Below are 43,956 nucleotides of genomic sequence, written 5' to 3' on the forward strand. Positions count from 1 at the left end.
AATGTGTGTGTAATGTATCCATAATATATCCTCCCTAAATTGAAATGAGATGGATAGTAGAGAGAAACGGAAAATCAACATTTTTCTGTACGTGATCAGACGAAGGAACTTCTGTCAACAAAGGGATGTGCACCAATCTCTCTCTTACAGTTTTTAGGTCAGGGTTTTACCCACCATAAAGAAATACGTACTCGGCTATCCATCATTATTATTCAGTATAGAAAGGTTTTAGGTGTGATAAACCCATTTTCATGTAAGGGATGTGAGTGCAAAATCATGATTGTTTTTAGGGGAGGACGAGAGCATCTGGCCGTGCATAGAAGCGGTCAGGGCCTTTTCCTGCCACATGCGATGTTTTAAAACAAAGGGAAAAAGCGAGTACAGGTGGTGTTACAGTCTGCATAACAGCAACTTATATGTCGAAAAATTAAAATTGATTTATATAGTAATTTGAAAATGGATAAGAAAGTTACTGTTACTGGATTTTCAACACCTAATGTTATGCGTGATTACGTAAAACGCGGACCAGTTCAACCATTTGGTTTGTGGGATGTAAAACAACAAGGTGCACTTGCAACTTATGTTGCAAATGAATTGGTGATGAAGGGGAAAAAGTTAAAAGTAGGCAACAGTTTTGGAATTCCATGGGGGAAGTGAAAGTAGAACTAAATGCAATTCAAGGATACGCTTATGAAGCGGAAGGAAATGGAATTATCATCTTACCAGAACAGGTTGTGTTTACAAAGTATAATATTGAGAAGTATAATTTTTAATGGAATCTTTTTAAAGAAAAAATTATTAATAATAATAAATATTTTCATAATGAAGAACAGCCTAAAATGGTTGTTCTTTTTTTGTGAAATAAAAATGAACTTTTTTTGAACATCGAGCGAATATAGAGTGAAAGCTTTTACAGGTAATAGAAAGGGGCCCCAGTGTGAGTGAAGTAGAATTAAAAGAATGGTTGCAGCAAATGGCTGCTGGAAATCAAGACGCTTTTCATATTATTTATGAATTTACATGTAAAGATGTATATCGAACAGTAGCGTTCTTGATTCATGATAAGCAAGATGTGGAGGATATTGTAAATGAAGTGTATATCCAAATGTGGAAATCGTTACATAACTATGATATAAACCGATCTTTTCGGTTTTGGTTGCATGGTCTAATTGTTAAGCAAGTACAGGATTGGAGAAGAAAGACGTGGAGAAGGTTTCGTATCTTTGAAAAAAAGAAGATATACACGCAAGAACAAGTTTATGTTATTGATGAAGATTTTTTTCATATGGAAACACGTAGTGAATTAATGGAACTTGTGCAAAAGTTATCATATAAACATCGTGAAGTAGTCGTTATGCGTTATTTCCATGAATATAGCTTAGATGAAATTGGAACGCTTCTCGCAACACCGGTTGGCACAGTGAAATCTCGATTACATACAGCATTGAAGCGTTTACGAACAGAGATGGAAAATTTACTGATTGAGCAAGGAGGCGAAGTAAATGGATTTTGAAAAGCGATTACGAGATGAGTTTCAAAAAACAGCGGAGATGATGCAACCGTCTAGCAATTTGCAAAAAAGAGTTGAAGCATCTTTTGAAATGTATCGTCAAGAAAAAAGGAAGGAGAAAAGTTCTATGAAAAAAAAGTTATTAGCAGGATTGGTGGCAGCTGCAATCCTCGTACCTACAGGAACATTAGCAGGACCTACGTTGGTTAGTAAGATAGTTGGTACACCGGAAGAAGCGCAGAAGGATATAGGTATGAATGGTGAATGGTATTCGAAATTTAATGAAAGTATAGAAGTGGCAAAGCAAGTTCTTACAAAAGAAGAATTCGATGAGTTTATCGTGCTATTAAAAGAGGACTATGAGTATTTGAAAAAGGTTAGTATTGTTGAAGATGGAGAGAGAAGAACAGCAAGCGAACGGATTAATCAAGACGACGAAAAACAGACGACAGAGAGAATTGAGAAATTAAATAAGTATTGGGCTAAAATACAAGAGAAATTTAATTATACGATTGAAGAAGTGAAAAAAGTCGTTAATTTCCCAGTTCAATCTCCTACTTATATTCCTGATGATTATACATTAGAAGAGGAAAGTGTATTTACTGAAATTACAACTGGAAAACCCAAACCAATTATTAAACGAGAATTTAAAAATAATAATGCAGGTTCTGGGAAATCGAATGCAGAGAAAGGATTTACGATACAGCAATCGGAAATTTTTAATCAAAAGGGTACTTTTTTTGAAAATAAACCATTTGATCAAGCAACGAAAAAAGAACCTCATTTTGCTAAAATATCAACGTATACTCTTGAAGGATATAATATAACCTTTGGTGAAAATGAAAGGGGGAATATAAAAGGAATGAAAATCATAATCCCAGAAAAAGATGGGAGAAGTGCATATCAAATTTATATTAATGCTAGTATTTTACCAAAAGAAGAACTTGAAAAAATATTACTCTCAATGTTGAAATAAGATAATTCTTCATACCCCTTCCTTTCAAAGAAAGGGGTTATTTCATTAAAAGTCGAATACAGTAATGTTGCAAGAGAGGAGTGATTATATGATATTTCAAGAAGGGGAACTATCCATTCGATACGTAACAGAAAATGATGTTCAAACCTTATCAGACTGGCTATCAAACCCTGAAGTTTTACGTTTTTATGAAGGACGAGACAAACCACAATCACCACAGCAAGTACGAGAGCATTATATAAGTGGTTCGGGAGAGAAAAGGTGTATTGTAGAGTACCAAAGCCAATCTATTGGTTATATACAAATGTATCCTTTAGATCCAGAATGGAAAGTGTTATATGGATATGATGAGAGAGAGAATGTGTGGGGGATGGATCAATTTATTGGAGAAACAGCGTACTGGAATCGAGGGATTGGTACAAAACTTATGCAGGCTGCAATTACATATATTATGAATGAATTGGGAGCAGTGGCAATTGCGATGGATCCAAGGGTAAGTAATGAAAGAGCAATTCGTTGTTACGAGAAGTGTGGGTTTCAAAAAGTGAAAGTGTTAGAAGAACATGAATTGCATGAAGGGGTATTGGAAGATTGTTGGATGATGGAATATAAAGCATGAGCTAAAGGGGAAATGGTATGAAAGCATTGCTAGTTTTAGATATGCAAAAAGGACTTTTAGCAAAAAAGAATTTTAGTTCTGAAAAAGATTTAATTGAAAAGATGATAAATCATTTTAAAAATCAAGGTAATCCCGTTATTTTTATGAAGCACCAGGATGAAAATCCGGATAGTAGCATATATAGTCAATCGGAAGGCAGTGAAATAGAAAATCAGTTTGTAAAATATATAGATTATTTAGTTGGAAAAACTACGCCAAGTGCTTTTTTACATACAAATTTAGATGCTATATTACGTGAAAATAACGTCAATCATGTGGTTATAGTAGGATTTAATACAGAATATTGTTGCTTATTTACAGCTATTGCTGCTTTTGAAAAAGGATATAAAGTAACAGTTATAGAAGATGCAACTGGTACAGTAAATGATGAAGAAACATACGAAATGCCAGGATTAAATATTAATGATTTTGTTGGTTCAGTATTAAATTGGTCCAATGTTATTGAAGTTTTATATTATAGTGAATATGTCGATTCCTATATTGGAAAAGGGAGTGGTTGTAATGAAACAAGCACTTATAGTAATTGATGTCCAAGAAGGAATGTATGCAGCGGGTATTCCTGTACATAATGGTTCTAACTTATTGCAAAATTTAGAGGAAGTCATCCGAAAGTGTCGTGCGCATAATATTCCTGTTATTTATGTACAACACAATGGATCTGAAGGGCATCCGTTAGAAAAAGGAACAGCAGGTTGGCACATTCATTCTAAAATTGCTCCGATGCTAAATGAGATTATAGTGGAAAAAGAAACACCGGATTCTTTTTATAAAACGAATCTTCGTGAAGTTTTGCAAGAAAAAGGAATTGAACATCTTTATATTTGTGGATTGCAAACAGAATATTGCGTCGATACAACCGTTCGCCGTGCGTTTAGTGAAGGATATAAAGTAACGTTAATTCAAGGGGCGCATAGTACGTTTGATTCAGAGCAATTACGTGCCGAGGAGATAATTCACCATCATAACAAAGTATTAGGTTGGTTTGCGGATATAGTCGATGTAAAAGAAATAAAACTGATTTAGAGAAAGCTGATTGTTTGATAGTTAAGCCAGTATTTTTAGGATGAATTCCTAGAAATACTGGCTTATTTACTAGTGCACTTTGTTGTTAATTAAAAAGTAGGAGGCGTAATTGCAAAAATTACTACTGCTTTCTTTTTATATGGATTTTCCCATTTATGTTTCATGTAAGATGGAATTTTGACACTATCTCCTTTGTGTAAAGTTAATGTTTCTTGATTTAAATATAGGGTAACAGTTCCTTCTAAAACAAATGCAATTTCCTCCCCTTTGTGTTCCAGCGGTTTTTCAGAAGAAGCAGATTGCGGCAATAAAGTCATAAGAGCAAGCTCGAGAGCGCCACTTAAATCGGGAGATAGTAACTCGTATGATAAGCTTTCACTTTCAGGAAAGGTAATTTTTTTTCGTTGGTTAGCTCTTACAACTAAGCTTTGAGCATTCGTATCTTCCAAGAAGAAATTAAACATAGGAATATTTAATGCGGCAGCTATTAACTTAAGAGTTTGTAGAGAAGGGTTTGCGGATCCCTTTTCAATTTGACTTAACATAGAAGGAGTGATATTGACGAGGGTTGCTAGTTCTCGACTATTTAATCCTTGTGCTTTTCGGTATTCTGCTATTTTTTCTCCGACATTTATATCATTCATGTTTATTCTCCTTTTTCTAGTTGATATTAAATTTAATTAAAATTTATTAATTTATATTTAATTTATTTTAGTTTTGTGTTAAATTTATTTTAATTATAATAAATAAATTTAAATTTTGAAATGATAACATGGTAGGAATGAAGAAGGGAGATTAGCCGAATGAAGAAGTATGACAGCGAAGCTATACAAACGTTAAAAGAAAAGTATCCTTTATTAAATCAACTTGTTTTGACAGAGGAAGTATTTTGGGTGAATCCGAATAAAGAAGAATTTGAAACAGGAATTCAAAAAGCCCCCCTTACGAAAGATGATGTAAAGGATGCGGAGGAAAGATTAAAACGTTTTGCGCCGTATATTGCGAAAGCTTTTCCTGAGACAAAAGATACAAATGGAATCATTGAGTCTCCTTTAGTCACAACGCCTTCTATGAAACAACATTTAGAACAAGAGTATGGTCAGCATATCGCAGGAAACGTATTACTTAAATGTGATAGCCATCTTCCAATATCAGGATCTATTAAAGCAAGAGGTGGCATTTATGAAGTTCTAAAACATGCAGAAGATTTAGCTTTAGAACAGGGGTTATTAAATAAACAAGATGATTATTCCGTTTTAGATAGTGATGCATTCCGCACATTCTTTTCGCAATATTCAATCGCAGTAGGTTCAACGGGGAATTTAGGTCTAAGTATTGGCATTATGAGTGCTAAACTTGGATTTAATGTGACGGTTCATATGTCAGCTGATGCAAAGCAGTGGAAAAAGGATTTACTACGCAGTAAAAATGTTACTGTTATTGAATATGCAGCGGACTATAGTAAGGCAGTAGAAGAAGGAAGAAGACAAGCAGAAGCAGATCCGATGTGTTATTTCGTTGATGATGAAAACTCAAAAAATCTTTTCCTTGGATACGCTGTGGCAGCTTCTCGCTTACAAAATCAACTACAAGATCAAAACGTTATTGTTGATGCTGATCATCCTTTATTTGTTTATTTACCATGTGGTGTCGGCGGCGGACCTGGCGGCGTAGCGTTTGGTTTAAAATTATTGTTTGGTGATCATGTACATTGCTTCTTTGCGGAACCAACTCATTCTCCTTGTATGTTAATTGGTTTACTGACAGGTCTTCATGATCAAATTTCTGTCCAAGACTTTGGGATTGATAATGTGACGGAAGCTGATGGTCTTGCGGTAGGAAGAGCATCCGGATTTGTAGGGAAAGTAATTGAACCTTTATTAAGTGGATGTTACACAGTGAGTGATCAAGAATTATATAGACTATTAAAGGCTTTTGTTGATACAGAAGGAATAAAATTAGAGCCGTCAGCATTGGCTAGTGTATACGGACCAGTTCAATTGTTCAAGCAACAGCAATATATTCAAGAAAATCACTTGGAAGAAAAAATGAAACAAGCAACGCATATTATGTGGGGAACAGGCGGAGGAATGGTTCCACCGCAAATTATGGAAGAATATTATCAAAAAGGATAAACAATCTTTTTCTATTATATATGTAAGAGTACATCGCTTATCTAAAGTGGTGTACTTTTTGTTTTTTATACGCTTCTTTTGGATTTCATATATTGTTATGACAAGAATAATTTACCAAAATATCAGTTTCGGTTATAATTAATTTGTTTATAAAATTAGGAAAATTCACAATAATTAAGGGGGATTATTTTGAATACAACTCAACTATCTGAACAATTCAAAAGTTTTGCCAAAATGGAATGTAAAGGTTCAAGTGAATTATATGAGTATTTATCTATCGAAATTTCTGAAGATGATGAATTGTTAGAGCTATGCATGAATTCTCGAGAAGGGCAGCCAGTTCCTAATTTATTATTTGGTGCTGTCCATTATCTTTTGCTAAAAGGAAAAGAACATGTTTTAAAAGAGTATTACCCAAGTATTACGAAAAATCCAAGGGAAATTGATGATTCTTTACTTCATTTTAAAGATTTTTGCCAAGTATATAAAGACGAAATAATTTCTCTCCTAAAGAGTAAGTTAGTACAGACGAATGAAGTAAGGCGCTGCGCGTATTTATATCCAATTTTTTGTTATATTTATAGCGTTGTCAAGAAACCGTTATCACTAATAGAAATTGGAACAAGTGCTGGTCTTCAATTGTTATGGGACAAGTATAGTTACTCGTATGGAACAAATGAGGTATATGGAGATAGAAACTCACACGTCCACATAACATCTGAAATAAAAGGAAATCGGACACCGTCATTTCTTTTACCTAGTCCTCCAGTAGCTTCAAAAGTAGGGCTAGACTTACATATTAGCGATTTAAATAATTTTGAAGATTATTTGTGGTTAAAATCGCTTATTTGGCCAGAACATGAAGAAAGGATAGAACTTTTTGAAAAGGCAGCTGCATGTTTAATTGAAAATCCAGTAGAACTTATAGAAGGCGATGGAGTGGCATTGCTTTCAGAAGTTGTAGAAAAACTTCCGGAGGATACTGTAATTTGTATTTTCCATACACATGTTGCAAATCAAATACCAGAAAATTCTAAGCATGAACTGCTAGAAAAAATAAAAACGATTGGAAGTAAACGAGACGTTTTCCATCTTTACAATAATATATGGGATCGAAATCTTCATCTTGATTATTATATAGATGGTGTTGAGTACCATCAAATGGTTGGAGAAACAGATGGGCATGGTAGATGGTTTGATTGGAACTTAATGTAGGGTATTTAGAGGAGAGGAGTTCTATGGCTATAATTGGTTTACTTGGAACTGTACACACAAATGATTTACGCCAAAAATTAAAATATCCTCTTCATTTAATGGAGGATGCAATTCGTACTTTTCAACCAAATACAATTCTTGGGGAAGTAAGACCAGAAGATTATAAACGATATTTAGAAAATAGAAATTATCAAGGATATTTAGGTCCATCTGAATATCGATCGTTAATTTTTCCACTGTGTGAGAGTGAAGGGATTTCATTTGAACCTGTTGATTGGTTTGATGAAGAAGTCATAAGTCTAAACTATTTTTCGTTTTATAATGAAGAATCGAAAGAACATTTGGAACATAAGTTGTATCAAATATACGAAGATATATTTGAAGTGACGGTTTTAGAACCATTTCCTTTAAACTCTCATACGACGAATGAAATGATTAAGAAAAAACAACTATGGCTAAAAGAAAAGAACCCCGCTGTACATGAAATTGTATGGTGTAAAAGAAATGAACGAATTATTGATAATATTATGAAACATGTTACAGATGATGAAAAAGAAAGAATCTTGATAACAATTGGTGCAGAGCATTGTTATTTTATTCAGGAAGAATTAAGTAAGATAGGAATAGATGTGATTTTTCCGATTGATGTAAAGAAACGATAATTACTTTAAATATCGTAATGTAATGAAAGCATTAAAAAGGCATTTGAAAAATCCATAATGGAGGTAAACTATGGAGAACATTCCTCAAATTCTTCAAGAAAAAATTGATTTCTTACATTGTGTTAATAGAATTGAAAGATTATCTAAAGGATATTCTCCAGATGAAAAGTATGTAGTCTATTCTGATGATAAAAAATTCTTACTAAGAATAGGGAATTTAGAAGGGTATGAAAGAAAAAAGACGGAGTTTCAAGTATTGCAGAGAATGCAAGAGTATCATGTTCGATCTCCTAAGCCAATAGAAATCGGAATTTTAGATGAATTGAATTCTTGTTACACTATTTATTCCTTTATTGAGGGCGTTGATGTAAAAGAGACATTAACTGTTCTTACTGATCAAGAGCAATACAAGATTGGTATTGAAGCAGGAGGACAGCTATCTAAAATGCATTTGCTTGAGGCACCTGTTCATATCAAATCTTGGTACGAACAAGCAATGCAAAAGCATTATCGATACCTTGATACATATAAAGAAAGTGGAATAAAGATTGAAAATGATCAAAAGGTTATTAACTTTATTGAAAAAAATAAATATGTATTAAAAGGACGTCCGAGTCGATTTCAGCATGATGATTTTCATTTGCAAAATATTATTGTAGACAATAATAGGTATGCGGGGGTAGTTGATTTCAATAATTTTGATTGGGGAGACCCAATTCATGATTTTGTAAAAGTAGCTTTATTTCAAAGAAATGAGAGCATTCCATTTTCAATAGGGCAAATTAAAGGATATTTTAATCATAATGTTCCTGAAGATTTTTGGATGCTTTATTCTATTTATGCTGGAATGGTTATCTTTTCGTCAGTAGTCTGGTCATTACGTTTTGCGCCGCACCAATTAGATGAAATGATAGAAAGGTTGCATAAGATATTGGAAGATCATAAAAGTTTTGAAGTTGTAAAACCTTTATGGTATGAACCAAAGTGATAAATGAAGTGTATTGAAAGAGGGATTTGGAATTTTTGCTTATTAAGTTAATTACATTGTAATAGGAATTGGATTAACAAAAGGAGGGATAAGTTTTTGCTATCGCTCCTTTTTTGTTATTTTGGTAAAGCTTCTTTTTTATGCATTTGAGATATACTAATCTTCTGTTAAGTTAATATTTGATGATAAAGGCGAAATATATAAATGTGAACGAAATTAAACATTTAAAATATGTTCAATAATTGTGTTGATTGTAGCTAAAAAACTTGGTATGGTATTATATCATATTAGGAAAAAGTAAAAGGAAACGACAGCAGTTAGAGATTGCGAATAACTTGTGAACGATTTCATAATAATGTTGTTTTTGTATAAATGGATAATATATGCAATATAAGGTACAAGGAGATAATAATATGAAAGACAAACTAAGTACAATCCCCTCATTATCTTCAAACTCTGTTTATTTAGGTGTTTTGTTAGCTGTAGTTGGAGGTTTTTTAGATGCTTATACTTTCATCAGTAGGGACGGAGTATTTGCCAATGCGCAAACAGGGAATGTAGTATTACTCGCTATAAGAGCAGCTAACGGAGAATGGCATAATGCGTTGCTTTATATCCCGCCAATTTTAGCTTTTATGTTAGGGGTTTTAATATCAGAAGTAGTAAAGATTCCTCATATAAGACATGCATTGCATAGTTATAGACGATCTATTCTTATTCTTGAATGTATTGTTTTAATCATTGTAGGGTTTATGCCAAAAAGTATACCTAACATAGTGGTAACAGTATGTATTTCGTTTGTATCATCTTTACAAATCTCTACTTTCAATAAATTAGATAAGTGGGTTTACAATTCAACGATGACAACAGGGAATCTTCGAACTTTAACACAGGCAGCATATTTAGCGTTTATAAAACGCGATCAGGAAGAGAAAAAACGATTTAATGAATTTTTTGTTATTATTCTTTCTTTTATACTTGGTGCACTATTCGGTACATTTACTACTGCTCATTTAGGAAACAGAGCTATTTGGATTGCTGCAGGAGTTTTAGTGATTGCTTTGATTTTATATCATAAAGATAGAGGGTATTGGAGAAAACCTCAAATGTTAAAATGAAAAAAATATTTGTTACGTTAATCATATTTCACTATTGCATTTCGTCCATTAGAAGCTTCTTCATAAGAGTCATGTGGAACGAAGTGTAGGTTGATAAATAATGACTTTTATTTGACGAAAAATCCTGAGAAAGAGTACTTCTCAGGATTTTTCTTTTTGTTCAAGAAACGCAGTATTTTTTAATTCAAATCTCTAAAGTGGTTGTATCATCTCTGTTTTTTCGTTTCTGTAACATTTTTCTCCTCCGCAAACTCTGTTCCATACGCCAGCGATCTGTTGAAAGTGAATGGTTTTCTTTCTATTGTTTGATAAGTAGCAATGCGATCCATTGAATAGCGGTGAACAAAAATTTCTGCTCCTGTAACTATAATGGCTGATAAAATACTTCCCCAAGCAATTTGCATATAGTTGTCTAACAGTACGCTCCCGAAAATCCATACACTCATATAAGTAAAAAGAAAATCAATCATGAGTGCAGCGGTATTTCCAGCTCGTGGCAAGATAATTTGATCTCCTAACATATACGACGCGATTGTAATAAATAAACTAAAGGAAAAGATGTCAACAATTGTTGCATCAAAGAATAAATCCAAACCAATTGCAAAAGCAATCATGCAGGATATAAATTTGATAAGCATAATCGTAATATGATTCATTATTTGAACCTCTCTTTTTCTATTTAGTTTGAATGAAAAAAGGGACTTTATGCATGGGAATTTTAAATTGCAATTTTTTAGGTAGTTTCTAAAAAGACAGAAGATAAATGCGTAGTTATAAATCGATTTAATGTCTTTAGTACTTAGCCTGTTTCCTTTGTTTCCGGTTATTTTAAGTACAATTTCTAATATACGGTTAAAATTTTTATTACCTTTACTTGTCTGAATGTTAAAAAAATACAAAAGAAATGTTATATTAGAAAGAGAAAATTAACATTTTTAGGTAAGGGGGGATCGGGGTGTGGATTACTTCGGAAGTAGAAATTCCAGATGAACTCTTTGATAAACTCGAACAAGGGAAACTGGTTTTATTTGTTGGAGCTGGAGTATCTATGAAAGGCAATTCAAACTTACCAAATTTTGATGATTTAGTGGATGATATTGCAAGCGCTCTATATGTAGATAAACGCGTGGAAAATGAACCGCACGATTATTATCTCGGAAAAATTGCAAAAACGAAAGATGTTCATCAGATTGCGAAGAATCTTGTTCATGTAGCAGGTTCAAAGCCAAATCCATTACATTATTCTATTTTGCAATTATTTGCAGCTGATGAGAATGTTCGAATTGTAACTACAAATTTTGATCAGCATTTCACGGCGGTAATTGAGGAGTCAAAACGTAAAATAAATATATATTACGCTCCGGCACTTCCAACGGGAAGAGCATTTAAAGGATTGGCATATATTCATGGAAATGTAGAACAAGAAGAAGAAAATTTAATTTTGACTGATGGTGATTTTGGAAGGGCTTACTTAACAGAAGGATGGGCGAGACGATTTTTAATTGATTTATTTTCTAATTATACAGTTTTATTTATTGGATATAGTCATAATGACCCTGTTATGAAATATTTAGCAACTGGATTACCACCAAGTACGAGGCGGTATGCGTTTGTTGCGGGGGGAGATAATACATATCACTGGGAGCATTTAGGGGTTAAGCCTATTGTCTATCCCAATAAGACGCAAAATCATCAATCATTAGCAAAAGCAGTGCAGCGATGGGCAGAGCTAATGGGAGACAATTATATTACAAAGAGAACACGAATTCGAGATATCGTAACGGTTCCACCATCTTTAGAACAAGAACAGTTGTCTTATGTTAAACAATCAATAAAAAAGATTGAGACACTTCGCTACTTTGTTGAATTTGCAAGAGACTACGAATGGGTGGAATGGTTAGAAAAAGAAGGACAACTGCGGAATTTATTTTCGGAGGAAGCTGAGACTTCTGAGAAAGATCAGTTGCTTGCACAGTGGATTGTGGATCATTTTTTAGTAAGCCACCAAAATGAATTATTTCAGTTGATGTATAAAAATAATACAGAAATATCTGCCTCGTTATGGAATACGATATGTACATTTTTGGTGGGTATGGAACAACCAATACATATGGATACGTTTGCGAAGTGGCTCTTATTATTGTTAGAAAAGGCGAGGGGAAATGAATTTTTTATAGAAAATCTGCCTTCCTTTCTTCATAAATGTACGTACCCGAAACATAAAGAAATTATGGTTCTTTTATTAACTTGCATATTAGACGGAAAACTAAAATTGAAGCGGCTTCGGCAATGGGAACAAGAAATGCAAGATGTTGTAGAATTAGCGGCAACAAACCATCTATCGGATACAACCTTTTCAAAGATGCAGCACATATGGGAAGTGAAAATAAAACCACATCTCTCTTATTTTTCGATTCCGATTTTGCAGATTGGATTAGAAAAACTACAGAGATTAGGATTAAAACAACAGGCGCTTCAAATCCATGATTCAGTTAGTGCATCGCGAAGTGCAATTGAACCGCATGAACAAGATAGCCAACCTCGTGAATTTTCTTTTTTAATTAATATTGTTAGGGATTGTATGGACTATGTTTGTATCCATTTTGAAGATAAAGCGAATTTTTATATTTCCTTTATGATGGAATTTGGAAATACAGTGCAAAAGCGAATGGCAGTGCATAGTATGAACCATACTGTTTTTCGAACCCAAAATGAAAAAATAGAATGGTTGTTACAACATCAATTGTTCACTGAAGACACTTGTAAGCATGAAGTTTTTCAACTGTTAAAGAATCATTATGAGCATGTATCTGAACATACGAAAGAAAAAGTGCTGACAACTATAGAGAAACAGTTTGAAGAAAAGACGTGTTATGTGGCTTGTAACTTAATCGATTGGCTATATATGTGCGACCCAATAAATGAACGAACGAAACAAACATATGAATTTATGAAACAAAAATTCCCTCATTTTTTATCGAGGCAGTTTCCTGATTTACAAGAAGAGCGGACATTACAGCCAATTGCATGCAATTTAACAACTGATGGTTTGCTACATATGAAAGAGGAAGAAATGATAAGGCAAATACTTCAATATTCACAAGAAGGATTGTTTGAGAAACATCATTTTTTAGAAATGCTATCAAAGGCTTGTAAAACAAATGTACAATGGAGTATTTCTCTTGCGTATCAATTAGTTAAATATAAAGAAGTGAGTAAAGAAGTATGGTTTGTATTCATAAGAGATTGGCGCAATAATCGAAAATTAACAGATAAACAGATGCAAGAGCTTTTACCATTGCTGCATCAATTTGTAAGGCATGATACTTACCATTGGCTCATTAGCAGTTTTCTCTATGAAAAGGGCAATCAGTTAGCAGAATTTCAAGAAGATACAATTCGAGCAATAAAACAGCTTGCTTTTTCATTGTTTCCTCACGTTATGAAAAGTGAACAAGGAGGGGGAGAAAAGCAAACGGATTACTATAATGAGGCTGCTTTGCATCCAGTAGGGAAAATAACAGCAGTTTTATTAACACTTCTAGCGTATGAGCATTTATACGATCGAAATATACATGCTTATTTATATGTATTTGAAGAGCAAATGCAGAAAAAATCATACTACGTAAATATTATGATTGCAAGACTAACAGCTGATTTAACATTTTTATTTCATATCGAGAAGCACTGGTGTAGAAAGCATATGATTCCTTATTTAGATTTGCAGAAGAATGAAGAGAAAACAAAATATGCATGGGCAGGGTTTGTAAATACGCAAATTAATTTGCCTTTATTTATACAAACAAAGAAATATATTGCTTTTGCTGTTAGACATTTACATTTGTTGAATAAACAAACACAAGAAGTATTTATGAAATGGTTAAGTCTCGTTTTTTTTAAGTGTATTTTATATTGGGATAAACAACTAGATTGGTTGAACGCTCTCTTTATACAGGGGGAAGAGATAGAGAAAGTAAAGTTTATAGAAAATGTCTCATATTATGTAAAAACTTTGAGCGTAAAAGAACAACAAAAATTTTGGCAAGATTGGCTTGCAGACTTTTTAGTAGAGCGTCCTAAAATGAGTATAATAGCAGAGAAAGAATATATTATCTTTTTGCGGTTTGTGTTATACATGGATGTTATTGCTGAAAAAGGGATTCAAACTGTTTTATCGCATTTTTCTATATCTTCATTGCAAAGAGAAAAACAAGCATTAAAGGATTTATTGAAACAGCTGTTAGAAAAAAACGAGTTGATTCATCAAAGTCCTAAAGTATATGCAACATTATTTTTTGTATTATTAACAAAGATAAATGATGCAGAATGTATTGAAAATGAAGTGATTCATCTTCGGCACTTGTTTGATGAGATGAAGCTTGAAAACACGTTACTTGAACGTATTCAAAATGAAATGATGCGCATTGGAATGATCAATCGAAATACAAATGATTCACATTTGTTATTATGAAACATATGATGCGATGAAAAGAAAAGAAAAAAAGTAACTACTCAGTCACTCTATGAAAAATCGATAGAAAAGCATTTTTTTAAGTTGCCCTGAGAGACTGGCTATGTATATATAAATGTAAATTAAAAAACCGACATAAAAACCCATTTCCTTTTTGGGAAGGATGAGAGCGTCTAGCCGTGCACAGTAGCGGTCAGGGCCTTTTTCTACCACGCGCAAAGTTTGAAAACAAAGAAAGGCAGCGAGGTGTAGGTCCATTTTGATCTTCATGGCAGCAATTATAGGTAAGTGTATTTTTGCTAGAATTATACTCCTTACCAAACTTCTAAATGAAATATATGAAAAAGTATTGACATATTTTGAAACGACATTCTATAATACAAATCATACTTAATAAAAACAACGCATTGAAGGGAACAAAATAGTGTTTATCTCCCTGTTATAGAGAGCTGATGGTTGGTGGAAATCAGTACAAAGGTAAACGTGAATTACAGTCCTGGAGCATCTTTTTCGTAGTAAAGACAGAAGTCTTTATGAAGGGAAAGGCGGTCAAAACGATCGTTAACAATGAAAAGAGGTAGGCAAATATGTCTACAACTAGGGTGGTACCGCGATAATAATCGTCCCTACTGATTGAATCAGTAGGGATTTTTTGCATATGCGCGGATTTAAATGATAATTAAATAATAAATGTAATGATAGGAAAGAGAGTAGTGGTTGTTTCCCTGTAACAGAGAGCTGGTGGTTGGTGTGAACCAGTACATAAACAAGCATGAATTACAATCCTGGAACATCTTTTTCGTAGTAAAGGCAAAAGTCTTTATGAAGGGAAAGACGGTCAAAACGATCGTTAAGAATAAAGAGAGGTAGACAAATGTGTCTGCAACTAGGGTGGTACCGCGATAATAATCGTCCCTACTGATTGGATCAGTAGGGATTTTTTCATATATTTCATATGAGAAATCGTTATCAACTTTGTTTTGTTATAAGGGATGAGTTCAGAAAATAGGGAATTTTCAATTCCTTGTCATATAATTTCAAAAAGATACAAGGAGGAATTTTGAATGGGAAATCATGAATTAGAACAATTACGTAAACAGGTGGATGAGATTAATTTACAACTTCTGCACTTATTGAATGAGCGTGCGAAGGTTGTGCAAGAAATCGGACAACAAAAGAAATTGCAAGGCACGAAACGCTTCGATCCTGTTCGCGAGCGTGAAGTACTTGATATGCTTGCAGAGCATAACGAAGGACCATTTGAAACATCTACAGTGCAACATATTTTCAAAACAATTTTTAAAGCGAGCTTAGAACTGCAAGAAGATGATAATCGTAAAGCATTATTAGTTTCACGTAAAAAAAACAAGAAAATACGATTGTTGATGTAAAAGGTGAATTGTTAGGAAGTGGCGTACAAACATTCATTATGGGGCCATGCGCAGTTGAAAGTTTAGAGCAAGTTCGCCAAGTTGCAGAGGCGATGAAAAAACAAGGAATAAAGTTAATGCGCGGCGGTGCGTTCAAACCGAGAACATCTCCATACGACTTCCAAGGATTAGGAGTAGAAGGGCTGCAAATTTTACGCCAAGTTGCAGACGAATTTGATTTAGCAATTATTAGTGAAATCTTAAATCCTAATGATGTAGAAGTGGCACTTGATTACGTTGATGTAATTCAAGTAGGCGCTCGTAATATGCAAAACTTCGATTTATTAAGAGCCGTTGGAAAAGTGAATAAACCAGTATTACTGAAACGCGGTTTAGCAGCGACAATTGATGAATTTGTGAATGCAGCAGAATACATTATTGCTCAAGGGAATAATCAAATTATTTTATGTGAACGCGGCATTCGCACATATGAAAGAGCAACGCGAAATACACTTGATATTTCCGCAGTGCCAATTTTAAAGAAAGAAACACATTTACCGGTTGTTGTAGATGTAACACATTCAACAGGGCGAAAAGATTTGCTTTTACCAACTGCGAAAGCAGCACTCGCAATCGGTGCAGATGCTGTTATGGCAGAAGTGCATCCAGACCCAGCAGTTGCTTTATCTGATTCAGCACAACAAATGGATATTCCGCAGTTCCATGCCTTCATGGAAGAGTTAAAAGGATTTAAAAATAAATTATCATAGGAAATTGTAAGCGGCGTAAGACATGGCTATACCCTTGGTTCACCGATTACATTGATTGTGAAAATGATGATTTCAAACATTGGGCAAATTAAGCAAAATATTGCTCAGCATAAAAAATACGCGAAAGAATTTTAATAATGAAGGGGTGATTACAGTGTTAACACAACACTTTACTAATAGTAGGTCTCAGGATGAGGCACATGTGTAAAAGAGTTGTATTAATAGGGACAGGGTTAATTGGTGGTTCACTTGCCTTAGCAATTAAACGAGAACACAATGTAATCATTACTGGCTTTGATATTCAAAGTGAGCAAGTGGAACGTGCGAAACGATTGAACGTAATCGATGAGGTAGGGGGGAACTTACAAACAATATGTGAAGACGCGCATTTAATTATTTTTGCATCTCCTGTCGAAGAAACAATGAAGCTATTAAAACAACTTGCTTCATATCAATTACGTGAAGATGTCATCGTGACGGATGTTGGTAGTACAAAAGGAACGATTATGAATGAAGCGAAAATGTTGCTGCCGGGCGGTGTTACGTTTATTGGTGGGCATCCGATGGCGGGATCTCATAAAACGGGAGTAGAAAGTGCAAAAGCACATTTATTTGAAAATGCATATTACATTTTAACACCGATGCGTCACGTTCAAACAGATAAGGTTGAACAATTACAAGATTGGTTAAAAGGAACACGTTCGCATTTTCTTGTGTTACATACAGAGGAACATGATTATATAACAGGGGTTGTTAGTCACTTTCCCCATTTAATTGCGGCAGGGTTAGTGAAGCAAGTAGAGAAACATGCCGGAGATAATCCGTTAATTCATATGCTGGCAGCTGGTGGTTTTAAAGATATTACCCGCATCGCTTCTAGCAGTCCAAAAATGTGGAGTGATATAGTAAGACAAAACCGTTCTCATTTATTACAACTATTAGAGGAATGGATTACAGACATGAAGCAACTGCAGCATACAGTTGCAGAAGGAGATGACGAAGTATTACACACTTACTTCGCAAAGGCCAAAGAATATCGTGATTCTATGCCTGTCCGCAAAAGCGGAGCAATTCCCGCTTATCATGATTTATACGTAGATGTTTTAGATAAAGTTGGTGCATTAGCGCATATTACAAGCATACTGGCAAGGCACGAGATTAGTATTACAAACTTGCAAATACTAGAAGCGCGTGAAGGGCTGCTCGGGGTGTTACGTATTAGTTTTCAAACAGAAGAAGATCGTCTGAAAGCAACGCAATCTTTACAGGATGAACAGTATCAAACATATGAAAATATATAATAGTCATGGTGATCATCGGATTGGAATGATGCTTGCAGTAGCTGGTTGTATTGCTGAAGGAGAGACACTGATAGAGGATGCGGAAGCTGCCTTCGTATCGTAGCCAGGCTTTTTTGAAGAGATTGAAAAATTGAGGTTAGAAACCCGATAGATTGCTAGAAAATCTATTGGGTTTTTGTTTGTGGATTTTGTATTTTCTGATTATTGTGTTATATTTTAATGTGCAGTTATGAACACGCAGAAGGGAGAACGGGAGCATGGAAATAATTCAATTAATAGAAGAACAATACCGAGAGGCAATTCGACTATCTGAATATGCTTTTCAATATAAAGTAGCAGAAGATCAAATTGAAAAACGTCTTCAGCTTATGAAAAAGTATCATCAAATATATGGGATATTAGAAGAAAAAGAGCTTGCCGCAAAATTACACTTTATCCCGTTTGAAATATTTTTAGGTGAAGAAAAGTATAAAATGGGCGGGATTGCAGGAGTAGCTACATATCCAGAATTTAGACGAAACGGTTATGTGAAAAAATTATTAAAACATGTTTTAGAGACGATGAGACAAGATGGTTATAGCGTTTCCATGTTACACCCATTTTCTGTTTCTTTTTACAGGAAGTATGGATGGGAGCTGTTTGCGAATCGCCTTGTATGTTCATTAACAAAAGCAGATTTAATTATGAAAGAACATGTGTCAGGAAGCATTAAACGATGTAAGAAGGACTCTCATTTGAAAGAGATTGAAATCGTATATGAGCAATTTGCGAAGAAATATTCAGGTATGTTAGTGCGAGATCGAGATATTTGGTTAAATTTTGTCTATGGTGATCTTAATGCAGCCGTTTATTATAATCAGGCGAATGAGCCGATGGGCTACATTTTGTATAAAATAGAGAGCTCTAAGATGAAAGTAGAAGAATTCGTACCATTAAACAGCGAAGCTAGAACCGGTTTATGGAATTTCATTTGTCAGCATGATTCAATGATTCAAGAACTTGAAATAATTGCTCATGAAAAAGAACCATTGCTATTTTCACTTCAAGAACCACGCATTAAAGCGGAAGTAAAACCATACTTTATGGTTAGAATCGTTGATGTTGAACGTTTTATTAAGCAATATCCATTTGCCTGGGAACATAATGAAGAAGATGTTATTTTACATATTTCTGATTCATTTGCACATTGGAATAATCAAACAGTAGTTTTACGAGAGAAAGAAGTAGTTATGTTAAGCGTGGAAGAAGCTGTAGCATTGAAAGAGAATGGAGTTCATGTAAACATTAACGCACTTTCCGCAGCGCTTTTCGGTTACAAAAGGCCATTGGAATTATCACAAATTGGGGCCATTTCCGGGATGGAAAAAGACATAAAACAATTTGAAAATTTGATTCCTTCCGAGCAGCCGTTTTTTTATGATTTCTTTTAATCATTTCGAATGGATATAGAACATAAAAAGCGCTATTTATAAGTAGCGCTTTTTATGTTCGGTAATAATAAAACGATTTATTAATATTTTCTATATATTGTAGGAAAGTGATGGTAATAATAGCTGACGTGTGGATGTGTTACCGATAAGTGAATGGGTGGATATGGCCAAATGAATGGCGTTACAATTCCTACAACGGGACTTGCCGTATGAATGGCGGCAACGTGGATGGCAGGAGTTACTACAGGAGTAGCGGTAACAACCCTTGTTGGAAATAGGTTCATAACAAATTCAACTCCATTAGGTCATGTATGCAATAGTATATTCTTTTGTTTGAAATGTGCATGTGGAATGTTTAAAAAACCTAGATATTTTTATTTATTTTAAATAATCTCTATTTTACAATAATTTTAAATGGAATTATGTTTCTTATCTGGAGGTGGCAATGAAAAATTATAGGTTTTATTCGTTCTGGATCGCTCAAACAATCATCTCGTTAGCTGATGTCGTATATATCATGGTTATTACGACCTTTATTTATCAGAAAACGGAATCTGTATTATTCGCTTCTTTATTTCCTTTTTTAAAAGCTTTTACAAGTTTAATAGCCGGATTATCAGCACCGCTAATTATACAAAATATCTCCATGTCAAAAGCACTTGTAAACTTGCAAATTACTAAGGCTATTTTTATTACTTTATTACTTTTAGGATTCACATTCTTAACTTCCCATATTTATATTTTATTCTTTTACATATTGATAATTTCTTGCGTAGAAGGATGGGGTAGCCCTTTATTGAATTCTATCGTCCCTCAAATTGTTTCAAAAGAAGAACTTGTAAAAGCCAATAGCTTGTTATCTATTTCTAATCAAGCGGTACAAATTGGTGGCTATACGCTAACAGGATTTCTTGTCGTAAAAATAGGATATACTCCTACTTTACTAATAACGGCTGTCCTGCTATGGATTTCTATTATTTGTTTATACATAGCTGTTCGCTCTCTGTACAATCAGATAAGAGAAAATCAAGGGGCATCTAAATGGACACTTATGAAGGAAGGGTGGCTTCACCTTTGGAGTAATTCAACTCTGCGATTGGTTACATTAATGGATGTAATTGAAGGGATTGCAGGTCAAATATGGGTTGGTGCTATTACATTGGTTTATGTAAAAGAAATACTCCACAAAGGAGAGCAATGGTGGGGGTACATTAACGCTAGTTATTATATCGGTACAATTGTAGGAGGAGTTATAACGATATATCTAGCGAAAAAAATTCAAAAAAATCTTGTAATTAGTATGCAGCAGGGTCTTTTTTATTTAGCGTCCTTACCTTGTTATATGGGCTTAATAGTATTCCCGTCTTATCACTTATACTTTGTATTGCCATGGGACCGGCATATCAAATACGGGATGTAGCACAGCAAACTGCATTTCAAACAAACATAGATGTGTCATTACTTCCGAAAGTATATGCATCTCGTAATGTTTTATTGTCAACGATTTCGAGTGCTTCTATTTTTATAGTTGGAATTATAGCTGAATATTTTGGTATTAGAATGGTGTATATATTTTGTGCAGTACTTATCTGTATCTCGGCAGGATTGTCTTTTGTTTTATTACATGCAAAAAATAAGCATTTACAATGTTAAAAATCCTAATTTACACACTCACTTCGAGTATTTGATTTTTTGTTTTTGTAGAAAAGATACGAAAAAAAGACCTAATAATATTAGGTCAGAAGAATAAGGTAACCATATATTAACATTTTTGTCGGTAGAGGTCTATATGTATCATATTGAGAAAAATAAAAACGACTTGTGCCGAAAATAGGAGAATGAACAAACGAATGTGACTGCGTGAAGGGCTACAAGATTTATTATTGAAAAAATTTACATAGAAAATTTATACTTCATTCATATTTATTTAAATTTTCCATAATAAGAATAGATACGTAGTTCTTGTCGTAAATAATCCGCTAATAATTCAGTAAACTTAAGCGATTAACATATCTATTGTCTTTCCTATATTTACTACGGTATAATGTGGATACAGTTTAAAATACGCGAATCGTAATCTGTCTTTTTTTATTTAACGCGTGAGAAAACGCTGAAAACAGCGGTATTACTAGGAGGAACTAAATGATTACAGTAAGTAACGTAAGTTTACGTTTTGCAGATCGTAAACTTTTTGAAGATGTTAACATAAAATTTACACCAGGTAACTGTTACGGTTTAATCGGAGCAAATGGTGCTGGTAAATCTACATTCTTGAAAATTTTATCTGGTGAAATTGATCCATCAACAGGAGATATTCATATTACACCAGGTGAGCGTTTAGCTGTTTTAAAACAGAACCACTTTGAATATGAAGAGTTCCCAGTTTTAGAAACAGTTATTATGGGACACACACGTCTTTATGCAGTAATGCAAGAAAAGAATGCAATTTACATGAAAGAAGATTTCAGCGATGAAGATGGCATGCGCGCAGCTGAGTTAGAAGGCGAATTTGCTGAGTTAAACGGTTGGGAAGCAGAATCAGAAGCTGCAATTCTTTTAAAAGGATTAGGAATCGGTGAAGACCTTCATGCGAAAAAAATGTCTGAGTTAACAGGTGCAGAGAAAGTAAAAGTGTTACTTGCACAAGCTTTATTTGGTCAACCGGATATTTTATTATTGGATGAGCCTACCAACCATTTAGACTTAAAAGCAATTCAATGGTTAGAAAACTTCTTAATGAACTTTGAAAATACAGTTATCGTTGTATCCCATGACCGTCACTTCTTAAATAAAGTATGTACGCATATGGCGGATCTTGACTTTGGTAAAATCCAGCTTTATGTTGGTAACTATGATTTCTGGTATGAATCTAGTCAATTAGCATTAAAATTAACACAAGATGCGAATAAGAAGAAAGAAGAGAAAGTAAAAGAGTTACAAAACTTTATTGCTCGTTTCAGCTCGAACGCTTCAAAAGCGAAACAAGCTACTTCTCGTAAAAAATTATTAGACAAAATTACATTAGATGATATTAGACCATCTTCTCGTCGTTATCCGTTCGTTGGTTTCACACCAGAGCGTGAAGTCGGGAATGATTTGTTATCAGTGGAAGGTCTTTCTAAAACAATCGATGGTGAGAAAGTATTAGATAACGTGTACTTCACTGTGAATAAGGGTGATAAAATTGCATTCGTTGGACGTAATGAAATTGCAATTACAACGTTATTTAAAATTTTAGCAGGCGAAATGGAGCCAGATAGTGGTTCATTTAAATGGGGTGTTACAACATCTCAAGCATACTTCCCACGTGATAACTCTGAGTTCTTTAAAAATAGCGAATATAACTTAGTGGAGTGGTTACGTCAATTTTCACCACAAGATGAGTCTGAAAGCTTCTTACGCGGATTCTTAGGTCGTATGCTATTCTCTGGTGAAGAAGTAAAGAAAAACGTTTCTGTTCTTTCTGGAGGAGAAAAAGTACGTTGTATGCTTTCTAAAATGATGTTAAGCGGTGCAAACGTAATAACATTTGATGATCCAACAAACCATTTAGACCTTGAGTCTATTACAGCATTAAACAACGGTTTAATGGCATTTAAAGGTACAATTTTATTTACATCTCATGACCATCAGTTCGTTGAAACAATCGCAAATCGTATTATTGAAGTAACACCGAACGGTTTAGTTGATAAACAAACGACATATGACGAGTATTTAGAGAATGATGAACTTCAGAAACAAGTAGAAGCGATGTATAAAGAAGCAAAATAAACAGTAACATCCCCTAATGTAGGGGATGTTTTTTTGTTTTATTTTTTAAAATTTCTCCTTTTAATATGTCACAAGTAAATAGATCAAATCGTTTTAAGCGTAAAGGGGGAAATTAAATGAAACATATTGTTATTCTAGGTGGAGGAATTACTGGTATTGAGACTTCTGAAGAAATATGTGTTTGGTTTAAAGAAGAAGTTCAAAAAGTAGGACTTGATTTTATTTTATCGGGTAAAATTGGCGCTCATATTCGTGAAAAAACATGGGATCAAGCTAGTGTACTTGTCTAATTGCACTAAATGGAATAGAAAGTGAGGTTTTTTTCTATGGAAAACGCTGAACTCAGTCAATTATATATCGAATATAAACCTCTTCTTTTCTCACTCGCTTATAAAATGACGGGTAGTAATAAAAGGAAAATTTCTAATATATGGAAATTTTCCTTTTATTTATGTTAAATTCGTTTATCATGCCAAAAGTTTAAATCGAAATGTTCATTTTCATTATAACTTTCAAACTCATAGCCTTTTTCTTTTAATCCTTTAATAATAGCAGATACGGCAGAAACAGATTGTGGGTGGATATCGTGCAGCAAGATTACTTCTCTATTTGTTTTTGCGCCTGAAATTACATTTTCTACAATTTTAGCAGAAGCAGCATCCACTGGCATTTTATTATATTTCCAATCTAAAGAATCAATAGTCCAGTCCCATACACGCAAACCATTTTCAGCGACTTGATTTCGTAATGCTTCATTTAGGCCTGGCATAGAACCATATGGTGGACGTGTTAATTTTGGTTCTCGTCCAATAATATTAGCAATTAACTTTTGATCTTCTTTCATTTCGTTCACATAACCGCCTTGCTTGTATAGCTTCGTGTAATCATGTGACATACTATGCATGCCGACGTAATGACCGTCTGCTAATTCGCGTTTTACTAAATCTGGATATCCTTTCACGTTAGAGCCGATAAGGAAAAAAGTGGCTTTCGCATCGTTTTGTTTTAATGTATCCAATAGTTGAGCAGTGTATTTTCCTGGTCCATCGTCAAAAGTAAGATAAGCTACTTTTCTAACTTGACCATTGTATTGTTGTGGTGTTTCTTTTGGAGCTAGTGCAGTTTGTATTTCACTTACTAGCTGAACAGGTTGTGAAGAATCTTCTGTACTAGCTTTTACAATGTGATTTGATCCGATAGATACTCCGTATATACATGAAATTCCTACACACATAATAAGAGTTCTTTTAAATAAAGTTCTGAGAGATGATTTGTTACGCATAAATGTCCTTCTTTCTGTTTCAATAATTCCATTCCTTTTCATTCTATTATATTAGTAAATTTATGTATAGTACTGTAAAAAAATATATTTACAAGTAAGAAAGTGATTTATGAAATAGATGCAAGATTTTTTGAGTTTTGTTGATTAATTGTGTAGTGAAATCATACATTTTAAAAAATATATGATTTTGGGGTGAAGTGGAATTATGAAGTTTTTTCAACGATTTATACAGGAGAAAAACTTACATACACATGTAATTATTATGGGAGCAATTCTGCAAAAGCAAAAAAATAGAGAAGGAAACGAGCAACGTGGTGAAAGAATAGAAAGAGAAGAGGATATAGAAAAATATTTTCGTCCGTCATGCTTTCATGTTCTTAATAATCGTTTTAATTATCAATTTTTTGATCCTTTTATTGATAAGAAATACAATCAAATCATTCTTTCCTCGTCGCTTATGAACTCACCAGAAAATACAATTATTCATTATTTCAGTGCTTTACGAGAAGCTGAAAATCTTACGAAAAATAAAAAGGGAGGATGCGGGACTGTTGGACTGTCAAAAATACCGTATCCCGTTGCTTATAATTTTTTTACAAGTCAATATCAAAAAAGAGTTCCCTATAAAAGTTATTTACGTTCGTTCGAAGGAATTGGACATATCAATTTAATAAAACTAGAACCGTTACATCGAGATAAAAAATACCCAAAGGCAAATCGTTATTTCTTTGAAATGGAAACGATTGAAGGTTCGGCTAAAGGAGGAACATACTTTGCTTATTATTACGGCTATATTTATATAGAAAAGGAAAGCAATTCGTACAAAATTGCTGATATCGAGCTATACGGTGAAGATTTTTTATGTGCGGCTTATCACTTTTGGCAACATAATGCAGAGATGGTTGTTGATACAAAATTCGGGAATTGGTGTAAACTTGTAAAAGAAAGACTTCCAACAAAACAGGAAGGTTATACGAAACAAATTGATGCGATTGGAACTGATGGGAACAAATATCGCTTTGTATTTTTTCAACTAACAAATCATACAGATATTTTGGCCATACAATATAAAAAGAATACGAAAGGCAAATGGGAGTTTATTGAAATCGATCCTGAAAAATGTTAATAAATTAACTTGTGTAAATATAAGTTGGAAAATAGATATTTGACCTTTTTTAGGGGGCGGGAGCATAAAAATGGTCAAGGCCTTTTTATGCCACAGGCAAGGTTAAAATAAAAGAAGATGAGTATGGGGTATGTTTTATTCTGCATAGTAGCATATGTTAAAAAATACAGATGAAAATTTATTAGAAATTTATTTTTATCTTGTATCCTTTCAATATAGCTTGAAAGGAGAATTCTATGAGAAAATTTTGTAAAGTAGTAAAAAATATATTTGTTGTGTTTATTGCGGTTATTTTACTTGTATCAGTATCTGTATGTATATATCATAACTACCAATTAAGCAAAGAATTAGCGTTAATGAAAAGTAATGGGACATTAGTTGATTTTAATAATAAGAAAATTAATGTATATAATGAAGGTAGCGGTGAAGATACATATGTATTTATGTCTGGTTCTGGGATCGCTGCTCCTGTTTATGAAATGAAAGGAGTATATAGTAAGTTTTCAAAAGAAAATAAGATTGCTGTTGTAGAAAGAGCGGGTTATGGGAACAGCGATGTTTTTAATGATGGAAGGGATATTGATAAAATATTAGATCAAACGAGAGAAGTGCTTATTAAAAGTGGAAATAAACCTCCTTATATATTAGTTCCGCATTCAATATCGGGAATAGAAGCTATTTATTGGGCACAAAAATATCCAGAGGAAATCAAGGGGATTATTGCGTTAGATATTGGTTTACCTCAGCAGTATGTGAAATATAAAAGCGAAGTGGATAAGTCAACATTAAAAATAAGAGGAATAAATATCTTAACAAAAATGGGTATTCATCGACTTCTACCTTCTACTACATATAATCCTGAAGTGATTCGACAATCTTTTTTAACTAAACATGAAAAAGAAATTTATAAAGCAATATCGTATAAACAGTTTTTTAATAATGATATGAAACAAGAGCTCTTACATTCTTACGAAAACAGTAAAAAATCCGTTAACCTTCCGATACCAAAAGAAACACCTATATTATTTTTAGATGCAGTTGCAGATCAATATAAAAACTCGAAATATACAAAACAACATTATAAAGATTATCAAGAATTTGCAGAACAACTTGAAATAGCAGATGTTATAAAATTGAGGGGGACGCACAGCATTTATTTATATCAGGCTGATGAAATATATAAGCTTTCTAAGGAATTTATCAATAAAAAAGTGAAATGAAGGTTTGCATAATGAAGGGATATCATATTTTAATAGTTGAAGATGATTTGATGATTGGTGATTTATTGCAAAAAATTTTGCAACGCGAAGGGTACAATGTATGTTGGAAGAAAGAGGGGGGAAATATTAATGAAATCATCCATGAGATAGATTTAGTCATAATGGATATTATGTTGCCAGGTGAAGATGGCTACCAAATTACAAAGAAAATAAAAAATCTCGGATTAAATATTCCAGTTATTTTTCTATCCGCTCGAAATGATATGGATAGCAAACTCCAAGGATTGACAATCGGGGAAGATTATATGATAAAGCCTTTTGATCCTCGAGAGTTATTATTAAGGATGCAGAAAATGCTAGATAATCAATATGGTACTTTTACACAAATCAAACATGTATACATCGATGCAGAATATAAAAAGGTTTTCAAAAATAGTCTGCATAATGAAGTTGTATTTACCGCGATTGAGCGTAAAATATTCTTTTATTTATATGAAAATAAGGATAGGATTTTAACGAAAGAACATTTTTTTGATTACTTATGGCAACTTGAAGACCGAAATCCAAATATCGTGAATGTACATATTAAAAAAATTAGGACAAAAATTAATGATAAAAACGGGGAAATTATTCAAAATATATATGGAGAAGGGTATCGATTAAATACCTATATGAAGAAATGAAATTAAAGAAGAAATACCAGATATTATTATTTTCCGCTATTAGTAGCGTACCATTGTTATTGCTGTTGATTAGTGTCCTTATGTCAGTAATCTATGATAGTGTCTTTAAAGCGAAAAACAAACACATTCCTTTTCATGAATCATTTGCATATCCTACAATGCTAGTTATCTTTTTTGTATCACTATTATTGTTAGCCATTTTATTCTCAAAATCAATTAACTCGCTATTAAATAAAATAAATATATTAAATAAAACGATTCGACATTTAGCTAGCGATAAAAAGCTCCCGAATACATTAGATGTGAAAAGCGATGATGAAGTAGGGGAATTAATTAGATCTGTAAATTTATTGATTGAAAGAACTACATATCGTGAATTAGAATTTAAACAGCAAGAGGAAATGAAAAAAGAACTATTAAATAAACTAAGACATGATATTAATACACCTTTAACAGCTATGAGATTACAATTATTTTATTTAGAAGATCAATATCATGGCAAATCACAGGTACTAGAATCGTTATATCAACAAATACAGTATATTGCTGAATTAACCAATGAATTTAAATTTCAATCTACAGATACGTTAGAGAATTCTTATATTGTAAATGATGATGTAAATATACATGATCTATTAGAAATGATGGTTAAAAAGTGGAGTTATCTGTATAGTATGCATGACATGGAATTAATATATAATCCAAAAAATATAAATGTGATATGGACTAGTAACGATTTGTGGCTTCAAAGATTATTTGATAACATTTTTCAGAATACGTTACAACATTCAAAAGCTAAAAAACTTGTGATAATGATTGAAGATAGTGTTGTTTCTATTCGGGATAACGGAATTGGTTTTGATATGAATGAGAAAAGTACGGGACTGGGATTAAAAATAATCGAGGATATATCTAGACTGCTCAATATCAAATATACTTTACAGTCAAATAAAGATGGGACTCTATTTTGCTTTACCGCAGTCGAAAAAAATATATAAAGCGTACTTTGAAATTGTCTATAATGTTACACTTTATATTAAAAAAGGTGCATCACTAATTATATAGTGGTGTACCTTTTTTTCTTCTTTAACTAACCTTATCCCCCGATTAGAACAAGTCAGTTAAAGAAGAAAATTATATAATTGGTTCATTGAAAATATAAAGGAAATGTTATAATAGTACTTTGAATATTGTGTTGATTACAGCTCAATACGGACGTACACGTGATTTAGACATATAGAAGGATAATATTAAGATTGGAGGGGGAGTAAGGTGGCCGTTGAATTGTTTATCAAAGGATTAATGATTGGACTTAGTATTGCAGCCCCTGTTGGACCTATTGGAGTTTTATGTATACGACGCACACTGGCGCATGGGAAATTTATTGGTTTTATGTCGGGTTTAGGCGCAGCAACAGCTGATGGTCTGTATGGGATGATTGCTGGACTCGGCTTAACACTTATAACTAATTTTTTAATTGAACAACAAGGATGGATTCATTTTATTGGTGGTGTGTTTTTTATTATATTTAGGACTGAAAATTTTTGTTTCAAAACCGTCAAAAACATCAGCTAAAGCGAATAGTAATAATGCCTTTTCAGCATATGTTTCTACATTTTTTTTAACTGTAACAAATCCAGTAACCATTTTATCTTTCTTAGCTATTTTTTCTGGGCTCGGAATTTCTAATTTGAATGATGATACGACGACTATCTTAATTGTAGTATTGGGATTATTTTTAGGTTCAACATTATGGTGGTTAATTCTTAGTAGTGCAACTGGAATATTGATGAATCGAATGAAAAATTTTTCTTTAAATATTGTGAATCGTATTTCTGGCTTCATTTTATTAATGTTCGGTTTATGGTCTATGTACAGTCTAGTTAAAGGATTTTTTAATTAAAATAAAAGGTCTTAAACTATCGTTTCAAATTTTGTCTTTTTCAAGAAAAATGTTTTTAAAATATAGGAGTTAGCAATAGGTAGGTTCGGAAAAGATTAGCTTTAAAATTTCACATACCGTATTTTGTTTAAAAATAGGAAAATCAAAAAGTAATGTCGAATATATCATGAGTGACAATAGATAGTAAAGAATATAAACAATAACTAATAGGAGAGATACATATGGAACCAATAGAGGCAGCTAAACAAACTCTTGTATCCCATTTTCCAAATTGTGACGCAGCCCTTTTAGGTGGGAGCATTGCGAGAGGAGAAGGAACAAAAACTTCGGATTTGGACATTATCATTTTTGATAGTACGCTTTCTTCAGCGTATCGTAAATCTTTCATAGCTAACGGATGGCCTGTTGAAGTATTCGTACACAGCTTTACGTCTTATAAAGACTTTTTTGCGAGTGATTGTAAACGTGGGCGACCATCTTTGCCGCAGCTCGTTGTAGAAGGAATTGTGCTAAAAGATAGAAATGTCGTCATGCCATCTATAAAGAAAGAAGCGCAGCAACTATTAGAAAAAGGACCTGAACCTTGGACAAAAGAAATGATACAACAAAAACGTTATTTTATTACGGATGTGTTAGACGATTTTATTGGTGCAGCAAAGCAAGAAGATCAATTGTTTATCGCAAATCATCTGGCGGATCTTGTTCATGAGTTTATTTTGCGCATGAATAATTGCTGGACAGGACACTCGAAGTGGTTCATGAAAACTTTAAAGAAATATGATGAACAGGTTGCTGCAGAGTTTGTATCTGTATTTGAACAGCTTTATAAAACGGGAGAGAAGGAGCAAATTATTCTATTTGTGAATGGTATTCTAGATAAGTACGGAGGTCGTCTTTTTGAGGGATTTTGTATTGGGGAGGTTGAAAAGTAATGGGTCTTAATAAACTTTTGATAAAGGATTTCTCACAACTCATTCCTTCTTCTGTAGAAATAGGTCTATATTTATATGACACCAAAACAAAGGAAACTTTATGTATAAATGAAAATAAAAAGTTTCCTTTAGCGAGTTTAGCAAAATGGATTGTAGGTAGTATTGCTTTTCAGAAACATGAGTATATAGCGCCTCTAACAATTAAAAAGGCTATTAGTAAACATTCGAGAGAAGCATATGATTCTATTTTAGAAAAAATTGATATAAGAGAGATTAATACTGAATTAAGGTATAGGAAACTCGATATACTCGTAAACAAGGATAATACAAGTATCACTCAAAATTGTGGAACACCAGCAAGTATATTTCAGTTCATGAAATTCTTATATCAGTACGAAAAAGAGAATACGTTTATCTTCGAATCTTTAAAAGAACAAGAAGATCCAGATGGCTTCCGATTTTCTAATCAATATGAATGGCTGCATATGACTGGTGGACTTGAAACAGTTTGTAATGATGTTGGTTATTTATATTTAGAAGATAGAGTGTTATTTTGTATTGGATTTGTTCGAGCAAAAGGTGAAAATACAGAGTGGCATCAACTTGAACAAGCACTGAAAAATATAGGAGAATTAATTGTACAAACATATAAAAAATGAGGAATGATTACATGATTAGTTTACCAAATATTCAATTAAGAGAATTATCGCTAAATGATATAGAAGATCGTTATCAATGGTCATTGGATAAAGAAGTAACGAAGCATTTAGTTGTACCAGATCAGTATCCACCATTCACACGTGAAGAGACAAGAAGATGGATTGAAATGTGTATCAATCGAACGAATGGTTATGAACAAAGAGCAATTTGTTCTGAAGATGATGTGCATATCGGATGGGTAGATTTGAAAAATTTCGATAGAACAAATAAAAATGCAGAGCTAGGAATTGCGATTGGAGATAAACGATATTGGGGAAAAGGATATGGAATGGCTGCTTTATACAAAATGCTGCAAATTGGCTATGAACAGTTCGATTTAGAAAAAATTTGGCTGCGAGCAGATGCAGATAATACGAATGCGATGAAAAGTTATGAAAAGGCTGGATTTGTATGTGAAGGATTAATGAGAAAAGATCGACTGAGACACGGAGAATTTATTGATCGGTATCGTTTTAGTATGTTAAAAGAAGAATTTATGGAGTTGTTGGCTATCATGAAGGAGTGACGAATTAACTTTTATTAGTAGTACAAGGAGAAGTGTATGTGTGCAGGGAAAATAAAGAAATAATGTATATTTAAGCAGGACAAGTACTGGTTTGATGGCGATTGTAATAGAAGGAGAAGATCTATCAGTGGATATGCCTATACTACAAAAGTAGTAAATACGTTATCCCTCTTTAAGTGGATTTTTTTACGAAGTATATTTTATAAACTAGTAATAAAAGTATAAACATTGTGAGGGATACTATATGATTACACATTTTTCAGATATAGAATTACAAACATTATCCATTGAAGGTGCAAAGCAAGTATATGCTGATATACTACAATTTCCGATTGCAAAACAAACCGAAACGTACATTCAATTTCAAATTACGCCTTTTACTACCATTAGCTTCAAAGAAATATTAGAACCAATCGTGCCAACTCATTTTGCTTTTCAAGTGCCATACTCTCTGTTTGATGAAATTGCATTGTGGCTCACACAATTGGGTGTTCAAATTTTGAAAGATAAACAAGGAGAAAAGGTTACGTATCATTCTAAGGTAAGTAAAGCTATATATTTCAAAGACGGTGATGGGAATATTCTTGAGATTATTTCACACAAATATATTAAAGAAGAGGTTTTACAAAGAAATGGTCCTTTGCAAGTTATGTATGTTCGAGAAGTCGGATTTCCAGTTCCGTCTGTTCCTATGTTTCGAGAATGGCTGAAAACTACATTGCAAATGAAGACGATGCATGACCAAGATATATTCAACTTTGTAATTGGAGGAACTGCACATGCAGTTGTTGTGAAAGAAGGAAGGCCATGGATTCCAATTGATATGAGAGCATTAATGCCGAAAATGAACATTACTTTTGGAACTCCGGATATAGAATTTATCCAAAAAGTAAATAAAGAAGAAGACACATTACAGTTTAAACAGCATTCTTATTTTATTACGTTGAAATATACACCGGAATTTCTAAACAATATCCCACAACAATTATTTTTACCTTTATCTTTATGAAACATGGAGGAACGAAAAATGAAGGGAGCTGCCTTATACGTAGAGAAAAATAATAATTACTATATTTCTACCAATAAAGATTCGTTGCAAATCGATACAATTCATAATTTTCTTAGCAATGATTCCTATTGGGAAAAAGGAATACAGAAAGAGTTAGTTGCCGAAGGGATTAAAAATTCATCACTTTGTTATGGTGTATATGAAAGTGAAACGAATCAACAAATCGGATTTGCAAGGGTTGTTACAGATTTTGTGCGCTTTTCTTGGTTGGCAGATGTCTTTATTTTGCCCGCATATAGAGGAAAAGGATTAAGTAAGTGGTTAATAGAGACGATTGTAAAGCATCCAAACCTTAACGGAACACGATTTATGTTAGTTACAAAAGATGCACATGCGTTATATGAGCAATTTGGATTCGAAAGAATTATAGAACCAGAGAAATTTATGATGAGAAAAATAAATATGGAAATTGTTATGAAAAACTATAAATTAGAGTTTTAAAAATCGGCTTTCTAGTAAAAGGGGGACTTATGTATGGTTCAAATATTAATAATGGGTGGTACGCAGTTTGTTAGTGAAGCATTAGCAGGATTTTTAATCTCAAAAGGATATGAAGTAGATATATTCACTAGAGGAACACGAGAAATTACATATAATGGAGTATGTACACATCTTATCGGAGATCGTAATGTTTCATCAGATATACAGAAAAATATTTCAGATAAACAGTATGACTATATTTTTGATATTACGGCTTATCATACGAATCATGTAAAAATGTTACTTGATAATGTAGATAAAAGTAAATTAAAGCGATATGTACTTTGTAGTTCAGGAGCAGTGTACGCCCCTTCTACTCAAGTGTTATTTGAGAATTTCGAGCGAGCAGAAAATTATAATTGGGGACAATATGGACTTGATAAAAAAGAGGCGGAAGATTATTTATTTTCCTTACATAAAGAAGAAGGATTTCCAATTACGATTTTTAGACCTTCGTATATTTATGGTGAAGGTAATAATTTGTATAGAGAAGCGTACATATTTGATCGCTTGACAAAAAAACTTACGATTCCAATTCCAAAACATGTGGGTCCAGTGCAATTTGTACATATTGATGATCTCGTTCGAGTGATGGAAAGTGTAATCGGTTCTGAACAATCTAATGGGCAAGCTTACAATTTGTCGTATCCGGAAGATATTACATGGGAGGTGCTCATCGATACAGCAAGTAAAGTAGTTGGAATAAAAGCACATACTATAGAAGTAGATGAAACAATATTAAATCCTACCATTTCAACGCGAAATTATTTTCCGTTTCGAAATGTTACTTACAGAATGAATATTGAAAAATTAAGTGCACATCACTTATATGTCCCGCAACTTGATTTACAGGCTGGCCTACAAAAGGCGTATCATTTTTATCAAACTGAAAATGTTCAATTACATGATACTACTATGAGTAAAGTTGATGAAGTAATTCGTATGTTTTCATTAAATAAGTAAATTCATATAATAATATTATTATGTAAACTTGATGTTGATTATAGATATATAGATACAAATTGAAAAACTAACATAAAAACCCTTTTCTTTTTCGGTGGGAGAGAGCAACTGGCCATGCATATAGGCGGTCAGTTCCTTTTCCTGCCACGTGCAAAGTTTAAAACAAAGATAGAAAGCAAGTAGCGACTTAGATGTTAAAAAGTCAACTTGTATTTATATATTAAGGAAAAGATTTAATTTTGCGGAGGGTGTTTTTTAGCTTAAATATAAGGAAGGATGTAATCGAATGATTAGAATGTTAACTGAAGTGGACGCAGAAAATTATTGGGATATACGCTTAGAAGCATTGCAAAAAAATCCAGAAGCATATGTTACTATATATGAAGAAGCAATCAAAAAGAAAGAACCGATTCAAGAAGTAATCAAAAATTTACAAGGAGAATATAGCTATACATTTGGCGCTTTTGATGAGAGTAATAAGTTAGTAGGGATTGTCACATTATTAACAGAATCAAGAGCAGCACTTCGTCATAAAGGGCATATTGTTGGAATGTATGTAAGTGTTCAAAGTAGAGGAAAAGGGTATGCACGTAACTTAATAAATGAAGTCGTGAAAAAAGCGAAGCAGTTAAATGTAGAGCAAATTACCTTATCAGTTGTTTCAAATAATAATGTTGCAAAAAAATTATATCAATCCATTGGTTTTGAATCGTATGGTCTAGAAAAAAGGGCATTAAAAATGAATGAAGTCTATCGAGATGAAGAATATATGGCTCTATTTTTATAAGAAATATAATGTCCCAGGCAGTTATACATGAAAGCGATTATATATAAATCCAAATTGAAAAAATGACATAAAAACTAATTTTTTAGAGGAGGAGACGAGAGCAACTGGCCATGCATATAGGCGGTCAGTTCCTTTTACTGCCGCGTGCAAAGTTTAAAACAAAGATAGACAGCAAGTCGCTGCCATGTTTTGTTCTGCATAGCAGCGACTTAGAATTACTTATACAGGAGGTTGTTGCCCTCATTGTGGTGGAAGTGATCCGTTTTGCTGGTGCATGACGTAATAAACGATTACAATGAGCCTCTTGCTCAAAGTTGACGATTAGACAGTGTACTTACATTTACTTTAATTGCTTATACACTTATTTAGATATCACGAATAGTTGAATAAGGTCTAAAAATGTTGTTGTAGTAAATGAAGTCATTTGTAGTACAAAAAAAGTCTGATCTTACTCTGTAATGAAAAATTATGTATATTTAGTAATAAGTGCTACTTATCGCCAAAATGTACAAAGGGGTCTCATAATGGGTATTTTTTTATTCAATTTATTATTTTTTTCAGTCTTAATTTTAGTGAAAATTAATTTTATTTCAGCACTAAATATAGAGCTAAAAAAAGAGTCAAGAAACTATTTAATAATAATTATTAATTGTCTTTTTATAATTATTTTTTTGTGGCTTAGTATAACTGTTTTTTTAGAAATCACTTTAATATTACGCAGAACTTTCGGCAATTAATCGAAAAATAATGGAGGGATAGAATTGCTATATTCACTTGTACAGCTGTCAGATGGGAATGATTCGAGGTGTAATCATTGTGAAAGAAGCATAGGAGGAAGTAAAAACTCCATAAGGAAAATCAGCTGTATCCAATGGGGATAGCTTGTTTTTAAAATATTCGGAAAATACAGTCGGTAGTTCATCTACTGAGTGTTACGGTATACCTGTAGTAGTTCACACTGAATAGTAGGGTTGCAAAAATATTTTTAAGGAAAATATTTGACACCTTCTACTCGGTCTTACGATATACATGTAATAAGTAATACTGAATAGCGTGATTTCCTAAAAGCTATTCAGTAAAAACTCCCCTTAGTACTCTGTTATACTGAATATAAGTCAAACAGAATAGAGGAGGGATCTGAACATGGAAAATTTAACTGAAATGCTGAAGGGTTCGCTGGAAGGCTGCGTGCTGGAGATCATTAGCCGACATGAAACCTATGGTTACGAGATTACCCGCCGCCTGAACGAGCTTGGGTTTACCGAAGTCGTGGAAGGAACGGTCTATACCATCCTTGTGCGATTAGAAAAGAAAAAAATTGTGAATATAGAAAAGAAACCGTCAGATATGGGGCCGCCCCGCAAGTTTTACTCACTTAATGAGGCTGGCCGCCAGGAACTTGAATTATTTTGGAAGAAGTGGGATTTTGTATCATCAAAAATCAACGTCTTGAAGTCAATCTAGCTGCATAAGATATTCCGTGCGATATTTTTGGAATGTCTTGTTCAGCTTTATAAAAAGGAGGGGAAATAACATGATGGAAATTTTCAAAAAAATGATTGGTGATAAAAAAGAGTACAAAATGATGATGGCACGGGTTGAAGCACTGCCAGAGGACTACCAGTTTGTATTTAAGAAAATTCAAAACTACATGTGGAATTTCTCAGCAGGCAACGGGATGGATACGCTACACATACAGTATGAATTAATCGAGTTGTTTGAAGCCGGTACGGCGGAAGGTAGACAAGTGCTGGAAATAACCGGGGACGACGTGGCTTTCTTTGCCGACGAACTAGTGGCAAATGCTAAAACCTATGTCGCTAAGTATCGTGAAGATTTGAATCAGAGTATCATGAAGCGATTTGGAAAAAAGTAAATTCAATAGGTAATACCGACTGGATAGCTGGTTACAAATGTGAATTGCGATCTTCGCTATTCAGTTATATTTTTAATTCGGTACTAAGTCATACAGATTATCAGTCAGACTAAATAGTAGAGTTTAGGCAATCTAGCTCCGCAAGGAACTTTTTAGAAGGAGGAAAAAAGTATGAGCAATGCAGCGATTTCTGTAAAAGGGTTAAAAAATCCTTTAAAGACAAGGAAGTCTTAAAGGGGGTGTATTTTGAGGTACGGTGTAGCGAAATTTTCGCACTGCTGGGTTCAAATGGAGCGGGCAAGACGACGACGGTCAACATCCTTTCGACGCTGATGAAGGCCGATGGCGGCGAAGTAGGTATTTGTGGCTATAACGTCCAGCGTCAACCGGATTATGTTCGCCAGAGCATCAGCCTGACAGGACAGTTCGCAGCTTTAGACGGAATGCTCACCGGGCGGGAAAATTTGATGATGATCGCCAAGTTGCGGGGAGTTTCCAATCCCGCTCAAGTCGCCGACGATCTGCTTGCAAGATTCAGCTTGACCGATGCGGCTAACCGCCGAGCGGACCGGTATTCTGGCGGAATGAAGCGCCGACTTGATATCGCCATCCTGCATGGTGGAAAAATCATCACGACCGGTACCCTTATCGAACTCAAAGAGATGTTCCCGCCAGCGAGAGTGGAGTACATCGAGAAACAGCAGACATTGGAGGGAATTTTCCTCGCGATTATCGGCAAAAAGGAGGAGATGTAAATGAAAAGCAAAACAGGGGTATTAGGTATGACGTTGGCTAGTTTACCTTTTTGGTTAAAAATTAAGAAAAATATGATAATATATAAATGGAAGATAAAAGAAATTTCATTAAAGGGTATAGGGGATTTGTTATGAAAATAAATGATATAATTGCCAAAACAAAAATGCCAAACACAATTCGTACCATTGTAAGCGATTTACGAAAACTAGGTGTTACAGAAGGAATGGACGTTATCGTACACTCGTCTCTTAGTTCGATTGGTTGGGTAAGTGGAGACGCTTTGGCTGTAGTAGAAGCTTTAATGGAAGTAGTTACAAAAGAAGGAACAATTATTATGCCGACTCAAACGAGTGATCTATCTGATCCGAAAAATTGGCAAATGCCACCTGTCCCGGAAAGTTGGTGGGAAATTATTCGTGACAATGTACCACCATTTCATCCGGAAACAACACCAACGTGAAGTATGGGGAAAGTAGTAGAATGTTTTCGGACATATCCGAATACAAAAAGAAGTAATCATCCGTTACATAGCTTTGCAGCGTGGGGGAAACACGCAAAACAAATTATTGATGGTCACATCCTTGCTCCTAGTTTTGGAGAACAGTCACCATTGGGGAAAATGTACGATTTAGATGGATATATATTATTAATCGGAGTGGATCATAATTCGAATACATCACTTCATTTATCTGAAGTTCGTTCGCAATATCGAAAAAAAGTTCAAGTGGGAGCACCGATTATCGAAAATGGAGTTCGCAAATGGAAAGAGTATGAGGAGTTTGACTATGATTCTGATGATTTTGAGCTTTTAGGGAAGGCATTTGATGAAACTGGATCGGTAATATTAGGGAAAATAGGAAACGCATCATGTAAATTAATGAAGCAACGAGAAGCCGTTGATTTTGGAACAGAATGGTTTTTAACACAAAAACAAACGAAGCAAATATGTAATTAAAGGATGGGGAACATGAACGGGAAAAAGGTACTCATAACAAGTGGAGGCTGTTTAGAAAAATGGGATGAAGTACGTGGGCATACGAATTTATCGACAGGAAGAATGGGAAAGCTTCTTGCAGAAGAAGCGCTGAAGAGCGGGGCTTCAGTTATATATTTACATGGTTATTTTGCAGAAAAACCTGAAGGGACTCATAAGCTTTCTTCTCATTCGTTTGAAGGAATTATTGATTTACAAGATAAAATGAAACAGATTATTACAAGTGAAAAGATAGATATTGTAATTATGGCGGCAGCTGGCTCAGATTGGATTGTTGATAAAATTGTCGATCAAGAAGGAAATGTAATGGATCAATTAGGAAAGTTATCAAGCGATATTCCGCCAGTTATTCATTTTAAAAAAGCTCCAAAAGTGTTATCTCAAATTAAACAATGGGATTCGGGTGTTATGTTAGTTGGATTTAAGTTAGAGAGTGGTATAAGTCAACAAGAATTAATAGCGAGAGCGCAAATCCGAATGGACGGTGCACAAGCAGATTTCATAGTTGCAAATGCTTCTAACGCACTATATACCTCTGAAACAAATCACTATATTATTTCTAATGATGGTGAAGTTCAAGTATGTCTAGATAAAGAAAATACAGCTAGAAGTCTTATCAGTAAACTTGCGATGATTGATTCTGAAAAAGAACAAGTTGTTATTCATTAGTGAGTGTTAAGAAAGAATACATATTGTAGGGTGAGAAGATGGAAAATCTATTGAAGAAAGCAATTCAATTACGCAATGAGAATAAATTCGCTCAATCAAGAGAGATATTATTAAGTTTAACAAACTTTACTCAAAATCCAGAAATCTTGTATCAATGCGCATGCACACACGATGCTATGGGGATGGAAACGGAAGCCGTTCCTTATTACGAGAAAGCTATTGAACTAGGATTAGAAGGAGAAAGTTTACGAGGTGCCTATATCGGTTTAGGAAGTACATATCGCTGTATTGGAGAGTATGAGAAAGCGATTGCTACATTAGAAGAAGGAATCAAACTGTATCCGGATGATGACGCCATGAAAGTATTTTTATCCATTGCAAAGTACAATGTACAATCTCATGAAGATGCGATGAAACTGCTGCTAGACGTGGTAGTGAAAACGGAAGGTGTAAAGAACTATGAAAGAGCAATTACATTTTACAAAGGTCATTTAAATGAAATTTTCAAATAGAAAGGAATGATTATGTGAATCATACTATATCGAAGAAACGATGGTTAATTTGGTTTGCTATTACGAGTTTGATTATCCTTTCGAATATTCTTCTTTATGCACTACCAATCATGTCGCCTTTACCAAACCGGGTAGCACTTGCTTCTCTATTTGATTTTATACTTACTATTCCAATCGTTACTTACATACTGATTATAAGAAAGCGATATTCACTAAAATATATTTTTCCTGTGATACTTGCAGGTTATGTGGCTGCAAAATTTATTATTCCTAATCCGTATTTTGAATCTTATTCGTTTATCACATATATAGTAGTAGCTGGGGAAATTGCATTTCTTTGTTTAGAGCTGTATCTTTTTTGCAAAATAGCAAGAAAACTACCTGCGATTGTTCGCTCTTATAAGAAATACAAGCTCGTGTATCCATCTTTTTCATATGCAATCGAAAGAGCTGTATACGATTCCGTTTTCAAAAGTGTCGCTGTAAATGTATTGTTATCAGAGTTTAAGTTATTTTATTACGCGTTATTTTCTTGGCGAAAAAAAATACCTGCAGGTTCAGAAATGTTTACATATCATAAAAAAACAGGTGTAATTGCATTTAATATTATGCTCATACATGCAACTTTAATTGAATCAATCGGTTTTCATTATTTTCTTCATCAATGGAATCCGGTTGTAGCATGGATTCTGCTAATTTTAAATATTTACGCTGTGATATTTTTCTTAGCAGAAATACAAGCAATTCGTTTATGTCCCTATGTTGTAACTGACAAAGAGCTTATTTTACAAGTTGGGTTGACGAAACAGCTTATCGTCCCATTTTGTAATATTCAAAGCATACGTCATAATAAAGGAGCATTACCTGCTGAAATTGAACAAAAACAAATTTTTGATGCGACAGTAAACGAGTTTATGAAAGAACCAGCAAAACTCGAAATCGTGTTAGTAGAACCGATGCAGGCAACTATGTTTTATGGGTTTCAAAAAACAGTAACAAAAGTTCATATCAATGTGGATGATGAGAGAATGTTTTATGATACAGTAATGAATAAAGTTCAAGAGAGAATCAGTCATGAGTGATAAAAGACCATATTTCTCAACTAAATAAAACAACCGGCAAGTACAAAGCTAGCCAGTTTTCATCGTAAAGAAATGAAAATTATGATAAAATGAAAGAGTAACTCATGGTCAGAGTGGTTGTTTTATTATCACTTCTCTAAGTGAAGGGAGGTGATAATTTGAGTGAACTTTCGTTGCTTTTGCAAGGCGGTCTTTTTCTCGTTGCATTGCTAACGTTCGTCGTGTTATTAATCGACAAGCTCAAAAAATAACAACCCACTCTACGCCAATAGAAGGTGGGTTGTCTAATTCATGAGAAACAAATAGGATAATGAATAATCCACTCTGCTGAGTTATATTGGACTAGTGTGTTGCCGCACGCTAGTCTTTTTTTATTTATATGCGAATTTAGTTTATTTATGTGATTGTATCGCTCTTTTCATTGTTATTATAGCACAATCTTGTTTATATAAAAAAGGAGAGCGTACGTTCTCCTTTTTGGAAGCTTATCGATTATTCTTTAAGATTGAATTCCATTTGTTGGCTTGAATAATCCATTCATATATTCTTTTAAGCTTTTTGTATAAAATACTTGGTTAATTGCATCATTTACACCGACAATTGGTGACGGAAGACTGTATCTTTTTTTAGATAGATGAACAACGACATCAAATACATCAAAGAGGCGAATAAAGCAAAATAATCCATCTTTGTCACTTAGTAAAATGAAATAGTGGTTTTCGCAATCAGTATTTAAAGTGTTCCATAATGAACTTTTACTTAACTCTCGTACAATACGTCTATCTTTTAATTCAATGAAATCTACGTTAGATAAAATGTTAGAAATAGCAACTGCATCGGAATCATGAAAATAACCGTCTATTGTATTTACAGCAAATAAGTAAGCCATTTTCAGTAAACTCATCTTATATTTGCGGTTATCAAGGAGTAATTCACGCTGAATAGAACCCGCAACTTTAGTTACTCGTTCTTCTTTCCATATTTCATCATGAAGTGAGATATCGTGCCTTTTGCATAGTTTCATAATGAGAGAATTTGAGAATTGGAACTCATTACTGTCCATTTCTTCATTTGCATATTCTTCTTTATCATATATATCTAAAAGAGGAGAGTCAATTTGATGTTTAAGCTGTTCTATTTTATACTGGATTAACTTATGACTAATTAATAGACGATCAATACTTGTTAGTACGTTTTCGTGGCATGTTTCACACACAGTGTTGATATAATAATATCCGCATAACACTTCTGGAATTACATATTGTTCTATACATTGTTTATCATCTCTACATATACTGCATATTGGCATAATTATCACCTTTTAGTTGCGAATTTTTATCTTGCTATTTACGGACAATAGGATTCTCACTTTAAGACTTTTTGATATACAAAGGAGATAAAACAGGAATAACTGCCTGTAAAAGTCCAATTGGTTCAACTAATAATCAGCATAGAATGAAAACTCTACTGACAAAAGTTTTACTTGTATGTCTTTATTGTAGTGTATTTATTTATGCATTGGAATATAGAACGCAGAAATAGCATATAAATTTTTGCTTTGATTTGTTACAATGTATAGAAGAAATTTAAAAGGAGGCACTTTTTTTGAAATCAAAAGTTCATTTTTGGACATTAGAAGTATTGATGGTTGTAGCGATTATTTTTATCTGTACAAAAATTTCGTTTTTATTTCAACCAATCGGTATTTTTATTTCCACTTTATTTTTCCCTATTTTAATTGCGGCATTTTTGTATTTTATGTTTAATCCCGTGTTGCTCTTTTTAGAGAATAAAAAGGTACCACGCAGTTTATCAATTTTGTTACTATATGTCTTTATTATTACATTAATAGCTGTTGCAGTCGGCGTTGTTGTTCCTACTGTCTCTCATCAGCTGATGGATTTAGTAACAAATATGCCAACGTATATTAAAGTGGGGAAAGAATACATAGCAGATTTATCGAATCATAAGCTATTTCAATGGCTTACAACTCAGGATTATGTTTCATTAGAGACATTAGAAAAGAATGCTCTCACGTATTTGAAAGAGATACCAAATACACTTACAGCGAGTGCAACTGCATTATTTGGGATTATTACAAACATTGCATTAGTTGTTTTCACAGTTCCATTTATTTTGTTTTATATGTTTAAAGATGGCCATAAATTTCCTGGAGCAGCAGTTCGTTTTTTACCAGAATCTTATCGTGAAGAAGGGTTTCGACTTTTTAAAGAAACGAATGAAACACTTGCAGCTTACATTCAAGGTCAAGCGCTTGTTTGTTTATTTGTTGGAGCTTTCACGTTTGTTGGTTATTTAATCATTGGGCTGCCTTATGCTTTTATTTTAGGGATTGTGGCAGCATTTACAAATATTATTCCTAATTTAGGGCCGTTTATAGGAGCAGCGCCAGCGGTTATTGTTGGACTATTTGTATCGCCGGTACAGGCGGTATGGGTTATTGTTGTGGTAACAATTGTTCAGCAATTTGAAAGTAATATTTTATCACCGCGAATTATGAGTGAGAAACTAAATATTCACCCTTTAACAATTATCATGTTAATTCTTGGTGTCGGAAATTTTGCTGGAATTATTGGAATGATTTTAGCCGTACCAACTTATGCTGTGATGAAAACAATCATTTCAAACTTAGTAAGGCTTTTTAAATTGAAAAGAAATAAGAAATAGAAAGAAGACCGGTTACAGACTGTAACCGGTCTTCTTTCGCAGGCTGTGGAGAAAGCCTTCTCCACAGCCTGTTTTTGTGTCTGAACATCTTTTCATCTGTCAACACTGATAAAAAAGATGCAAAGGAGCGATGCCCCATGATGGGAGCGCTGAAAAATCATCGTGATGAGCGCGTAACAATTTCTGTAGAAGAGTTAGTTCCGCAAGACCATTTCCTTCGTGCCATTGAGGCAACAATCGATTTTCATTTTATTGAAGAAAAATTACGTCCTTATTATTGCGCAAACAAT

The 43,956-nt window shown here is 33.6% G+C and carries 42 protein-coding genes, 6 pseudogenes and 2 other annotated features; of the genes and pseudogenes, 43 read left to right on the forward strand and 5 right to left on the reverse strand.

Translation table 11 applies throughout. The features are described from left to right. Positions 1-447: 447 nt before the first annotated feature. The 6 genes and pseudogenes from H280_RS23755 to H280_RS0117115 form a co-directional block, all read left to right on the forward strand. A pseudogene (locus tag H280_RS23755) lies at positions 448-773 on the forward strand (autoinducer 2 ABC transporter substrate-binding protein LsrB); the annotation flags it as partial. 164 nt (positions 774-937) lie between these two features. Next, on the forward strand, positions 938-1,513 hold the full coding sequence (locus tag H280_RS0117095; RefSeq protein ID WP_020062355.1) for a sigma-70 family RNA polymerase sigma factor: 576 nt from the start codon (positions 938-940) through the stop codon (positions 1,511-1,513). Continuing rightward, positions 1,503-2,486 carry a hypothetical protein gene (locus tag H280_RS0117100; RefSeq protein WP_020062356.1) on the forward strand — a complete coding sequence of 328 codons (984 nt, stop codon included), beginning with the start codon at positions 1,503-1,505 and terminating at the stop codon, positions 2,484-2,486. The genes H280_RS0117095 and H280_RS0117100 overlap by 11 nt, the downstream gene beginning before the upstream one ends. 88 nt (positions 2,487-2,574) lie before the next feature. Next, a complete protein-coding gene (locus tag H280_RS0117105) occupies positions 2,575-3,105 on the forward strand; it encodes a GNAT family N-acetyltransferase (protein WP_020062357.1) in 531 nt (176 codons plus the stop codon). A gap of 17 nt (positions 3,106-3,122) precedes the next feature. Continuing rightward, on the forward strand, positions 3,123-3,692 hold the full coding sequence (locus H280_RS0117110) for an isochorismatase family protein (protein ID WP_020062358.1): 570 nt from the start codon (positions 3,123-3,125) through the stop codon (positions 3,690-3,692). Next, positions 3,667-4,188: a cysteine hydrolase family protein gene (locus H280_RS0117115; RefSeq protein WP_020062359.1), complete on the forward strand. Its 522-nt coding sequence runs from the start codon at positions 3,667-3,669 to the stop codon at positions 4,186-4,188. Before H280_RS0117110 ends, H280_RS0117115 begins: the two co-directional genes overlap by 26 nt. Before the next feature lie 89 nt (positions 4,189-4,277). Here H280_RS0117115 and H280_RS0117120 read toward each other — a convergent pair whose 3' ends face one another. Next, positions 4,278-4,832, reverse strand: a complete 555-nt coding sequence (locus H280_RS0117120; RefSeq protein WP_020062360.1) for a helix-turn-helix domain-containing protein — start codon at positions 4,830-4,832, stop codon at positions 4,278-4,280. A 159-nt stretch (positions 4,833-4,991) separates the two neighbouring features. Between H280_RS0117120 and H280_RS0117125 the strand changes: the two genes are divergently transcribed. From H280_RS0117125 to H280_RS0117145, 5 genes are all read left to right on the forward strand, one after another. Then, a complete protein-coding gene (locus tag H280_RS0117125) occupies positions 4,992-6,323 on the forward strand; it encodes a D-serine ammonia-lyase (protein WP_020062361.1) in 1,332 nt (443 codons plus the stop codon). Between the two features lie 186 nt (positions 6,324-6,509). Beyond that, on the forward strand, positions 6,510-7,538 hold the full coding sequence (locus tag H280_RS0117130; RefSeq protein WP_028411280.1) for a DUF2332 domain-containing protein: 1,029 nt from the start codon (positions 6,510-6,512) through the stop codon (positions 7,536-7,538). 23 nt (positions 7,539-7,561) lie between these two features. After that, positions 7,562-8,200, forward strand: a complete 639-nt coding sequence (locus H280_RS23760) for a DUF5694 domain-containing protein (protein ID WP_020062363.1) — start codon at positions 7,562-7,564, stop codon at positions 8,198-8,200. 70 nt (positions 8,201-8,270) lie between these two features. Beyond that, entirely contained in the window at positions 8,271-9,188 is a 918-nt protein-coding gene (locus tag H280_RS0117140; protein WP_020062364.1) for an aminoglycoside phosphotransferase family protein, read from the forward strand. A gap of 413 nt (positions 9,189-9,601) precedes the next feature. Next, positions 9,602-10,306, forward strand: coding sequence for a YoaK family protein (locus H280_RS0117145; RefSeq protein ID WP_020062365.1), 705 nt, complete (start codon positions 9,602-9,604; stop codon positions 10,304-10,306). 206 nt (positions 10,307-10,512) lie between these two features. On the opposite strand, the gene H280_RS0117150 is transcribed toward H280_RS0117145, so the two are convergent. After that, the gene (locus tag H280_RS0117150; RefSeq protein ID WP_020062366.1) at positions 10,513-10,962 is read right to left on the reverse strand and encodes a YndM family protein; all 450 of its coding nucleotides are present in this window, start codon (positions 10,960-10,962) and stop codon (positions 10,513-10,515) included. Positions 10,963-11,261: 299 nt separating this feature from the next. On the opposite strand from H280_RS0117150, the gene H280_RS0117155 reads away from it, so the two are divergent. From H280_RS0117155 to H280_RS0117185, 5 genes and pseudogenes are all read left to right on the forward strand, one after another. Beyond that, positions 11,262-14,777, forward strand: a complete 3,516-nt coding sequence (locus tag H280_RS0117155) for a DUF4020 domain-containing protein (RefSeq protein ID WP_020062367.1) — start codon at positions 11,262-11,264, stop codon at positions 14,775-14,777. Between the two features lie 398 nt (positions 14,778-15,175). Next, positions 15,176-15,408, forward strand: a binding site (T-box leader). Positions 15,409-15,463: 55 nt separating this feature from the next. Next, positions 15,464-15,697, forward strand: a binding site (T-box leader). 144 nt (positions 15,698-15,841) lie between these two features. Then, positions 15,842-16,917, forward strand: a pseudogene (locus H280_RS23765) (bifunctional 3-deoxy-7-phosphoheptulonate synthase/chorismate mutase). A gap of 200 nt (positions 16,918-17,117) precedes the next feature. Then, entirely contained in the window at positions 17,118-18,218 is a 1,101-nt protein-coding gene (locus H280_RS0117175; RefSeq protein ID WP_020062370.1) for a prephenate dehydrogenase, read from the forward strand. Further along, positions 18,217-18,321: pseudogene (locus H280_RS25830) on the forward strand (hypothetical protein); the annotation flags it as partial. The gene H280_RS0117175 and the pseudogene H280_RS25830, both read left to right, overlap by 2 nt. 154 nt (positions 18,322-18,475) lie before the next feature. Beyond that, a complete protein-coding gene (locus tag H280_RS0117185) occupies positions 18,476-19,648 on the forward strand; it encodes a GNAT family N-acetyltransferase (RefSeq protein WP_020062372.1) in 1,173 nt (390 codons plus the stop codon). 80 nt (positions 19,649-19,728) lie between these two features. Here the strand turns inward: H280_RS0117185 and H280_RS25835 are convergent, their stop codons facing one another. Beyond that, entirely contained in the window at positions 19,729-19,932 is a 204-nt protein-coding gene (locus H280_RS25835; protein ID WP_155895023.1) for a hypothetical protein, read from the reverse strand. Positions 19,933-20,093: 161 nt separating this feature from the next. Here H280_RS25835 and H280_RS23770 point away from each other — a divergent pair, with 161 nt between their 5' ends. The 3 genes from H280_RS23770 to H280_RS25840 all read left to right on the forward strand — a co-directional run bounded on the left by H280_RS23770 (position 20,094) and on the right by H280_RS25840 (position 23,709). Next, complete coding sequence (locus H280_RS23770; RefSeq protein WP_081625683.1) at positions 20,094-21,068, forward strand: MFS transporter; 975 nt, start codon at positions 20,094-20,096, stop codon at positions 21,066-21,068. Between the two features lie 722 nt (positions 21,069-21,790). Beyond that, positions 21,791-23,419 (forward strand): ABC-F family ATP-binding cassette domain-containing protein, encoded by a 1,629-nt coding sequence (locus tag H280_RS0117195; RefSeq protein WP_020062373.1) that lies wholly within the window; start codon positions 21,791-21,793, stop codon positions 23,417-23,419. Between the two features lie 116 nt (positions 23,420-23,535). After that, entirely contained in the window at positions 23,536-23,709 is a 174-nt protein-coding gene (locus H280_RS25840; protein WP_020062374.1) for a hypothetical protein, read from the forward strand. A 164-nt stretch (positions 23,710-23,873) separates the two neighbouring features. On the opposite strand, the gene H280_RS0117205 is transcribed toward H280_RS25840, so the two are convergent. Continuing rightward, complete coding sequence (locus H280_RS0117205) at positions 23,874-24,701, reverse strand: peptidoglycan-N-acetylglucosamine deacetylase (RefSeq protein WP_020062375.1); 828 nt, start codon at positions 24,699-24,701, stop codon at positions 23,874-23,876. 205 nt (positions 24,702-24,906) lie between these two features. Here H280_RS0117205 and H280_RS0117210 point away from each other — a divergent pair, with 205 nt between their 5' ends. The 22 genes and pseudogenes from H280_RS0117210 to H280_RS26580 all read left to right on the forward strand — a co-directional run bounded on the left by H280_RS0117210 (position 24,907) and on the right by H280_RS26580 (position 41,229). After that, on the forward strand, positions 24,907-25,827 hold the full coding sequence (locus H280_RS0117210) for a hypothetical protein (protein ID WP_020062376.1): 921 nt from the start codon (positions 24,907-24,909) through the stop codon (positions 25,825-25,827). Positions 25,828-26,063: 236 nt separating this feature from the next. Beyond that, positions 26,064-27,047 carry an alpha/beta fold hydrolase gene (locus tag H280_RS0117215; protein ID WP_020062377.1) on the forward strand — a complete coding sequence of 328 codons (984 nt, stop codon included), beginning with the start codon at positions 26,064-26,066 and terminating at the stop codon, positions 27,045-27,047. Between the two features lie 11 nt (positions 27,048-27,058). Beyond that, complete coding sequence (locus tag H280_RS0117220; protein ID WP_020062378.1) at positions 27,059-27,730, forward strand: response regulator transcription factor; 672 nt, start codon at positions 27,059-27,061, stop codon at positions 27,728-27,730. Then, complete coding sequence (locus H280_RS0117225) at positions 27,727-28,728, forward strand: HAMP domain-containing sensor histidine kinase (protein WP_020062379.1); 1,002 nt, start codon at positions 27,727-27,729, stop codon at positions 28,726-28,728. Before H280_RS0117220 ends, H280_RS0117225 begins: the two co-directional genes overlap by 4 nt. Positions 28,729-29,002: 274 nt before the next feature. Beyond that, entirely contained in the window at positions 29,003-29,305 is a 303-nt protein-coding gene (locus tag H280_RS26565; RefSeq protein WP_231401792.1) for a hypothetical protein, read from the forward strand. Continuing rightward, positions 29,238-29,633, forward strand: a complete 396-nt coding sequence (locus H280_RS26570) for a LysE family translocator (RefSeq protein ID WP_231401793.1) — start codon at positions 29,238-29,240, stop codon at positions 29,631-29,633. Before H280_RS26565 ends, H280_RS26570 begins: the two co-directional genes overlap by 68 nt. Before the next feature lie 221 nt (positions 29,634-29,854). Further along, positions 29,855-30,565, forward strand: a complete 711-nt coding sequence (locus H280_RS0117235; RefSeq protein ID WP_020062380.1) for a nucleotidyltransferase domain-containing protein — start codon at positions 29,855-29,857, stop codon at positions 30,563-30,565. Then, entirely contained in the window at positions 30,565-31,224 is a 660-nt protein-coding gene (locus tag H280_RS0117240) for a serine hydrolase (RefSeq protein ID WP_020062381.1), read from the forward strand. Before H280_RS0117235 ends, H280_RS0117240 begins: the two co-directional genes overlap by 1 nt. A gap of 11 nt (positions 31,225-31,235) precedes the next feature. Further along, complete coding sequence (locus H280_RS0117245) at positions 31,236-31,790, forward strand: GNAT family N-acetyltransferase (protein ID WP_020062382.1); 555 nt, start codon at positions 31,236-31,238, stop codon at positions 31,788-31,790. Between the two features lie 244 nt (positions 31,791-32,034). After that, positions 32,035-32,799, forward strand: coding sequence for a VOC family protein (locus H280_RS0117250; protein WP_020062383.1), 765 nt, complete (start codon positions 32,035-32,037; stop codon positions 32,797-32,799). A gap of 18 nt (positions 32,800-32,817) precedes the next feature. Next, positions 32,818-33,300 (forward strand): GNAT family N-acetyltransferase, encoded by a 483-nt coding sequence (locus H280_RS0117255; protein WP_020062384.1) that lies wholly within the window; start codon positions 32,818-32,820, stop codon positions 33,298-33,300. 33 nt (positions 33,301-33,333) lie between these two features. Then, entirely contained in the window at positions 33,334-34,302 is a 969-nt protein-coding gene (locus H280_RS0117260) for an NAD-dependent epimerase/dehydratase family protein (protein ID WP_020062385.1), read from the forward strand. 286 nt (positions 34,303-34,588) lie between these two features. After that, complete coding sequence (locus H280_RS0117265) at positions 34,589-35,089, forward strand: GNAT family N-acetyltransferase (protein ID WP_020062386.1); 501 nt, start codon at positions 34,589-34,591, stop codon at positions 35,087-35,089. A gap of 1,143 nt (positions 35,090-36,232) precedes the next feature. Beyond that, positions 36,233-36,553, forward strand: a complete 321-nt coding sequence (locus H280_RS0117280; RefSeq protein ID WP_020062389.1) for a PadR family transcriptional regulator — start codon at positions 36,233-36,235, stop codon at positions 36,551-36,553. Between the two features lie 70 nt (positions 36,554-36,623). Beyond that, a complete protein-coding gene (locus H280_RS0117285) occupies positions 36,624-36,965 on the forward strand; it encodes a DUF1048 domain-containing protein (protein ID WP_020062390.1) in 342 nt (113 codons plus the stop codon). A gap of 171 nt (positions 36,966-37,136) precedes the next feature. Then, positions 37,137-37,720, forward strand: a pseudogene (locus H280_RS23780) (ATP-binding cassette domain-containing protein). Then, positions 37,721-37,855: a hypothetical protein gene (locus H280_RS26575; RefSeq protein ID WP_020062392.1), complete on the forward strand. Its 135-nt coding sequence runs from the start codon at positions 37,721-37,723 to the stop codon at positions 37,853-37,855. Beyond that, a pseudogene (locus tag H280_RS23785) lies at positions 37,852-38,676 on the forward strand (aminoglycoside N(3)-acetyltransferase). The gene H280_RS26575 and the pseudogene H280_RS23785 overlap by 4 nt, the downstream one beginning before the upstream one ends. A gap of 12 nt (positions 38,677-38,688) precedes the next feature. Further along, on the forward strand, positions 38,689-39,384 hold the full coding sequence (locus H280_RS0117305; RefSeq protein WP_020062393.1) for a phosphopantothenoylcysteine decarboxylase domain-containing protein: 696 nt from the start codon (positions 38,689-38,691) through the stop codon (positions 39,382-39,384). A 38-nt stretch (positions 39,385-39,422) separates the two neighbouring features. Next, on the forward strand, positions 39,423-39,896 hold the full coding sequence (locus H280_RS0117310; RefSeq protein ID WP_020062394.1) for a tetratricopeptide repeat protein: 474 nt from the start codon (positions 39,423-39,425) through the stop codon (positions 39,894-39,896). Positions 39,897-39,910: 14 nt separating this feature from the next. Further along, on the forward strand, positions 39,911-40,978 hold the full coding sequence (locus tag H280_RS0117315) for a hypothetical protein (RefSeq protein ID WP_020062395.1): 1,068 nt from the start codon (positions 39,911-39,913) through the stop codon (positions 40,976-40,978). A gap of 158 nt (positions 40,979-41,136) precedes the next feature. After that, the gene (locus H280_RS26580; protein ID WP_090996886.1) at positions 41,137-41,229 is read left to right on the forward strand and encodes a putative holin-like toxin; all 93 of its coding nucleotides are present in this window, start codon (positions 41,137-41,139) and stop codon (positions 41,227-41,229) included. A gap of 248 nt (positions 41,230-41,477) precedes the next feature. Here the strand turns inward: H280_RS26580 and H280_RS0117320 are convergent, their stop codons facing one another. After that, positions 41,478-42,287, reverse strand: coding sequence for an HNH endonuclease (locus H280_RS0117320; protein ID WP_020062396.1), 810 nt, complete (start codon positions 42,285-42,287; stop codon positions 41,478-41,480). A 296-nt stretch (positions 42,288-42,583) separates the two neighbouring features. Here H280_RS0117320 and H280_RS0117325 point away from each other — a divergent pair, with 296 nt between their 5' ends. Both H280_RS0117325 and H280_RS23790 read left to right on the forward strand, forming a co-directional pair. Next, entirely contained in the window at positions 42,584-43,666 is a 1,083-nt protein-coding gene (locus H280_RS0117325; RefSeq protein ID WP_020062397.1) for an AI-2E family transporter, read from the forward strand. Positions 43,667-43,803: 137 nt separating this feature from the next. Continuing rightward, a pseudogene (locus H280_RS23790) lies at positions 43,804-43,956 on the forward strand (IS5/IS1182 family transposase); the annotation flags it as partial.

This window comes from Bacillus sp. 123MFChir2, from assembly GCF_000383235.1.
Classification (GTDB): domain Bacteria; phylum Bacillota; class Bacilli; order Bacillales; family Bacillaceae_G; genus Bacillus_A.

Bases quoted from the DNA above. Each gene is read 5' to 3' on its own strand.
- H280_RS0117100 (WP_020062356.1), top strand. From the start codon at position 1,503: ATGGATTTTGAAAAGCGATTACGAGATGAGTTTCAAAAAACAGCGGAG.
- H280_RS0117105 (WP_020062357.1), top strand. From the start codon at position 2,575: ATGATATTTCAAGAAGGGGAACTATCCATTCGATACGTAACAGAAAAT.
- H280_RS0117110 (WP_020062358.1), top strand. From the start codon at position 3,123: ATGAAAGCATTGCTAGTTTTAGATATGCAAAAAGGACTTTTAGCAAAA.
- H280_RS0117115 (WP_020062359.1), top strand. From the start codon at position 3,667: ATGAAACAAGCACTTATAGTAATTGATGTCCAAGAAGGAATGTATGCA.
- H280_RS0117120 (WP_020062360.1), bottom strand. From the start codon at position 4,832: ATGAATGATATAAATGTCGGAGAAAAAATAGCAGAATACCGAAAAGCA.
- H280_RS0117125 (WP_020062361.1), top strand. From the start codon at position 4,992: ATGAAGAAGTATGACAGCGAAGCTATACAAACGTTAAAAGAAAAGTAT.
- H280_RS23760 (WP_020062363.1), top strand. From the start codon at position 7,562: ATGGCTATAATTGGTTTACTTGGAACTGTACACACAAATGATTTACGC.
- H280_RS0117140 (WP_020062364.1), top strand. From the start codon at position 8,271: ATGGAGAACATTCCTCAAATTCTTCAAGAAAAAATTGATTTCTTACAT.
- H280_RS0117145 (WP_020062365.1), top strand. From the start codon at position 9,602: ATGAAAGACAAACTAAGTACAATCCCCTCATTATCTTCAAACTCTGTT.
- H280_RS0117150 (WP_020062366.1), bottom strand. From the start codon at position 10,962: ATGAATCATATTACGATTATGCTTATCAAATTTATATCCTGCATGATT.
- H280_RS0117175 (WP_020062370.1), top strand. From the start codon at position 17,118: ATGTGTAAAAGAGTTGTATTAATAGGGACAGGGTTAATTGGTGGTTCA.
- H280_RS0117185 (WP_020062372.1), top strand. From the start codon at position 18,476: ATGGAAATAATTCAATTAATAGAAGAACAATACCGAGAGGCAATTCGA.
- H280_RS25835 (WP_155895023.1), bottom strand. From the start codon at position 19,932: ATGAACCTATTTCCAACAAGGGTTGTTACCGCTACTCCTGTAGTAACT.
- H280_RS23770 (WP_081625683.1), top strand. From the start codon at position 20,094: ATGAAAAATTATAGGTTTTATTCGTTCTGGATCGCTCAAACAATCATC.
- H280_RS0117195 (WP_020062373.1), top strand. From the start codon at position 21,791: ATGATTACAGTAAGTAACGTAAGTTTACGTTTTGCAGATCGTAAACTT.
- H280_RS25840 (WP_020062374.1), top strand. From the start codon at position 23,536: ATGAAACATATTGTTATTCTAGGTGGAGGAATTACTGGTATTGAGACT.
- H280_RS0117205 (WP_020062375.1), bottom strand. From the start codon at position 24,701: ATGCGTAACAAATCATCTCTCAGAACTTTATTTAAAAGAACTCTTATT.
- H280_RS0117210 (WP_020062376.1), top strand. From the start codon at position 24,907: ATGAAGTTTTTTCAACGATTTATACAGGAGAAAAACTTACATACACAT.
- H280_RS0117215 (WP_020062377.1), top strand. From the start codon at position 26,064: ATGAGAAAATTTTGTAAAGTAGTAAAAAATATATTTGTTGTGTTTATT.
- H280_RS0117220 (WP_020062378.1), top strand. From the start codon at position 27,059: ATGAAGGGATATCATATTTTAATAGTTGAAGATGATTTGATGATTGGT.
- H280_RS0117225 (WP_020062379.1), top strand. From the start codon at position 27,727: ATGAAATTAAAGAAGAAATACCAGATATTATTATTTTCCGCTATTAGT.
- H280_RS0117235 (WP_020062380.1), top strand. From the start codon at position 29,855: ATGGAACCAATAGAGGCAGCTAAACAAACTCTTGTATCCCATTTTCCA.
- H280_RS0117240 (WP_020062381.1), top strand. From the start codon at position 30,565: ATGGGTCTTAATAAACTTTTGATAAAGGATTTCTCACAACTCATTCCT.
- H280_RS0117245 (WP_020062382.1), top strand. From the start codon at position 31,236: ATGATTAGTTTACCAAATATTCAATTAAGAGAATTATCGCTAAATGAT.
- H280_RS0117250 (WP_020062383.1), top strand. From the start codon at position 32,035: ATGATTACACATTTTTCAGATATAGAATTACAAACATTATCCATTGAA.
- H280_RS0117255 (WP_020062384.1), top strand. From the start codon at position 32,818: ATGAAGGGAGCTGCCTTATACGTAGAGAAAAATAATAATTACTATATT.
- H280_RS0117260 (WP_020062385.1), top strand. From the start codon at position 33,334: ATGGTTCAAATATTAATAATGGGTGGTACGCAGTTTGTTAGTGAAGCA.
- H280_RS0117265 (WP_020062386.1), top strand. From the start codon at position 34,589: ATGATTAGAATGTTAACTGAAGTGGACGCAGAAAATTATTGGGATATA.
- H280_RS0117280 (WP_020062389.1), top strand. From the start codon at position 36,233: ATGGAAAATTTAACTGAAATGCTGAAGGGTTCGCTGGAAGGCTGCGTG.
- H280_RS0117285 (WP_020062390.1), top strand. From the start codon at position 36,624: ATGATGGAAATTTTCAAAAAAATGATTGGTGATAAAAAAGAGTACAAA.
- H280_RS26575 (WP_020062392.1), top strand. From the start codon at position 37,721: ATGAAAAGCAAAACAGGGGTATTAGGTATGACGTTGGCTAGTTTACCT.
- H280_RS0117305 (WP_020062393.1), top strand. From the start codon at position 38,689: ATGAACGGGAAAAAGGTACTCATAACAAGTGGAGGCTGTTTAGAAAAA.
- H280_RS0117310 (WP_020062394.1), top strand. From the start codon at position 39,423: ATGGAAAATCTATTGAAGAAAGCAATTCAATTACGCAATGAGAATAAA.
- H280_RS0117320 (WP_020062396.1), bottom strand. From the start codon at position 42,287: ATGCCAATATGCAGTATATGTAGAGATGATAAACAATGTATAGAACAA.